Source organism: Methanosarcina sp. 2.H.T.1A.6 (genome assembly GCF_000979455.1).
Lineage (GTDB): Archaea > Halobacteriota > Methanosarcinia > Methanosarcinales > Methanosarcinaceae > Methanosarcina.
In genome coordinates, this window is the sequence record NZ_JJOY01000040.1 from 1 (window position 1) to 57,671 (window position 57,671).

Consider the following 57,671-nt stretch of genomic DNA (forward strand, 5'->3'; position numbering starts at 1 on the left):
GGTGGGGGACGAGGAGACATAGATGCACTAATATTTAGATTATTATTATAAAAACACATGCGAGAGTGATTCCCTAACGCTTAACCGATGACCAATGGAACCATTTTTGGTCAAATATTATATCTTGGCCTGAGGAGAAAATTATCAATTTGTTAAAAACCCGTCGAGAGGCATTTCCCACTGAAAAAAGGATTGAAACAATAGACAAAAGGGATATATAAAACAGGATATATAATATTCCATGAATTTTAGATAGATTGGCATTTCTTGCCATGGGGGGAAACATGGATAAAAAAGATGATCGGACAATGATTGGAGTCTGTCCAAACTGCGGAAAGCCGTTCAGGATAGAGTCAACAGGCGGCGGAGAAGAGTGGCGCTACTGTGCAGAGGTGTGTGTAGATCCTGTAGCAGTACCGGCAGGAGCAAGGTTGCAGCCAGATAAAGCTACATTACGCTTCATAGACGGCAATATGAACGAGTATATGCGAGATGAATATATCAAAGTTCATGGCATTGATCCTTTGCCAATATGGAAAGCGATCGAGAAATGGCGTGAAGAACAGATAGAGAAGTGGAAAACGTAAGTTTAACATTTACTGATTCGAAACTATTTTTATCTTTTTTTAATTTTCTAATCCCATATTTATGGCCCAGGATCAGTTGAAAACAGAAAGTCAACTACCCGCTAAAATAAAGATTTAACGGGTTTTCTGCTAAGGTTTTATGAATGCTAAATAGGTCATCAATTTTCAGGAAGGCACTGTGATCCGGTCCTTCTGCCGATAGAGCCAGAAAAAATACAGAGATAATTGAAATCTCCAGGTGTATCTAATTCGCGAGCAATCTCCACTAAAACAGGGTTCGGAACTCGGGAAGTAATACAACCTTCCTTTTCAGTTGCCTTTAAATCCCATAAAACTCCTACTACTCCTCTGATCGACGTGGCACGGAGAAAACAATTTGAAAAACCCCTGCACGGGGATAAGGAAAGCGTGCGTTTTGCAACCCCTGAGCCTATTGCCCGCTACAGGGCACAGCGCCTGAGATGTAAGACTCTTGCTGATATCAGCTGCGGGATAGGAGGGCAAACCGTCTTCTTTGCGCAGCAGTGTGAGTTTGTATATGCAGTGGAAATCGACCCCGCGAAAATCGAATATGCAAAACAGAACTGCGAGATGTACGGGCTTAACAATGTGAAATTCATCTGCGGGGATGCCCTTGACCCGAAAGTGATAGAGCAGATCCCGGCAGTAGACGTCGTTTTTTCGGACCCTTTCCGACCGGCAGAAGAGGATGAGAGACATGTCTCGAGCCTTGAGCCCGGAATCCCGAATGTGATTTCGGCTTATGGGGAAAAGACAAAAAATTTCGCCTTCGAAGCTCCGCCACAGATGCCGCCGGAAAGGATTCCTTTTGACTGCGAAAAAGAGTATATTTCCCTGGAAGGGCAGCTCAACCGCCTGACTCTCTACTTCGGCGGGTTAAAACAGTATGATCGGCTTGCTGTGGCTCTTCCTGCAGGCGAAGGGCTGGTCTCAAAGAATATGCCGCTTCCGCAGGTAAGGGAAACGGAAAAGATGAAACTCTGCGCCTATGAACCAGAACCCTCTGTTGTTGCAGCAGGGCTGCTGCCTGAACTTGTGGAATCCATGATGCAGATGGCAGGGCCCATTGTAGGGGCTTTCGAACTGTTCAGAGTTGACAAAAAGAGGCTTTTGATGACCTCTGATGCCCTGATAAAGCAGTCCATGATCAAACATCACTACCTGGTCCTGAAGGTCACTCCCTTTGAACCCAGGGAAATCAATAAGTTCCTGAAGGACAGGAACGTTGGAAGTGTCGTGCTTCGGGCAGGCGTAAAACCCGAGGACTACTGGGAAGTCAGAAACGAAGTCGAAAAAGGCCTTGAAGGGAAGAAAACCATACACCTCTTTGTAAAAGACGGGATTGCAATTCTCTGTGAAGTGCTTTTTAAGGTCTGAAAACACGGTAATAAGCAATTCTAAAATTTCTATAAATTTCAAAATAAGAAGTTAACTTAATAGTTTAAGATGAGAAGTTAAGCTAAGAAGGTAAGATGATAAGTTAACTTAAGAAGTTGAGTTAAGAAGTTAACCACCGAAAACACGAAAGGACACGGAACGACCTTATCTATACTCTTTTACTCCATGCTTTCCGTGCCTTCCGTTGTTATAAAAGCTGGACTGAAGGAAGTGGAATGTTCACATTAGAATCTCTAATTTAATCGCCCACTGGTAAGCGGGTGATATTTTGAGACCCGATTAACCATTGCGACTGAAGCAGTTCACTTTAATTTGCTCAAAGCCCACCGCCTCCAGCAGCGCCAGGGCGCAAGAACGGAAAGACTGGGAAAGCCATTATGGTTGCTCCGTAATAGTCTCAACCTATTAACTGCGGACCACCTATAATTGGAAAAATTCTCAAAAAAGACATCAGGATAAAAAGATCTGAAAGAGAGAAATCCAGAAACTAAAAAAGATAAAAAGAACCGGGCTTTATAAACCCGGCATCGGTTTTGATTTTTGGCTCAATCGGTTTTGATTGAACCATTCAACCTGAGAGGTCCATTAGGTTTTCAGGCTTGCTTGCAGGCATCTTTCACAAGCTCAAGCCCTCTGGCAAGAGCGTCCTGTATCCTTGTGGGATCAGTTCCGCCGCCCATTGCAAAGGAAGGCTTTCCGCCTCCTCCTCCGCCGACAATCTTTGACATCTCACGGATAAGGCCACCGGCATTGATTCCGGATTTCAGGGCTTTTTCTCCGACAGATGCTACAAGCTTGACGCCTTCAACATCGCTTGCTAGAAGGGCAACTACATTTTCATGTTTAAGAAGTTCCGTAGCTATCTTCTGAAGTTCAAGAGAATCTGCTCCCGCAACAGATTCGGCAACAACCCTGAAATCTGCAACCTCAGAAGCATCCCCGAGCATCCTGTAAACCCTGGACCGGGCAAGTTCTTCTTTGAGCCTTTCGTTTTCTTTCTTGAGGTCTTTCCATTCCCCGAAGAAACGATCCACACTTACCGGGAGGTGTTCCGGAGGCACGCTCAGGGTCTTTGCGGAATCAACAAGGAGAGATTCCATTTTTTGCATGGCGCGAACTGCTGCATCTCCGGCTGAAAACTCGATCCTCTCTACTCCGTCCTGAATCCTCTCTGTCTTCAGGATTTTGATAGGCCCGATGATGCCAGTACTCAGGCAGTGGGTCCCACCGCAGGCTTCCACATCGTCTCCTACCTTTACAATCCTGATCTTCTCTCCTGGAGGCACTCCGCCCTGGTAGAGTCCAAAGCCGTATTCCTGCTCGGCTTCAGTCCTCATCATCCATTCCGTAACCACACGTTTGTTTTCCATAACCGTGCGGTTAGCCAGAAGCTCGATCTGCCTGATTTCCTGAGGAGAGATGTGTCTGTAATGGGAAAGGTCAAGCCTGGAGTGGTCCTCAAACTTCTGGGCACCAGCCTGCCAGATGTGTTTTCCGAGAACCTTTCTGGCTGCATCATTTACAATATGGGTTGCTGTGTGGTGCCTTGCAAGGGTCATCCTGCGCTTTTCATCGACCTTTCCAGTGATAATATCGCCTTTGGTGATCTCAAGTCCCCTGTCAGGAATATCAACTGTGTGTACGATTACACCGTCATAGACCTGAACATCCACAACCCTGTAAACGGTATCTCCACCAGTGACGGTCCCGAGATCTGCAGGCTGCCCTCCACCTTCCGCATAGAAGAATGTGTTGTCCATCACTATATGGTTATCAAACACATCAAGGACGACTGCCTCGAACTCCAGACGGGTGGGTTCGTCATAGAAGCGGCGTTTGGTCTTAGGAAGGTGCTTGAGCCTTTCTGCAAAAGGAATTACCTGTTCTTCCTTTTCTTCAGCTTTGTTGTGCAATTCACCAATAATGGAATAGAAATTGTCAGGGAACTCCACTCCGACCCCTATCTCGGCTGCAACTTCTTTTGCCATCTCTGGCGGTATTCCGTGTGAGTCGTAGAGTTCGGTTAACTGGGAGAGAGGAATTTTTTCTCCGGTCTTCTTGAAATGGGATGCCGATTTATGGATGATCCTGCGTCCCCGCTCCATGGTAGCGTTGAACTTTTCCTCTTCTGATTCCAGGATATCCTTAATGACAGGGAAGTTATTCCTGAACTCAGGGTACTCGGGCATGTTCTTTATGTGCATGTCCACGATTTCGGCGAGTGGAATCCTGATATCAAGGTCTTTCATCATGCGCAGCGTCCTTCTCAGGACGAGGCGTGCCAGATAACCTGCTTTGACATTGGAGGGAATGATTCCGTCCCCGAGCATGAAGGTGAGACAGCGCGTGTGGTCAGTGATCGCATAGACCTTTTCGACAGGTTCCATGATAGCAGAGAGTTTTTCCACTGTCATCCCAATGCTAGAGGCCACTTTTTTCCTGAGTTCCAGCAGGTTTGCCTTTTCACTGACGTCCATAAACCCTGCAAGCCGTGCGTTCTGCGCCAAGATGTTTGCATACTCAGGGTTATTCAGTTCGTGTTCAAGCCCTGCGAGCCCCATGAGTTCGTTTACTATGCCGGGGAAAAGAGCATCATAAATAGTAGGAGAACCCCTTGAAGCCCAGACAAACCGCTCAAGACCATATCCGGTATCCACGATGTAGTTGTCCATCTTTGAATAGGTCTCGCCCTTGATCAGGACATCTCCTTTTTTGTCGGTCTTCAGGTCCATGAAGACAAGGGTGGCAAGCTCGAGCCCATGCACAATGACTTCTACACAGGGCCCGGCATTGCCTCCGCCTGCCCAAGGCTCTTCTTTGTAGGTTACAGCAAAGGGGTCTACCTTGAGAGAGTTCAGGAGCTCATCGCAGAGTTCCAGGGTATGCTCCTTCCAGTAAATTTCATTGTCCCTTTTGTTGAAAGCGTGGTGCGCCATCATTTCAAAAGTTGTCAGGTGGCGCCCGCTCCTGCCCACCGAATCCAGGTCGTTTAACCTGATACACGGCTGGGAAATCGTAAGGGGGTTTGCAGGAGGTGGAACCTGTCCTGAAGTTACAAAGGGCTGGAAGTCTGCAATTGAAGCAATGGTAAGGTAAATATCGTCTCTCCAGCGAGCGACCACAGGATAGCGATCAATCCTTGTATGCCCTCTTGCTTCAAAGAAGGAAAGGTAGTATTCGCGCATCTCTGAAAGATCGAATTCCCTGGAAAAGACAGGGCTTCCTATAAAGGAATAAGGATCACAGGGCGCATCTCCGCAAGTATTTCTTTCAGGGTCACGTGTCCAGAAGAATTTGCCACATTTCTGGCACTGCTTCCGGACGAAACCGTTGTTTTTGAAAAAGTCAAGTTGATACTCATCTTCAAGCATGATAATCTCTCCGGATGGTAGGGTGCGATCTGCCCCGCTGTATCTGAAAATAAAAGGAAAGCAGAAGTATCCCAGCTCAACCGTCTCAGGGGGTTTCAGGCACTTTAGTGCTTATATGATGATCTTATACTGATCTTAAATGATGATCTTAATGCGTTTATCCATTAATTTTTACGTACAGCGGCATGGAAATCAACCTCAAATAATGAGGCTATGTGGGCTTGTGTACGAATAAACTTTTACAGCTAATTGTTTTTTAATATAAGTAACTTACATAATACTGATGAAATGTACAGAATACTGACGAAATATATAATAATGTTACATAATATTTTGTATTTAAACGAGCCCACACTTACGAACCTTAACTATTAGGGACACTTCTACAGAAAAACTTTGTTCTTCAGTATGAAAGATAAGAAGGTGTTCTTTACCTCAGGAGGAAAACTTCTTGCCTGTAAAGCAACCTGAAAAAAGACATCGTAGGGAGAAGATTAAAGGAGGCATACTTCAGCTACTTAAGTACCCTCAATTATAATACTAAATTACTGTTACTCAAAAGCTTCAACTTAAAAAACGCTAATCAAGTAACGCTAATCAAGTAACGCTAATCAAGTAACGCTAATCAAGTAACGCTAATCAAGTACGCCTGCTCCCTGAAATCATTACCTGTACAGCACAACTGTCCTGCCGCGTACGTCAATCAGTGTGGATCTTGTAGCTGCGGCAATCTCAGCTGCGATTGTTTTCAAATCTTTTCCTTCTTCTGCACTCTTGAGTACCCTGACCTTTACAAGCCTGTTAACTTTCAACTTATTGTTCAGTTCTTCGATCAAAGGTTCAGTGACCCCATTCTTTCCAATATTAAGAATAGGACTGATCTTGCTTGCATCGGATTTCAGCTGATATAGTTTTTCTTTTTCCATTGCCCTTCCTCACATCGCTAATGATAAAACTCGCCTGCTAACTATAAAAAGCTCACATCATCAATGTGATAAGAAATGCACAACATCGATGAAATAATTCCTTCTACCTTGAAGCTAGTTTACCCTTGAGTATGATTTCCCCCATTCTCACCGGCATCTATATCAAAGTTTCCCGGTGAGCCCAATTTCGGGGATCAACTGGTTTCCAGTTCCTGTATCAATTATTTATTTCACCAGTATGTGGGCTTTTTGCGTGGATAGATACCGAGCCTGAACAGGGATTTCACATAATTTCGACATCTTTATTATTGGCTTGATATTCATTAACGATATAGAGAAACAAAAATGGAACATAAAACCCCTCTTCCACTTCCGGGAGGCGACCGTAAATGAACCAAACCTTGCTTGATTTGATCCTGTTTTCAGAGAAAAGAAGAGATTTTCTCCTGCTGTTGAAGGAAGGACCAAAGAATGCCCAGGAGATTCTTGACAGGCTTCAGGTTCCAAGAACCGCTCTCCTTCCCCAGATAAAGAAGCTGAAAGAACAGAACCTTGTAATCCATGAAGAAGGAGTGTATCGCCTCAGCCTGATAGGAGAGATTGTTATAGAGAAAATGCAGCCTCTTCTTGATACCCTGAAGGTTTTTGAGAAAAATGAGGAATTCTGGGCAGACAGAAACCTCTCACCTATTCCTCCTCATATTATGAAACGGATCAGCGAACTTGGGAATTATCGCCTGATAGAACCGGACCTGAGCCATACTTTTGATATTAACCCGGAATTCATGAAACATGTTTCGAACTCAAATCATATCCTTATGTTTTTCTCCTATTTTCATCCCCAATTCCCGGCCTTCTTCCTGGATCTTGCCAGAAGGGGCACTGAGATCTCCCTTGTCCTGAACGAATCTGTGTACTTACGGCTTGCCGAGGATTTCAAAAAAGAAGGAGAAGAGCTTCTCAGAATGAAAAATACAAGTCTCTTTATAATGGACAAAACAGAAGTGGAGATCCCTGCAATCGTTGCATCTTCGGATAAAATAATGGTTCTGGGGCTGTTTAATGAAAGCGGAAGATTTGACCGCCAGTATGTAATAAGCTTCGAACCCGGGGCAATAGAATGGGGAAAAGACCTGTTCGAATACTTTAGAGACATGAGCAGAGAGATTAAAATTAAAGAAAAATAAGAGTTTGATAAGTAACTGTAAAAACGCAATCTCAGGTCAAAAGCTGTTTTTTAGAGCCACCTGAGTTTGAAACTTTTTTTGGTTTTCCCTAGTTAATTAGTTGTTATTATTCCAAAATGACCTTTTGTTGTATTTTCTGTTCCTTCTTTCCACGCGTCGCGCCCTGCTTGAGCCTGCCTGCGTACAGTAGATAAAAACAAAAGCATTAGGCAGGCTGGAAACCTGATACCAAATATCAACTGTATAACTAAGGACGAGCATTTTTTAGATGAAACCCTTTTGAAGAGATATGGTCAAACGAAGCTGTATTTAATTAAAGAATTTCCATAAAAAATCCGGAGGTACTTCATTAACCTTAAATATTAGGTATACCTAAATATGGCAAAAGTTAAAATTTAGGCATACCTAAAAATAAATATGACGCATAAATGAGAGTTAAAGCATGAAACTACCACTTATCTGTCCTGAAAAGGAGTGCTGCCGGGGAAAAAAAGAATGCATGCCTGGTAAAGGGCTACCCAAAATCGTACTTGTAGGAAGCCCTAACGTGGGCAAAAGCAGCCTTTTTAATGCCCTTTCAGGAAGTTATACTGTTGTCTCAAACTATCCGGGGACCTCAGTTGAGGTCAGCCGGGGAAAAAGCAGGATTGGAGACCTGGAGTACGAAATTATCGACACTCCTGGAATGTATTCCCTGCTCCCTGTTAGCGAAGAAGAGAGAGTCTCCCAGCGCCTGCTCTTTGACGAGAAAACCTTTGTCTGCCTGCATGTGGTGGATGCCAGGAATCTCAGGCGCATGCTCTCATTTACACTCCAGCTCCTTGAAGCCAGGCTCCCCCTTATCCTTGTCCTGAACATGATGGACGAAGCTGAGGAAAGGGGAATAGAAATTGACATACAGAGACTCAGCCTGTCCCTCGGAATCCCTGTGGTAGGCACGGTTTCAAGTGAGGGGAAAGGAATTGAAGAACTCAAAGCTTCAATTATGAAATATTCTCATGAGAAACTTACTCAGGAGAAAACCACGCCGGAAATCGATTACGGGCCTGAAGTAGAGCCGTACATCTCGAAAATAGAAGGTTTGCTGGAAACTGTAGAGGAAACAGGGATATCAAAAAGGTCCCTTGCTCTCCTGCTACTTCAGGGAGACAGGACGGCACTTGATTTTGTATACAGCCCCGGCGAGGTTTACCGGCATAAAATAGAGAAATGTGAGGCAGGGAAAAATGATTTTGAGGAGCTTCAGAATGAGCAGTTTCAGAAACTTGCAGAAACAGCCTCAGTAAAAGCAGGAGTCCCTCTGTCATACCTGTTCACCCTCAAGAGGCAGGAGCCTGTAAACGAGATCGTAGAACAGGTAATGGGAGTACAGGGAAAGGAAAAAGAAGCAGCGAAGGAAACAAAAAACGAAAAGAAAAAAAGGGAAACGAAAAAAGTCTTCCTCGCAGAAAACATCGATAGCGTGCTAACCCATCCGTTGCTTGGCATCCCGGTGCTTCTCCTTGTCCTTTACTTCGGACTTTACCGTTTCGTAGGAGTCTTTGCAGCAGGCACTCTTGTAGACCTCCTGGAAAATAGGTTATTCGGAGAGTACATAAACCCCCTGGTGACCACATGGTTCACATCCCTTGTGCCATACCCTGCCCTGCAGGACCTCTTTGTAGGAGAGTACGGGATATTTACGCAGGCCGTAACCTACGCAATTGCCCTTATCCTGCCGATAGTGGGAGCTTTCTTCCTTGTCTTCTCAATTATCGAAGATACGGGATACCTCCCAAGGCTGGGTCTGCTCCTGGACGGGATGTTCAAAAAAATTGGGCTCAGTGGAAGGGCAGTAATTCCGATGGTGCTTGGTTTTGGCTGCTCAACCATGGCTACGATGGTCACGCGGACTCTTGAGACAAAAAGGGAAAGGCTGATTTCAACCATTCTGCTCGCCCTTGCCATCCCCTGCTCGGCCCAGCTTGGCATTATTCTTTCCGTTCTTTCCGGAAACCCAAACGGATTGATTGTCTGGGCAGGTGTAATAGTACTTGAGTTTGCCTTCATAGGATACCTGGCTGCCAGAATCCTGCCAGGAGAAGCCCCGACATTCATACTGGAAATGCCTCCTCTCAGGATACCGCGGCTTTCAAACATAGCAGTTAAGACCTACTCAAGAATGCACTGGTACTTCCTGGAAGTCCTGCCCCTCTTTGTCCTGGCAAGCGTGCTGATCTGGATAGGAAGGCTGACAGGTCTTTTTGCCCTTGCCCTGAAAGCTATGGAATATCCGACAGTCTGGATCGGCCTGCCTTCTGATGCTGCCGATATATTTCTCTTCGGCTTTTTCAGAAGGGACTTCGGAGCAGCAGGGCTCTACGGAATGCATGATGCCGGGTTACTTACCGGTGTGCAGCTTGTGGTTGCGGCAGTCACTCTGACCCTCTTTATGCCCTGCATTGCCCAGTTCATGATGACAATAAAGGAGAGAGGATTTAAAATGGCCCTTGCAATCTCCGGCTTCATTTTCCCCTCTGCTTTCCTTGCAGGCTTTATTGTAAACACCCTGCTGACCGCGCTGGGGGTGAAACTGTAAACTGCCCCCTCTGCGGAAGCGAATTTGAAAAAGCAGATGAATCGAAATGTACCGGCTGCGGAAAACTGCACAACTGCAACAAACAGTGCTGCCCTTCCTGCGGGTACGAACTTGTAAAAGAAGCAAAGATAATACAGCTTATAAGGAGACTCTTTAAATGATAGCAGAAAACTCACATCTTTCTCTGAATCCCTCCCTTAAAACTACCACACTTTCCTCAATGGAACCTAAAAAAGCAGGGAAGATCTCCCATCTGGAAACAAAAAACACTGGGATTTTGCAGAAACTGATAGCAATGGGGATCCTGCCCGGCATGCCTGTTACGCTGCTCAGGCGCTCCCCGTCCTACCTTTTTGAAGTGGATCAGACCCGCTATGCCGTGGACAGGGAAATTGCAAACCATATTTATGTCAGCTATTGAGCCGGCACAGGGTCAGAAGAATCACAGTAAATACAGAAGAATAGAAGTAATTGAGCTGCAGGTTTCAGGAGCAGAACTTCTCAATTCTTCTGTAAAAAGACGCAGCCCGGAAAAAGAAATCGGGAAAAAAGGAGGGATTTATTCCTTCACATGCCTGACAATGTGCCCGGCTTCAGGAATGATAATCTTAGAAAGGGCAAGCTTCACCGCGTTTGGAGACCCTGGCAGACAGAATACAGCCTTTCCTTTTATTACGCCTGCCGAAGCCCGGGTAAGGATTACCGATGTTCCTATTTCTTCAAGGCTTTTATACCTGAAAAGTTCCCCGAAGCCAGGGATTTCCTTCTCAAAAAGAGGGGCTACGGACTCGATAGTCAGGTCTTTTGGAGCAAGCCCTGTGCCTCCGCTTGTTATGACAAGATCCGCAGAACTGTCAAGAGCGTCAGAAATGGCATCAAGAAATATATTTTTTTCATCGGGCACAAGCCTGTAGAAAGAGATATTGTTGCCTGCGGCCTCAAGAAGTTCTTTCATAGCTTTTCCCGATAGGTCTTCCGCCTCATCGGGAGAAATTGAATCCCCATACTTTTCGTATCTTGAGGTCGAAATCGTAATTAAAGCGAAAGAAAAAGATTTTTTAGCATCTTTTTTGTGAATTTCTGGTGTAGATTCTTTCATGAAAACAGCACTCTCCAATATTTCAGATTATTCTCTTTTTCTGGGTATCCTGTTCAGTTCCCACATTATGATTCCACATTATGTTTCCACATTATGATTCCACATTATGTTTCCACGTTATGTTTCCACATTATGTCTATTCATCCTGTTATCCCGTATCCTGTTATGTTTACTTGCCTGCCCATATTTTAATAACTTACCAGCCCAATGCTCAGGTTATGCATATACTTGCGGCGGATATAGGAACAGGTACGCAGGATATTCTGCTCTTTGATTCGGAAAAAGAGGTTGAAAACAGCCTGATAATGGTCATGCCCGCTCCCACACAGGTTACTGCGGAAAGAGTGAGGAGAGTAACAAAGGCAGGAAAGGCGCTTGTACTTACCGGAAACATAATGGGAGGAGGGCCCTCGGCGTGGGCTGTCCGCACTCACCTGAAAGCAGGCCTTCCGGTGTATGCCACTGAAGAAGCTGCTCTGACCATTCATGACAACCTTGAGAGAGTGAAGGCTTTCGGAGTCCGGATTGTCTCGGAGGAGGAGGCAAAGAAACTTGCAGGTTCAGGGGAGGCGCTGGAAATTGTTATGCAGGACTTTGACCCCTGTGCCGTATCATGCGCACTTTCAAATTTTGAAGTCAGGATGCCGGAAAATTATGCGGTGGCGGTACAGGACCACGGAAACGCCCCGGATAAGAGCAACAGAGTCTACAGGTTTAAACTTTTAAAAGAACTTATAGATAAAGGAGGAAAACTCGAAAACTTTGTGTACCGGCCCGAAGAAATCCCGCAGGCTTTTACCCGCATGAAAGCCCAGGCAGATTCGCTTCTTAAAGCCACGACAGCCCTTAAAACGCGGGCAGTTTTCATGGATACGGGGCCTGCAGCCATATTCGGGGCTCTTACTGACCCTGTAGCCGTCCAGCCTTCCATCGTGGTCAATATAGGAAACGGGCATACTCTTGGGGCTCTTGTAAATGAAAACCGGATCACAGCTATTTTTGAGCATCATAGTTCCAGCATGGACCCGAAAAAGCTCCAGGACTATGTTATAAGACTTGCCGGGGGGGAGCTTGGCTTTGAGGAAGTCTTTAATGACGGAGGGCATGGTGCATATGTAAAGGAAGCCCCTGGCATTGAGCAGGTGCGCTCTATAATGGTTACAGGTCCGAAAAGGGAGATGCTTGAAAAGCTCCCGGGCTCAGAAGTCAGGCAGGAAATTTCAAAAAAGCTGCACTTTGCCGCACCCTTCGGGAGTATGATGCTTTCAGGCTGCTTCGGGCTTCTTACAGGATTTTTTGAGAAATATCCGGAACCATCATATAAACAACCGGAGGCTATCAATAAAACTTATAAACCACTAAGTAGTAGGGAATAAGTCACCTAAGCTCGGGATATATAAAATTTTAGGGACTGTAGAATTTCAGGCGTGAAATTCCCTATCGGAGAACATGGGGACGCAAAAGTTTCCTGCCAACCCGTAAGGGCAGATTTACAGATAAATGTAAATACAGGCAGGTAGCTCTATATGCACATATCTGATACTGAATGGTTTGCTAAACAGTTTCTTACAAACGTGATGCAAACATTTATATACGGAAACAAATCCGTTACAACAAATTTCTATTAAAATCATTATATTTCAGGAGAATCAATCTTATGGTACGAAAGCCAGGAAGTATGTACAGAAACGTGAGACAGCGCTCATTTACCAGAAAAAAATACATGGGCGGTGTTCCCGGAAGTCAGGTTATTCACTATGACATGGGAGATAAAGCAAATACCTCCTTCCCGATTAAAATTTCCCTGCTTGTAGAAGAAAAATGCCAGATCAGGCACGTTGCTCTTGAAGCAGCCCGTATTACAGCAAACAGGCACCTGAGTGGAGATGCCGGAAAGATGGGCTTTTACATGAAGCTCCGTGTTTACCCCCACGAAGTACTCAGGGAAAACAAACAGGCAACAGGCGCTGGTGCTGACCGTGTATCCAGTGGGATGCGCAGGGCTTTTGGAAAGAATGTCGGTACTGCAGCAAGGGTAAACGCAATGCAGAAGATCTTTACAGTGGCAGTTGAGAAGCAGAACTTCCAGGCTGCAAAGAAAGCTCTCTGGCACGCTGGACAGAAGCTGCCCACACCCTGCAGAATCGTTATCGATGAAGGCGCAGAACTGGTACAGTAACCGGTAAATCCTTAAAGATTACAAAGGAGTCTAAAGAATGTATGATTACGAAGAGCTTTTGGATCGTGCAATGGCAAAGATGCCGGACACCGAGACTACTGATGCTCGATTCGTAATCCCTGAACCCAAACTCTTTTCCGAAGGTAAAACCACAATTCTGGATAACTTTGGAAACATTGCAGACATCCTTAACCGGGACCCTGACCACCTGATGAAATATCTCACCAGGGAACTGGGGACTGCAGGGAAGATAGAAGGCACACGTGCAGTCTTCCAGGGCAGGTTTACGAGAGCTCAGATTACAGATAATATTCAGGCATATGTTGACGAATACGTTATGTGTTCGGAATGCGAACGCCCTGATACCCAGCTTGTAAGGGTGGACAGAGTGCTTATCCTGAAATGTGCTGCTTGTGGGGCTCACAGACCTGTCAAAAAGAGAAAGGTAAGCAACGTGGTTGTCAGGGATGCTATCGAAGAAGGCGGAACCTACGAACTCAGGATAGATGCCGTTGGGTCCAAAGGTGACGGGATAGCAAAAATCGATAAGTACACAGTCTTCGTGCCCGGAGCCGCAAAAGGCGATGTGGTCAAAGTAAAAATAAAGAAAATCAGCGGAAACCTTGCCTTCTCAGAAAGGGCATAAGGTTTAAGCTTTTTTTTAAATACTTTAAGAGGCTGTCCAGGCTGACTACTAATTAATTTCAGTCATCGTGTCGGACAGCCGAAGTCCTCATTTTCAAGACTGATATTCTGATATTCAACATAATTTCATGTTCAGTATTACATTCAGGCACTGCCTATTTTTAAAGAGTTTGCAGCTTTCTGAGGCTGGTTTAAAGTATATTTTTCGAATAAAACGCCCCCGTTTAACTCGGAAAAAACAGGAATGATTTAAACGAGCGGTTTAAACCAGAGACGGTTTTAAATATTTGCCAGTTAAATCAGGAACTTGTAAGAAAATGACCTGTGAGGAAAAATGACTCCTGAAAAAAAGACTGTACCGGACTCTCATGTAAGGGACAGAAATATAGAACTTTTCTCCATGCCAGGGCTGTCTGTGAACCTTCAGCGGTATGAAGGAAAAGCCCTGAAACTTACAGCAAGCGGGACCCTGAAAGCAGCCTGCGGCCCTATACTGAAAAAGATGAATTCACGTCTTCAGGAAGAAAAAGCAGCTCTTGTACAGGAGGACAGGGTTGTTCCTTCAGCATGGCTGCCTCCCATCCCAGGCCCCGTTTTCAAGCGCCTTATTTTTGCAGAAATTCATATAGCTCTGGGAAAATATATTCCTGAAACCGTCTCCATTGAGCTCACCCGCCAGACCAGTTCAAGGTACCCGCCAGGAACAACTGCTGACGAACTGGATACAGGCACAATTAAAAGAATAATAGACGAAGCCCTGGAACTTGGGACCCTCATTATTACTTTTACCGAGAATGATCCCCTGCTGAAGGAAGATGTCTTCGAGCTTATCGAGTATGTGGACAAAACCCGTGCTATAGTGAACTGTTCCACCTGGGGCACGGATTTTTCAAAAGAAACTGCCCTTAAATTAAAAGAAGCCGGACTTCATTCCCTCATGGTTGGCGTTTATTCAACTAATCCCGAAAAACACGATGCTGCCAGAAACTCCCCAGGAGCGTACGACCGGGCTGTCTCTGCCATAAAACTGGCTCTTGAAGCAGGGCTTCTGGTTGTAATGACAACTCACGCCTCTCCCTCAAACATTCAGGAACTTCCTGCCCTCTATGATCTTGCATCGGAACTCGGGGTACATGAGTTTTCAGTCTGGGAAGCAATGCCAAAAACCAGAGGTGAACCTGCGCTTAATGACAGGAACCGGAAAACAATTCTTGAGATGTACAGGAAGATAAACTCGGACCCGGAAGGCCCTCGCATGTTTTCAAACACTTATTTCGAAGGGCAGATGATGGGTGCAATGGCAGGCCGGCGCTGGATGCATGTAACCGCCGATGGTGATGTAAAACCAAGCCCTTACCCTCCTTTCAGATTCGGGAATGTAAAAGAAGTACCCTTAAAAGAGATCTGGCAGAGAATCAGGAGCTATCCGTATTTCCAGCGGCAGAAAAGTTTGAGCCCCATGCACGACCCCGAGTTTATGGAATTCGTTGACAAGATCCCTGAAGAGGCAAAACTGCCCTATCCTTTTGAAAAGATTTGCGAGAAATAACCGGGGCATATAAACAGAATTGCTTAGAATTTACTGGCAGCCGGATGAGAATATTAAAGAAACAAAAGCAGATAGATAACAGGTAGATGACAGTATCCAGGGCTGACAGAAGATAAACATTTACATATGAGCAGGTATTTTTAAAGAGCAATTTAGCCGGAGTGGGGTTTACACCCTTATTTACGTCACCCTTATTTATGTAGCAAGAAAAAGCTGCCTTCGGCAATTTTCCGGAAAAGGCAGCCCATGAGGGACTTTATGAATACTAAACTTGACCCATGGAGTTCAAGCGAGATCACTGACTATTCCAAGTTATTCGAAGAATTCGGGATTTCTCCTTTTGAAAACGTACTTCCGGAAATCCCTTCCCCGCATATGTACATGCGGAGGAAAGTTATCTTCGGGCACCGTGATTACGAACAGATTGCAGAGGCCATGCGGACAGGTGCCCCATTTTCAGTCATGGACGGCTTTATGCCCTCCGGAAAGATCCACCTTGGGCACAAGATGGTCATGGACCAGATAGTCTGGCACCAGGAAATGGGAGCTTCCGCCTTTGTCGGGATTGCAGACAGAGAAGCTTATTCAGTCCGCGGCTTTTCCTGGCAGAAGTGCAGGGAAATCGGGGTAGAAGAATACATATTAAGCCTGATTGCCTTCGGATTCAAACCCGACGGCCTTATCTATTTCCAGTCAGGCTGTGGAAGCGTCAAAGACCTGGCATTTGAACTCGGGGTCAAGGTTAATTTCTCGGAACTGAGCGCCATCTACGGTTTTTCAGGAGAGACAGGCCTCTCCCATATGATAAGCGTAGCAACCCAGGCTGCAGATATCCTCCAGCCCCAGTTAGAAGAATTTGGGGGACCAAAACCCATTGTAGTACCAGTGGGCCCGGACCAGGACCCTCATCTCCGCCTTACAAGGGGGCTTGCCGGCAAGATGAACATGTTCAGGGTAGAGGAACGGGCAGACGTAAAGACAGAAAGGAAATACCTGAGCGTCAGGGGAAAAGGAGCCCCGAAAGAGGCCCTCCAGGAACTCAAGAAACGCATTCCCGGGAAAGTAAAACTCTATGAAGAGCACATTGACGTACTCGAATATCCCGATCTTGCAGGACTTGAAAAGCTTGTCAGGGACGTAGCAGTCGAGTTCGGAGGCTACGCTTTCATTCCTCCTGCGTCCACCTACCACCGCTTCATGAGCGGGTTGCAGGGCGGAAAGATGTCGAGCAGCATCCCTGATAGCCATATTGCCCTTACGGACGACCCGAAAGAAGGGGCAAAAAAGGTAAAGAAGGCAAAGACCGGAGGCTGTGTAACCCTCGAAGAACAGAAAAAGCTTGGAGGAAATCCTGAAGAGTGTTCTGTCTTCGAACTGATGCTTTTCCATCTGCTTGATGATGACAAAGAACTGCTGGAAATCAGGCAGGAATGTGTCTCAGGAACAAGGATGTGCGGCTCATGCAAACAGCTTGCAGCCGAAAAGATGCATGATTTCCTTAAAGACCATCAGGAAAAGCGGGAACTTGCCAGGGAACAGCTTGATGAGTACAGAATTATTTACAAAAATTAAATTAAAAATATACTTATTAAATTCTTATAACCTATCAAATTCTTAATCATTTCAGGAAGATCAGGACGTGGTTACAATATGAGTGCTCAGGATAACCTCACAATCAACGAGAAAAAAGTCTTGCTCGCCCTTGAGGAACTGGGGTCGACAGCTCCCGATAAACTGGAAGAGAAGTCGGGGCTGCAGGTAGATGCCGCAATGCAGGCTGCCTTCATGCTTCAGGAAAAAGAACTTGCTTCCGTTTCCGAAAAAGTGCTCGAACGCTACTCCCTTACAAAGGAAGGAGAAAAATATACAAAAACAGGACTTCCGGAGCGCCAGATAATTGACGCCCTGAAAACTCCTACCTCCCTTGAAGAACTGAGGAGCCGTTTTTCCCCTCAGACCGTGGGAATTGCAACCGGCTGGCTCGTAAAAAAAGGGTGGGCAAAGGTTGAAAACGGGATGATGGTGCCTTCGGGAAAAGCTCCTGCTGGCAAAGATGAAGAAGCCCTTAAATCTTTCGCAGGCAAGATAAAGACTCTCGAAGAGCTTGCAGCCGATGAAGGGACTGTAAAGGACCTGCTCAAGCGCAAACTCGTCATAAAACACGAAGATAAGTTCAGGACTGTTTCCATAACAGGTGCAGGAAGCGCACTTGCAGCGCAGGGCATTGTCCTTGAAAAAGAAATTGCCCAGATCACATCCGAACTGCTGAAGAGTGGAGCCTGGAAAGGGAAAAAGTTCAGGCCTTACAGGCTCGACATTACTCCAAAGCCCCTCTACGGAGCAAAAATCCACCCTTACAGGCGTCTGATTGAACAGATGCGCCAGATCTTCCTGGAAATGGGCTTTACAGAGATCAAAGGCGGCATCATCCAGAGCTCTTTCTGGAACTTCGACGCCCTCTTCCAGCCCCAGGACCATCCGGCCAGGGATATGCAGGATACATTCCACCTCGGCAGTACCTGCCAGCTCCCGGCTGAATATCCGGAGAAAGTGGCAGCAATGCACGAGAACGGAGGAGACATTGACTCCTGCGGCTGGGGAGGAATCTGGGACAGGGAACTTGCCGGGCGCAATGTGCTCAGGACCCATACCACTTCAGTAACCATAAAGTACCTCGCAGACCATCCCGAACCGCCTGTAAAAGCCTTCTGTATTGACAGGGCTTACCGCAGGGAAACAATTGACCCGACCCATACCCCTGAATTCGAGCAGCTTGAAGGCGTGGTCATGGACAAAGATATGTCCTTTGCAGACCTGCTCGGGCTCCTGGCAGAATTCTACCACAGGATGGGGTTCGAAGAAATCCGCTTCCGCCCCGGCTATTTCCCCTATACCGAACCGAGTGTGGAACCTGAGGTCTACGTGGAAGGCCTCGGCTGGGTTGAACTCGGAGGCGCAGGCGTCTTCAGGAAAGAAGTCACAGAACCTTTCGGGATCAAAGAACCCGTCCTTGCCTGGGGGCTCGGGGTAAGCCGGCTCGCCATGCTGAAACTTGGGCTTAAAGACCTGAGGCTCCTCTACCAGTCCGATATCGACTGGCTCAGGAAGAGCGAAGTATGCAAGATTTAAAGCGTAAAGTGAAAATTCAAGCTTTAAAAACTTAAGTGACTCATGGGCTGTAAAAACTGCCTGTCCCAGCCCCAGGCAACTTCTTTTTTTCACATTTATGATCTCACGTTATCAGACGGTTGACATTTTGAGATTCAATTTTACCGGCGCGATCGGAGATTGCTCATCAATTTGCTCAAAACAGGTTGGCTAAACCGTTCCGTGGAATGAGAAAAAGTTAATTGTGCATACGCGCAATAGGAATCGATTAGACTTTCTCTGCGTAGATTACCCTTTCAACCGGTGTAGAAGCAAGTTCCCGACCGGTCGGCCTGATATACCGCCCGGCAAGCTCCTCATAACCGACGTGCTCGACTACCTTCCAGCCGTACTCCTCAAGAAAATCCGGCCACTCTTCCGGGTTCATCCCGAAAAGCCAGATCTTATCCCTTACGTACTTTTTGTAGATATTCTCCCAGCCATACATGACCCGGCCATCGAGAAAGTCTTTGCGAATATATGTGAAAACCAGAAGGCTGCCATGCTCGGCTTTAGCCAGAAAATCAAAAGTCGCTCTGATTCCGGTTTCAGTCAGATACTGCGTGACAGCCTCCCAGATGAAAAATGTCCGCTTATCCACCGAGTAGCCATAAGACGCAAGAACGGGACCCAATTCTTCTCGATCGAAATCTATCGGCACAAGCCTGACATGGGACGGGACTGCTCCGAACAACTTACACAGCCGGGTCTGCTTGGACTTAATGTTTTCAGGCTGATCAACCTCCCAGACTGGCATGTTAGATAGAGCTGGTAACCGGTATGCCCGGGTGTCGAAGCCCGCACCCAGATTCACGACCGCGTTAACCTGATCAACCGACTCGATCAGCTTCTCGTCTATGTACCTCTTTCTGCACAGCATACCACCCCAGAGACCGGGAGTGTCATTCTTGGTAACTCGGATCATCCAGGTCCTTAAAGAATTAAACCGCATCAGCCATACAAGAGATCTCATGCCTAACGGAAGTATTCGATAGGCCAGGTCATCTTCGATGATGCGTTGCTTCGCAGGAAAATATTGTTCAATAGCAACCAGTGCTGTTGGACTCACGCCTGTTTTAGCTGCTGCTTTTGTCATATTGCCTCTCTCTATTCATTTAGTACGGAATGCACATTTAATTTTGTTATCATGCAGATCTCATAGAGAAATAAATATTATAGCCTCCTCTTTACTTCGTCATCCCTAAAAAGCTTTTAATTACTTCTTTTTTGATTTAAAGGTTTTATTTACTTTTTTTTAGCACTTTTTTATTACTCCCAATAATTGTCGGACAGCCTGTAAAGGACAGGGTATTCGTACCCTCTGCGCTCCCATTGCAATAATTCTATTGAATATATACACATGAGAATATAATAATCGAGGATTATATAAAAATGCTTTAGAGCAGCAGGAAACAGCATAAATTATCCAGCAGATACTATGTTTGAGACCTCTTCTGATGTGGTTTTGTACTAACAAAATGTAAACTATGTTTTTGGAATGAACATAAATCAGCAAGTATTAATAGTAAGGAGTAATACGAAGAAGCAAAATTATAATATAAAAAATACATATTGTTGGAGATTTTTTCGTATAAAACTGGCCAAAAAAGTTGGAGATTTATTTATGAAGAAGTATATTTACATAACATTTCTCCTTGTTACAGGATTGTGTTTGGTTTTTTCCGGGTGTATCACCCAGGATGAGCCTGAGGATACTGATACCGGAGCAGAGATCACCTTAACCGATCTCTCGGGACGTCAAGTTATGCTGCATGAACCTGCCAACAGGATAATTCTTCAAGACAGTGGAGCAGGAGGTGCTTTTTACACCCTTTTTGCTCTGGATGGAAAAGACGCTGTCAAAAGGATTGTGGGGATGGACACCGAGCTCAGTGACCACCGCAAGTGGATCTGGCAGAAGTATGTGGAAGCTATTCCCGAACTTGACTCGATTCCCACAGTGGGCAACGGCGAAGATTTGAATGTGGAATCGGTCATCGCACTCAAACCTGACGTACTTATAGTTCCAGAATTCCGCTACAATAATACCATTGATGTATACAGGAAAGTAGAAGAGGCTGGAATTCCGGTTGTGATTATAGATTTCCATTCCGAAAGGCCCGAAACCCACAGGCAGAGCATTGAGGTCATTGGCAAAGTTATTGGAAGGGAAGACAAGGCGGCAGAGCTTGCCAATTTCTACCAGGAACAAATTGATGAGGTGACATCGCGCCTTGAAAAAATCGATACCGAAAAACCAGCTGTTTACATTGAATGCGGAATGAAAGGACCTTCCGAGTTATATAACACTTATGGAACTTTTATGTGGGGTGCACTTGTCGAAAACTGTCGCGGAGAAAATATTGCGAACGGTGTAATTGATGAATGGGGCCCTCTCAATCCCGAGTACCTTCTTGATAAGAACCCTGATGTAATTATTTTTACAGGTTCGTATTGGCCAGCATATGAAGAATCCCTCAGGCTTGGTTATTATAGCACAAAAGAAGAATCTGAAAAGACCCTTGATCCCTTCACTGAAAGGGCCGGATGGGAGACCATTAATGCTGTCAAAAGCGATAGGATTTACGCAATCCACCATGGTCTTGCACGGGATATCTGGGACTTTGTTGCTATTCAGTTCATCGCAAAGTCAATCTATCCTGAAGAGTTCAAGGACCTTGACCCCGAAGCAAACCTAAAGAAATTTCATGAGGAGTTTCTTCCTGTTGAGTACAGCGGAGTCTGGTCTCTTCAACTTGGTGAGTAATGATCGAATATGAAAGGTTATTCGAATGGAACTTATTCAAGGATGAAGAGTGAACCAAAGGAGATTTATTCCGGGATTACCTCCCGGAAATATATCTTCATTTTAATGATGGGAACAGCTGTAGTTTTGTCTTTCATTCTTGACATAATGAGCGGACCTGCCTGGCTTTCGGTGAGGGAAGTCGTATTAGCCCTTTTAGGGTTAGGGGATTCTACAGGACACGCAATCGTATGGGTTATACGGTTACCAATGGCCGCAATGGCTGTTGTAGTAGGAGCTGCCCTGGGAATTGCAGGTGCTGAGATGCAGACCATTCTTGACAACCCACTTGCGAGCCCCTACACACTTGGAATTTCTGCAGCTGCGGGATTTGGAGCAGCCCTCGCCTTTGTGCTCGGAGTGGGAGTTGTTCCTTTTGCAGAGGAAATTTTAGTTCCATTTAATGCATTTTTCTTCTCATTTCTCTGCTGCCTTGCTATCTATTTCATTGCAAACAAAAAGAAAGGGACCACAGAGACAATAGTCCTTGCAGGAATTGCCCTTTTGTTTCTGTTCAATTCGATGATCGCACTCCTCGAATATATTGCATCTGCAGACGAGCTTCAAGCCGTAATATTCTGGCTTTTCGGAAGCCTTTCCAAGGCAACACTACCCAAAGTCGCTATCGTTTTTGTAGTTCTGATACTGATAATCCCAATTTTTGCACTGGATGCATGGAAACTTACTGCTCTCCGGTTAGGTGATAACAAGGCAAAAAGCCTCGGAATTAACGTTGAAAAGCTAAGGGTCAAGGCTTTTGTATTAATTTCGATTCTGACAGCAACGGCAGTTTGCTTTGTTGGTACGATCGGTTTTGTCGGGCTTGTTGCCCCGCATATCTCACGTATGCTCGTAGGAGAGGATCAGCGATATTTCATGCCACTTTCAGCCCTTGGAGGGGCTTTTCTCTTATCCGTTGCTTCAATTGCAAGTAAACTGGTAGTTCCGGGTGCAATATTTCCAATAGGAATTGCCACCTCATTTATAGGGGTTCCGTTTTTCCTGTTCATGATTCTCAGGCGGAGGAGGGATTTTTGGTGAAACTTGAAGTCTTTGATCTATCTTATTCCTACAGTACGACCCCGGTTTTAAAGGGTATCTCCCTGACTGCTGAAAAAATGGTGACAGCCATTATAGGACCGAACGGCGCAGGAAAATCCACTCTGTTAACCTGTATTGCAGGACTACTCAGGCCTGAAGGAAAGATTCTTTTAAACGGAACAGACATCCGGAAAATGGACAGGGACGATTTTTCAAAAGCCCTGAGCTACCTTCCGCAGGATGCCCCTTCAAGAGCGGTACTGACAGTTTTTGAGGCGGTTCTTCTCGGCCGCCTTCACTCCCTTAAGTGGAGGGTGGGAGAAGAGGACCTGGGGATTGTATACAGGGTTATGGGAGAACTCGGAATTGAAGAGCTTGCCTCAAGAACATTAAACGAACTTAGCGGAGGGCAGCGGCAAATGGTCTCAATCGCTCAGGCACTTGTAAAAGAGCCAGAGATCCTCCTTATGGATGAGCCGACCAATTCACTTGACCTTCAGCGCCAGCTTGAACTTTTTGAACTGATCAGGGAAATCTCGGCTGATAAACAAATTACTTTGGTGACGGCTCTGCACGACCTTAACCTTGCAGCTCGTTATGCCGATCATATAGTTGTCATGAAGGAAGGTGAAGTTGTCTCCTCCGGGTCTCCGAACAAGGTGCTGACCTGCGAGATGATCGAGTCCGTATATGGAGTCCATGCCAGAGTATCTGTAGACGAGGAAGGAATTCCTGAAATCCTCCCCGTCTGTTCTGCCGGTAGAAGAAAAAATCACAAATAATTATGAGGATGTTTGAATGGTGACAAAAAAAGTTGACTGGGAAGCCCTCTGGGCGGACACTCTAAGGGCTACAAATGAAAAATGTACTCCGGATTACTGGAATCAGCGGGCATCTGATTATTCAGACTTTATTTCAACAAGCGACTTTGAGCATGGAAAAAAGATACGTGCCCTCTTTGAAGCAGAGGGCCTATTAAATAAAGACTGGAATATTCTGGACGTAGGGGCAGGACCGGGCGCTGTCACAATTCCTTTTGCAGAGAAGGTTTCATCCGTTACTTCCGTAGAACCTGCGGAGGAAATGGCAAACTACCTTTTGAAAAATGCAGAGGAAAGAGGCCTTTTCAATATCCGTATCATTCCCACTTTGTGGCAGGAAGTTGAAATAGAGAACCTGAGAAATACTTTTGACCTTGTAGTCTGCTGCCACGCTCTCTGGCATTTTACCGACATCTGGGAACAGGTACAGAGAATGGCTGCGGCTTCAAAGGGTTTTTGTTGTCTTGTACACGGGCTATATGATGAAGGCGAAGCTGAAGAATGGAAAAAGCTCGGGGTTACGGAGGATAATGTCGACCAGTTTACAATGATAAAAAACATTCTTGAACACAGGGGGATTTATCCGAACATTCACATAGCAGATATCACAATGAGAAGATCGGTTGAGTCTGCCTTATCCATGTGGACAAATGTTCTTGGGAAGTATAGAATACCGTCCGAAAAAGATATTGAAACCATAAAAGAATATGTAAATGCTTATTCCAATGATGGATATTATGAAAGAAAAACGAAACTCGGGATGTTATGGTGGAAAACTGAATAATAATTATTTATGCAGTTCTAAAAGGGCAAATGAGTTTGATAGCAAATTTTTACAAGTCATAATTCATACCAAAATTCTTAAGCACACTTTCATGCCAATAGAAATTTGTCCCGGAGTCAAATGAGCCTTGGACATAAAAAGGTACGAAGAAACAACCGGAAGAGACCGGTTTCGAACCACCCTTGTCATACTCAGCTCTACTCATTCCCGACCGCTGGTACCTCTGGCTTCTGATAATCGGAGGAGGCGGCGCCCTGCTGGTGGCATGGTATACGAAAAATTTCGCCTATCAGCACCCAAAATCCGGAGAAGTGTTCGAAATTTCACCTCTGGGAAACATATTCAGCCCTAATATATAAATAAAAAGACCTCGAATGCTTTGGATGCAAAAAAAGGAGCTGATAAAAGGTTTTTGAGAATATGGGAGTAAACTGTTATCTGGGAAAACTAAGAAATATTAGGTGATGAACGGGGAAAGGGAAAACATTCCAAAAACTCCTGCAGGGGAAAAAGTCTCCCTTCTCCCCCTCCTTACTGTCAATTTCATAGGTACACTAGGGTTCAGTATCGTTCTCCCATTCCTTGTATTTCTGGTGAACCGGCTTGGAGGCAATGCTTTCATTTACGGGCTTGCAAGTTCCATGTATCCTGCTTTCCAGCTCATAGGCGCCCCTATTCTCGGCAGGTGGTCTGACATTTACGGGCGTAAAAAGATCCTGCTTTTAAGCCAGCTTGGAACTCTGCTTTCCTGGATTATCTTTCTCGGAGCTCTTTTTCTTCCGGTTGTAACCCTTTTTAAAGTAGACTCCGAAATCCTGGGAGCTTTTGCTTTCACCCTGCCCCTTGCAGTGCTCTTCTTTGCCCGGGCTCTTGACGGGCTGACCGGAGGAAATGTGTCCGTAGCCAACGCTTACCTGGCAGACATTACCGAAGAAAAAGACAGGAATCGGAATTTCGGAAAAATGTCGATTTCCTCAAACCTCGGGTTCATAGTGGGCCCTGCCCTTGCCGGGCTTTTGAGCATAACAGCATACGGAGAAGCGGCTCCTGTACTGGGCGCAGTAGTAATATCACTTATAGGGACCGCACTTATCGTATTTCATATCCCTGAAAACAAAGAGTGTTCTCTTGAAGGACCTGCCGATGCTGAGGACATACGAAAAGTCTTTGGCTACGAGATAAAGGAATGCAGGACTACGCGGGAAACCGGGAAGCCTTCCTTTCGGGAAGTTTTAAAGCTCCCGAATATCCCTTATATGCTCGGCCTTTACTTTCTCATCTTTCTCGGCTTCAATATATTCTACACCGCTTTTCCACTGCATGCAATCGCAGCCCTTGACTGGGGCATCGCAAAAATGGGGGTCTACTTTACGGTCCTAAGCGGCCTTCTGATAATTGTGCAGGGTTCTATACTCCCGAAGCTTTCAAAAAGATATTCAGATGCCTCACTTATAATATTCGGAAGCCTGATGCTCGGCACGAACTTTCTGCTGCTTATCCCCGGAAACCTCTTCCTGACCTATCTTGCAACAGGGTTTTTCGCACTGGGTGACGGGCTTATGTGGCCTTCTTTCCTTTCCCTTTTATCAAAAATTGCAGGGAAGAGCTACCAGGGAACTATACAGGGGTTTGCCAGCAGTTTCGGGGGGCTTGCAAGCATAACCGGGCTGATCCTCGGCGGGCTTTTATATGAACTGCTTGCAGGAAGAGCTTTTTTACTCGCAGGTATGGTAATTTATACCGTATTTTTACTCAATTTCAGGCTCAGGCAATTTGAAAAAGAGCTGAAGTACTGAGAAAAATAATTTGAAACCATAGAACGATGGAATGAAAAAAAAGCGAAAAACCAAACTGTTTAAGTAAATAGGGCTGTATATTGAAAATAGAAAAGGGCTGAAAAAATCCAGATTAATAAAACCCTGGAATAATAAAAACTTCGGACTAATAAAAAACCAAAACAGGAAACAGTAAAATGTACGGTAATTCCCTTATTCTCATTATATTCGGATTTATGTTTCTTCTTTCTTTCATCCTCTGGGTCTGGACCCTTGTTGACTGCCTGCGAAAAGAAACGGATAAAGGGAATACGCGCCTTATCTGGGTTATTATTATCGTTTTTACATATATTGTAGGAGCTTTTCTTTATTACCTTATCAGACAACCTAAAAGAGTCAAAGAACTCGGCAGGTAATTCCAGAAAGAATCAAGGTGGTTCCTGAGTGGTTGTTTAAAAGCATGAAAGTCTATTTGAAGGCCTTTAAAGACCTTATTTGAATGATTGGGCCTCAAAATGTCCGGAGAAAAAGGAGAGGGAATTTACCCTCAAAGTGTTTTAAGGTATTCAACAACATCGCCCACATCTTTATCGGTCATCTTCCACCTGGGCATGGTAAGGTCAAGAGGCTCACCTGAAGGATCAATTCCCTCCCTGATTGCCCTTTTGATGGTCTCTTCCGTGTATGGAGGATGTTCTTCCTCTTCTTCGTGCTCTTCAGAAACAAGGCTTTCATACCTGATATCCGGAGGAACCTCAAAACCCATCATTACCGGATAGCCTCCTCTACCGTCAGTCCCATGGCAGTCAACGCAGCTCCCTCCGTGAACGTACAGCCAGTGAGGACCATACTCGATTTCAATAACCTCACCGCTTTCGTTAAATCCGGTATAATAGATTAATTCCCCGTTTGACTCAAAATCACTTATGTTATATGAAGTAGAAATCCTTCCCGGATACATTCCACTACCGGGATACATTCCGCCGCCTGGATACATACCTCTTCCAGGATATGAAGTCCAGTTTTCCGAATAAATATCAGACCGGCCGTAGAAACCGTCCCCTGCACGATAAAAACCTCCCATAGCCCAAAACATAAAAATAAGGACAGCTATTCCTGCGATTATCAGAACCAGCAGAATAATCAGGAACGGATTGCTTTTGCTTTCCCCGTCTGCGATGCTTTAACCCCCTTTAAATCAGACCTGAGTTTATCTGTGAAAATAATCAGTTAAAATGACCAGTCAAAATGACCAGTCAAAATGATCAGGCTTCCTGTTCACTGTTCATTATTTTCTTTTTTCCCCTTACATGCTTTGAGACGAATCTGACACCTGCAGAAATCAGTGCTGCCAGAGCCAGCATTTTCATCAAACCGCGAATTATTCCAAACATAAAATTACCCCATCTTTAAAGCTCTTGCATTTATAGCTACGATCACGGTACTCAAGCTCATGAGAACCGCACCCACGGCAGGGCTCAGTAAGATACCGTATCCATAGAGTACTCCTGCTGCAAGCGGAATTGCAAAAACATTATACCCGGTTGCCCAGAGCAGGTTCTGGTACATCTTGGAGTAAGTTTTTCTGGAAAGCTCAATAATGTACAACACATCTCCGGGATCGTTTTTAACCAGCACGATATCGGCGGTTTCGATTGCAACATCCGTGCCTGCCCCGATAGCTATTCCCACATCCGCCTGGGCAAGGGCAGGGGCGTCATTGACCCCATCTCCGACCATTCCGGTAACGTACTGCTTCTGGACTTCCATGACCTTTGCTGCCTTTTCGTGAGGAAGGACTTCCGCAAAGTAGTCGTCAAGCTCCAGTTCCCGGGCTACCCAGGCAGCAACATAGCGGTTGTCCCCGGTAAGCATCAGGCATTTTATGCCCATTCCTTTGAGCTTTGAGATTGCTTCCCTTGACTCTTTCCTGATAATATCGGCAAGTGCAAGGGCTCCAAGCACTTTCTCTCCTTCAAGCAGAAATACAACGGTTTTTCCCTGCTCCTTAATTTCTTCAATTTTCTCAGATTCAATTTTCCCGTCATTCAGGCTGATTCCTTTTTCTTCAAGGTAGCCCGGGCTTACTAACAGGAATTTCTTGCCATCAATTATGCCCTCTATTCCTTTTCCCGGAATGGAACTGAACTTTTCGACCTGAGAAGGCTCGATTCCTTTTTCCCTGGCGCTCTCAAGGATTCCTCTTGCAATCGGGTGTTCCGAACTTGCTTCAAGGGAAGCTGCGAGGCTGAGGATCTTTTTGTCATTATTTTTGTCATTCTTTTTGTCATTCTTTTTGTCATTCTTTTTGTCATCTTCACCTGAGAGAGAAACTAAATCCGTTACTCCAAACCGGCCTTCAGTGAGGGTGCCAGTTTTATCAAAGATTACAGCTTCAAGGCTGCGGGCTTTTTCAAACGCCTGCCGGTCCCTGATCAGAAGCCCTGATTTTGCGGCAATAGATGTTGAAACTGCAACCACCAGAGGAATTGCAAGCCCAAGGGCATGCGGGCAGGTAATAACCATTACAGTAACTGCTCTCTCCAAAGCAAAAACAAGTTCCTGACCGGAGAAGCTCCAGAGGATAAATGTGAGAGCGCCCGCAGTCAGGGCTATGATCGTAAGGTACATAGCAGCCCTGTTTGCCAGGTCCTGAGTTTTTGATTTGCTCTCCTGGGCTGTTCTGACAAGTTCGACAACCTGGTTGAGGTAGGTGTCCTTTCCTGTTTTTTTGACCTCCACAACAAAAGCTGCCTCCCCGTTAATCGAACCGCCTATGACCCCATTTCCCGGCTTTTTCGTGACAGGTTTTGACTCACCTGTGAGCATGGATTCGTTGACACTGCTCATCCCTTCAGTAACGGTTCCATCAACAGGAATCTTTTCCCCTGGCTTGACCAGAACCTGATCTCCTATTTTTAACCGGTCAACCCCCACGTCAATGGTTTCGCCGTTTTTCTTCAGGTGAGCAACCGAGGGCATGATCTTTACCAGCTCTTCAAGGGCTCTTGAAGCCCCCATTACCGAACGCATCTCCAGCCAGTGCCCGAGCAGCATTACATCGATAAGGGTCACCAGTTCCCAGAAAAAGACTCCGCCGGGAAGCCCTAAAACCACAGCAGAGCTGTAAAAATAAGCCACGCTGATAGCAACGGCTATGAGGGTCATCATTCCCGGAGATTTCTCTGCAAGCTCGTCTTTTATCCCCTTGAGAAAGGGGTAGCCGCCGTAAAAATAAACGACCGAGGACAGCAAAAAGATAAGAATATCCGCACCGGGGACGCGAAGCTCAAAACCAAAAAAGCCCTGAATCATGGGAGAGAACAGCAAAACCGGGAAGGTCAGTATAAAAGAAACAATGAACCTTTTTCTGAAATCTGCAAGCATATGAGCATGATGATCTTCATGGCCTTTTCTCCCGGGCATTTCATGCCCCTGATGCTTCATTCCTTCATGTTGCTCATGGCCTTGAGGTTTCATTCCTTCAGGCTGCTCATGGATTTGGGTTTTCTCTCCGGAATGTCCTGTTTGACCTTCCGGATGGCCCTCATGAAGCATATTTTCAGCAGGCTTATTCTTGTTTTCGTCGTGAAATTCAGGGGAATTTCCTGACATTTCTCTTCCGGAGTTATATTCTTCATTGGAAAGAGAAGGCTCATTTACCTGAACTTTAGAACTATCAGTGTCCATCCCCTTATCTTCAGCCTGCATATCCCCAATGCCCCTAATTTTAATTTTATTTAAGATACTATTATCTCTTAATATATTTCAAAATAAGGGAATCAAACGTCCTGCATCGAAAAATAATAGAATTGATTTCAAAAAGTTAGATGAAAATAAAAGAAAACATAAAAATGTAATAAAAGAAAACTTTAGTAATTTTGTTTACTCTTAATACCCCGACGCACGGTGAATATCAAAAAATAGAGCATAATGAAGCAAACGACCCCGAGGAAGACGGTAGACCAGAAAGCTACATCCGCAGGAATGTAACTAATAGACCCAAAGTCTTCAAACAACGTCGACATATTATAACATAGATCCCCATATCTAATAAATTTATCTGATAATTGTATAAAATAAAAAGAAAGACGAGAGAGTTCATCAAGGCCGGAAAAAATATAAAAATGCAGCGCATGATACACCGAAATCAGGAGTCATACATGACCTATTTTTCCAGAAACTTCTGATACTGATTTTCACTTTATGGCCTGCTGCACACCAAGGATGAGCAGATAGAAAAACTAAACGAGAATATGCATAAGCAAACGATCCACATTCAGAGCTCGATCCAAGAGATTCTTACAGTTGATCACCTGACTTAATATTAATTTCGATTAGCAGAACTGCGTGATCTGACATTGCTTCAGATTTATTTCCTGCAAATACATAGCTACCTGACGATGTGATGTACTTTGCGCCAAGAACATCAAAATGTCTGCTGATGAAAGCATGGTCTAGCCGCTTTCCATTACCAGTTTTAATGTCCCAATAACTTGCACCTGATTTGGGCATTGCGTGTTGCCAGCCTTCGTCCACGAGTTGGCTTATCCGATCACCACATTTGGATGGCTGATATTCGGGGTCGGTATTGAAATCACCTATGATCACAAATGGACGATCCCTATGCTCTGCTGCGATTGTCATAATCCAATCCCAGTTTTTGCGTTTGATTTTGAGTTTATTGATGGGCACACGCAGGCCCAGAATGTCGAGATCCTTCTGAGGTAGGCGAACATGCAATGCATTTGAAGGAACTGATTTTTCAATGTTTGTTGGAGCCAGGATATTCCCTGACTCCAATGTCGTATTTGCGACGATGAAAACTTGATTTTCTTTGAGTGCACGTTTCGATATAACATGATGTGTGAATCCATATGAATCAAGTTGTTCAATGAATCTTTGATGCGACGAGCCAGGGACATATTCAGTAAGCACGATGACATCCGGTGTCAATGAGGCAATCGCCTTAGCCATGTGATATGGAATAATTTTATTGAATGTGCGATGATTGATGTTCCACGTAAGCAGTTTCATATTACCTTGGTGAAAGTAAATCGAACTATGTTATACTAAGGAATGCAAAAAATATAACTTCTAAATTTCAGTTTGGGAATTGATCTATAGTTCCATTTCCCCAAATAATCATTCTTGACAACAAAACCCTTGATATTATATTTGAATCATTCCTAAACACCAAATCTGAAAAATTAATTTTAAGAAATTCCCTTGAAAAAGGGAATTTTTTTAGATTTACCTCTTTAAAGCCAAAAGAAAAAAATGGTTAAAATGTCATGGCAGTGAAGCCAACATTGCTAGAATCACCCGATTTTAAAGCAACGTGTTCAGAAAATTCAACCAATTTTGAATAAAATTCATTCGCTTTACTCTCACATTCAGAATATCTCATTAAAAGGTCGTCATTGGAACGCCCAGACTTTGGTCCATTCGCTGCATCAACCATGAGAATAGAAAGCTTCAAAAGCTCGGACCCGAACTCAACAGGCAATATTTCAGATACCTCTACAGAAATATCAATAAACAAATCTGCAAAGTTTCTAAACATCTCATCCGCTACCGCTGAATCAAAATCATAATGATTTTTATAAAGATCCCATTTCATACCAAACTTAAGAAGAGCACGTCTAATCAGCCCAATAGCAAATTCAGCCTGATCAGCTTCACTTTTCCAAGAACCCCATAACTGACAAAATTCAGAGTATAAAACATCCGGCATAAAAGATCAATATAACCACAACATATTAACCTTTTCATCCACTTTATAATGTTGCCCGGAATAACTTGCAGTCAGGATAGGTATGAACAACTCCGTCAAACGAACAGGTAATATTTTTCACCGAACGTAGTTTCCGGGAAAACCGGGGCTTTATAACATCCCGATTGACTCAAAAATAGATATATTCAGCTCATTTATCTGGTTTTCTGATTGAGCTATAATTACAGGTGTAGTTAATTGTTCGTCAAGCCATTTCTTCAGCTGGTTGAATCTCCGCTTCACGAAATCCGGCCCGACTGAAGGTATATCTAGAGGTATTTATTTTAATTCCCTAGTTTACTTTCTTTCTCGCATCCTATGCATTTTACATCAGCCATCGTTTTAGGGTTCTTAATACAAAGTCCTCCGCTGTTGCATTGGACAATTAATTTTATTCCATTATCTACCAGGTTGCTTTTATTTCTCTTTCTTTTTATCATTATTACCTCTTCGAACTCTTTAATCTGCTCTGCCAGCCTTTTAAGCTGCTCCTGTTTTTTAGCCAGGTCATCTTTAAGTTTCTTTATATCTCTTCCTTTCCTGTGTCCGACTTACCTCCGTCATGTTGCTGCCAATGAAGGTTTAAGATGTATTGTAATTCTACCGTTTTCTGCAGGCAGCCTTCGTTTTGCCTTGTTTGTTCAGAGTCTTGAACTCATTCTTTTGCCCTCGTAACATCATACGATATTTGCCACAATTGCCCCTATCAAAGTTCCTGCAATCAATGAATTTGCATCCTTCTAAACATAACTCTACAGGCTACAAGTGATATAAGATCAACAGCAGCTTTCGCCATAAACGCAGGTACAAACATTAAGCTGCTTCCGGAGAATTCGGAAACAAAAAAATCGTGGTGGAAGTTCAGGTTAAATCACATAAATTGAAATTCTGTTAAAAATATTTAAGTATGTGTCCGCCATTTATCTTAAGGGGCAGCAACATGTTGGATCAACAAAAAGAAATTGAGTGCGAATTATTTGAAATATATAATAAAAATCTGGATCGATTTTTTTCACTAATAAAATTTATGTTTGTAATATTTGGGTTATATGCTTTAACATTCTCTAACGTATACGGCAAACTCAATAGACAAGCATTCGACAACGTACCAATCATTTCAATTTATTCTCTTCTTGCGTGTTTACTATTCATCGGCATAGCACTTATTGTCCCATTTTCACAGCTGGTGCTGCCAAAGGAACGCAAGTTCAAACAAATGATTAGCTCAATTCAATTTAGAAAGGAAGACGAACTTAAGATACATAATAAAAAATTATATTTAGTGACTCGACGGCAAGAGAATTATTATATATTTTCATTTTTGCTAATTTTGCTTTCTCTTATGTTCTTCTGTGGTTATTTCATACCGTTTGTAATTTGTGTTTCCATTCCGGTTTTCACAATCACTGTTTTATACTATCTTACATTTTCCGAATGGATAAAAAGAGAAAATACTTGCATCAAAATTGTACCATCTCAAGAAGGATAAATCAGCTTCAAGAAGCCGAAAATAAAGAAGTATAGGACTTACACGGTTGAACTGGAAATCAATAGTATTAAACATTCAACGGTATAAAATATGGATTTAACTTTAACGTCTGTTGTACTTAATATTAGATCTCAAGTGCGTAAGTCCTAAAGTAAAAATTTATCAGGCAATTCAGATAAAATTAATGGAGACTTGTAATTTAGGAGGATTTCTACAGAGATTAAAAATTATATATGCACCTGGTTTCTTTAATGACTTTACCACTACTATCTTTTTCTAAGAATCTCATGATTTCTTTGTCGTGAGAAACCATTGTATCACAGTATGGGCATGGTTCTGCATTTTTGTACAGTACAGCGTGCAGAAATGTTTCTGCCTCTTCAAACTGAACAATTTGTGAGCGGAACCATTTTCTACAATTTGTACACCTGACTTCACAGCTTTTTGTCTCGTTCATTTTTCCATCATCTTTTTAGTTAATTTCACATTGTACGGAATATTATTAAACATATATATAAAGCAACGTGGCAGAAATTATTCCCGTGTTTGGATAAAAAATATGAGCTTGCGCAATATATTTATAATGATTAAAAAACAGAGAACTTTAGGGTAATATATACAATGTATCAAAGAAAAAGATCAGGGGAAATCAAAGAGAAATCAACCATAATTTGACAATTTAATTTTGAGCCAAAATATCTGCTGAAAAAAAAATCAGAGAATTAATTTCTCCGATGCACCGCTAATGAGGATAAACTCCTCAACTCTTTTTTATTATTTCTTTGCAGTATTGATCCCGAGAATAACATAGGGAGTGCAGTGCCTGATTATCGAAGTGAAAAGTCCCGTAAAAGCTATCAGGGCAACGATCCATTTCAAAGGAGAAGATTTCACGAGATTCATTGCCAGAGCAGTAATTCCAAGTGCTCCGATCAAGGTTCGAAGCAGCAAGTCAAAGCCCCCTACATTTTCTTCCAGAAACAATTTTTTGAGATCCGTCGGACAAAACCCCCTTATAAACCTTATTACATACTTATAGAACCCTGCAATATATAGCGTTGTTCTGTTTGTATTCTGTTCATATTCTGTTAATATTCATTTGTCAAAAAAGTCCTGCACAGGGGAAGCTGAAAATCCCTGTAAATAGCCCGTAAATTCCCAAAAAATCACAAAATATATAACAAGAGATGAGAAGGTTTCTAACTATGCCCGAGATAAAAATTGACAGGTCACTCCCATACCTCGAAGGCACACAGCGTGTGTATGATGAAGCCACGACCCTTGAAAACACCAAAGATCAGATAAAAAAGATAGGTGTCACCCGAATTGCAGATATTACAAACCTGGACAGGCTCGGAATTCCGATCTTCTCGGCAATCCGCCCCAGTGCCGCTCCGGGAGCGATCAGCATCTACTCAGGCAAGGGCTCAACCGAGCAAAGAGCCCGGATTTCGGCAATAATGGAGAGTTTTGAGCGCTGTCTGGCTGAAAGGCCCGGTATAAACGCAAACATTGGAGGCGGGATTTCTGCCCCGGCTCTTGTTGAATCTTACTTAAATGCCATGGAAAACTGCAGTGTGATTGACCCCAGTTCCTTGCTTCTGGCCCAGCCTTTTAACCCCAGCTCCCTCATAGAGTGGGTCGGAGCATATGATTTGATGAGCGGGGAAGAGGTATTCGTAAGCGCCAATGCGGTTTACCATCCCTACGATGCGCCCGGGCAGTGCCAGAAACTTTTCCTGAGCAATACCAATGGTCTGGCTTCAGGAAACACCCTTGAGGAAGCTATCCTGCATGGGCTTCTTGAAGTTATAGAAAGAGATGCCATCAGCACAGCCCAGTTTTCCCGTGACCTTGGAAAAGAGATAGTGCTGACCGAAGAAGACGGGTACCTTTACGAGCTTGCCCAAAAATTCAAAGATGCCGGAGTCGAACTCAAGATCTGGCTTGTCCCGACTGATACCGGAATCCCGACAGTTATTGCAGCAACTGATGATGCAAAACTGAAAGACCCGGCTCTTCTGGTCATGGGAGCAGGCTCCCACCTTAAACCTGAGATCGCAATTGCAAGAGCAATAACGGAAGCTGCACAGTCGAGGGTTGTTCAGATTCAGGGCGCAAGGGAAGACACGGACAGGGAGGGCTTTATCAGGAGCGTAGGTTATGACCGCATGAAGCGCCTGAACTGGTTCTGGTTCGAAGAAGGAGAAAAAATTTCCCTTTCCGAAGTGAAGGACCTCTCCGGAAAGAGCCCCTCAGAAAACATCGACGTAATACTTGAAAAGCTAAAGGGCCTTGTCGAAAAGGTGCTTGTCGTTGACCTCTCAAGAGAGGAAATTGCAGTACCTGTAGTCAGGGTAATCATTCCGGGCTTTGAACTTTTCACAATCGACCGTGACCGTAGAGGAAAAAGAATTACCGCCGGGAAGAAGAAAGAATTTTCCAGAAACAAAAACGAAAAGCCGTGGAAAAGAAGATGAAAGAAAGAGCAGTTATCTTTACCGGTAACAGCATAAGACATGAGGATGCGAAAAAAATCCTCAGGGCAAACTACCAGCCCCCTGTACGCAGGTTCCAGCTGGAAAAGTTTGTCCAGCAGGGGTATAAGGTCATGGGAATCATAGACGGGATTTTCTTTGACCGGGCTGCAGTAGGGCACAGAGAAATCATATCTGCCCTTAATGCAGGAATAAAGGTTGTGGGTGGTGCCAGTATGGGAGCCCTGAGGGCTTCTGAACTGGACACACACGGCATGATAGGAGTTGGAAAGGTTTACGAGTGGTACAGGGACGGGGTTATCGAGTCTGACGACGAGGTGGCTGTAAGCACCAATCCTGATACGTTTGAACCCATCTCCGTCCCCCTGGTAAATATCCGGGAAACCCTTAAAGCCGCTCTCGCTACCGGGCTTATAAGTGAAAAAGAGCACGATGGCCTTCTGGAACTTGCAATCAATACTTACTACCCTGACCGAAGCTACCTCGGGCTTACAAAAGAAGGGGCAAAAAAAGGCCTGATACAGGAAGAAAAAAGGAAGAGCCTTCTTGATTTTTGCATTAACAGCGAAGTTGATTTAAAAAGGCAGGATGCGGTTCTTGTGCTTGAAACCGTAAAAAAGCTTATTGAAGAGGCCTGAGACTTAAGGTCTCCTCAAATCAACGGTTTCGGCTCTTCAAACCTTTTTTTTCAGATATCTTCAAGGATCTCCTTTAATAATTCAGGGCTGTTTTCAGCTTTTCAGGTAAATTTCAGCGCTTTATTATGTACAGCCTGATGATGTACAGGCTGACGAGCAGGACAATAAAATTATACACAGCCGTGAAAATGGGGATATACTGATACTCGAACCAGATCTCGATTACCCGCGTTATGGAGGAATAGAGCTTGAAGGTTGCCACAAGCAGTAGCAGCATGGCAATCAAAAAAACTCCTTTCTTGAAGTTCTCCCCGAGGTCAGACCCTTTTACATCTTTTGTCTCTGAGTTGATCTCTTCTGTTTCACTCATCCAAACCGCCTCCTTAGAACTACTGCCGAACAGAGCAGGACTGCTGACAGAAACAGGCTGAATCCGGGAGTTGATTCTTCTTCAGCGTATTCCTCTTCAGGGACCATTTCATTTTCATCGACAATTTCAAATTCGCTGGTCTGAATCTCCTTTGTTTTCGTGGAAGTCTGATCTTTAACCTCAACTTCCGGGTTGAGCTGGATATAATCTTCTCCGCGCCTGACAATAGTATCATTGTTCCAGATCAGCACTTCGACAACGTAGTTGTACTGGTCCGGCATGGTCAGGTTGACACTCCGGATAACTGTTGTTTCGGGTTTGATTTTCCCTGTCCGGATCCAGACCTTATCTGCAAGGAGCCCCGCGTCCATTTCCCGGACCTTGACAAGCATACGAAGATCCTGACTGGTTTTCTTGCCCTCGTTTGTCAGATAGATATCGCTTTCAATGAGGACTTTTCGGTCTTCCACCTTCCTGACCCTGAAATCCATTTCGGAAATTTCAAGCCCTATGTCCTGCACGTCAGCAGGCAGAAAATCCAGGTTGTAGACATTGATTTCTCCGCTGCCCTTCTGGGTATCTTCTTCAAAGAGAACTGAACGTATATTATATCCGCCGGTCTTAGGCAGGCTCAGGCTCTGGCTTACGGCTTTTGTTTCTCCTTTTTTCAGCTTTCCGAGCTTTACTTCCTCCTGTACTTCAAGCAGCCCGCTCTCCCTGCTGTAAACTTTCAGAAGAAGAGAGGCATTTTTCTCTGTATCCCCCTGATATTTTTCTACGTAGGTCGTGACATTGAGGTCTACAAAAGAAGTCCCTGCAAGGTCTGCTGAGATGTCCATATCTTTGATGTTGTAATAGCTTTCCTCCTCAAAACTCCGGACGCAGCCGCTTCCTGAGGCAAAAAGGAGGATAATGGACATCAAAATTAGCATTTGGGTTAGTTTAATTCCCTGTTTTCCCAAGGCATATCCCCCTCTTCATTAATTGTATTGAGAAGTATATACTTTTTGTCTTTATGGGCAGCTATCCCTTTCCCTGAGAATTATTAGATGAAAATTATTAATATGAACGCACTTATATTCAGATAGGGGATAAAATATAGGGGGCTGGATTATGGAGAGCAGACTTTATAGAAAAATTGTAATTGCAACCGATGGCTCTGAAAGTGCCAGAAAAGCTGCAGATGCCGCAATTGAGCTCGCTCGCCTGAGCGGAGCAAAAATTTATGCTGTCTGCGTTATAGACAGATCGATTTATTCTTCGGCTCCTGAAGATATGGAGTGGGAAGAGGCAATGTATGACCGGTTCAGGGAGCTTGGAGAAGAAGCCGTTTCTTACGTGGAAAAAACTGCAAAAAACGCAGGCTTGCAGGTAGAACCCACCCTTCTCGAAGGGCATCCAGCAGAAGAAATTGTCAATTTTGCAGAAAAGAACGGAGTAGACCTGATCATCGTTGGCTCTCTTGGAAAAAGCGGGATAGAACGTTTCCTGATAGGCAGTGTATCCGAAAACGTATTCAGGAACGCAAAAGGCCCGGTCCTGGTTGTCCGAGGACGGGATACATGAGAAGAGAAATTCCAGAAAGGAATTCCAGAGAGGAAAACAGAGAAGAAAATCGAAAGAAAAAAGGACGGTCTGATGTCCATAGACCAGAAAGCAAAGTTAAAGCATTGAGGAAATGAGTTAAATGGGGGAGAAGAGGGAATGAAAAGCGATTTTTACACAAAAATCCTGATAGCAACTGACGGCTCGGAAAACGGGGCGCAGGCAGTAAGTGCCGGGATGGAAATTACAAGGCTGAGCCAGGGAAAAGCGTATGCCCTGTATGTTATTGATAATACCTGCTATCCAGCCGGAAAATGGGACCCTAAATTGAAAACTGCAATGGAAGAACAGTTTAAGACTTTCGGGCTCGAAATGACCGCTGCAGTGGAGGAGGCTGCAGAAGCAGCAGGCGTTGATGTGGAATTTGCAATCCTGGAAGGGCATCCGGCTGAAAAAATCCTTAATTTTGCAGAAAAGCAGGGCGTTGATATGATTGTCGTGGGCTCGCTCGGGAAAACAGATGCCGAACGCTTCCTGCTTGGGAGCGTCTCCGAAAAAGTCGTCAGGAACGCAAAAGTCCCGGTGCTTGTAGTACACGGGAAGGGACAGGGAAAAACCTGAGTCCACAATAAGGGAACTACACAGGGGGAGGCTTATGAAACGAAAACCCTACAGGAAAATTCTGCTTGCAACCGACGGCTCGGAAAACGCAAAAAGTGCAGCCTGCTCAGGGCTTGAAATTGCAAGGAATACCGGAGCTGAGATCTATGCCGTATATGTAGCCGGCATTTCCTGCTGTTCTCCTATTATGCCCGAAAGTTATGACTGGGAGATAGGAAAAGAAGGAAGTGAAGCTGTTGCTGAGATAGAAGAAATGGGAAGAGAAAACGGCGTTACGGTGAATTTGGTCCTGCTGCAGGGTAACCCTGCTCAGGAAATTCTGAATTTTGCGGAAAAGAATGACATTGATATGATTGTGATGGGGACACAGGGAAAAGCCGGAATTGACCGGTTCCTGCTCGGAGGAGTTACGGAAAAAGTCGTAAGGCATGCAAAAGCCGAGGTGCTGGTCGTGCGCGCACCCTGCCTCTGAAAAGGATGACAGGCAAAACATAACACCGAATAGGATTCAAAGTGAGGGGAAAATATTGCTGAACGAAAAGATGGAAGAAGCGCTGAATGAACAGATTAACAGGGAACTGTACTCGTCTTACCTTTACCTTGCTATGTCGGCATACAGCTCATCCATTGGACTGCCAGGGTTTTCCCACTGGTTCAAGGTCCAGGTCCGTGAAGAGACCATCCATGGGATGAAACTCTTTGATTACATCAACAGGCAAGAAGGAAGAGTGAGGTTAAAGGAAATCAAGGAGCCACCTATGGAATTCGGGACACCGATGGAAATGTTCCAGAAGACCCTGCAACACGAACAGTTCGTTACCCGCTCAATCAACGACCTGGTGGACCTTGCCCGTTCGGAAAAAGATGAAACAACAGTTTCTTTCCTGCAGTGGTATGTCAAAGAGCAGGTCGAAGAGGAAGAAAACGACAACGAGATTATTGATAAATTGAAAAATGCCGGTGAAAACAAAGACGCTTTGTCGGCACTTGATGCTGACCTGGCAAAGAGGCACCCTCCCAAAGATGAGGAAGAAAGTATCTGAGAGCAAAAAATCTGAGTGAGAGCAAAAATCTGGGCAAAAGTCTCGGAAATATTTTGATTTTCAAAAAAGAACTTCAGGTTAATGTAATTTGAGAGGCTACGGGATGTTATTTCCGCAGCTCTTCTTTGATAAGAAACCATATTGTTTGAGGCAGGCTGTTTGAGAGATAATACCTGTAATTTTGAGAGATAATACCTGTAATGCTGCCTGTACTTAGTTTTGGGGATCTAATATTCAAAAGGGGTCCCCATTTTTCCAGATCATTTCCTGTTCATAGGGTTCCCACACCGTCCACATTCCACTTCAGTGCAGGGTACTCCCGGCGTGTGAGGAATTTCAAGCCCGCACTGTGGGCAGATACACATACCTCCGGGACCGCCCGAAGCTTTTGCACTCCTGCCCCTGCACCGTTCTTTACCTTCATTACTTCTGCCTATCCCCGGACCCTTACCTGCAGGACCGGTACCGTCTCCACCTGGCATTTGTAAGTTTCTCCTCCGTAAATTGACTTTCTATTAGACTTTCTATTCAAAAGCTGCATATGGATTTATATATATGTATCAACCTCCGAGAGGCAATTACCTGAAAGCAGGCTAAAACGGTCCCGATCAGGTTTTCGGTCAGGTTTTAATATATGGAGTCTGAAAAGCACCCAGAAATGTCAAGCAGCATGGAATTCGAAATCGTGAAAAAGGGCTTCGAATGGCTCTCAGCCCAGCAAATTCAGTCCGTAAAGGAACTTGCAAGTACAGTATCGGCTCATGCTTTATGGGGACTCCCGAACCCCTATATTACCCGTTTAATCCGTAAAAAAGAAGGTGACTGCTGGAACTCCTCAATAAGAGATACGGCAAGGGCCTGTTCAGCCCTTTCTGCTGAAGGAATTATATTCAGGGCACCGGAAAAGTGGCTGCGTTCCATGGAAAAAGGAGGCTCATGGAACGAAGACGTCTATGATACTGCCTATAGTCTTGGGGCCCTTGCAGAGATGGAAATTTCTGATAGGGAAGGATGTAACTGGTTATATGAAAACTACGGTCCTGCCTGGGAGCAGGTTGGTACTACTTCCCTTATAATCACAGCCCTCAAAAAACAGGAAAACCTGACAGGAAACAGGGATTTTGAGGTTTTTATCCGGGAAAGGGCTGAGTGGGTCCTTTCAAAAAAAGGACAGGACGGAGGCTGGGAGCATATTTCCACAAGCAATCTGGCAATCCAGGCTCTCCTACTTGCAGGTTTCAAAAAAGAAGTTGGAGATTCTATTGAATGGCTCCTTGGAAAAGCCCGTGAAAGCGGGGCCTGGGGAAACAAAGAAGACGACATAAACGCAACTGCCCTAACACTGAGCACACTAGGACTATACGAACAGTCCTGAACAGGAAAACTTGATTTATTTCTTTGTTCATTTTCCTTTTTATTCTGAGGTTTTATCAGTCTCTTTCATCCTGATTATTATATCGGACTTCTTCTCTTTTCAGTCTTTTATAGGACCTGCTTACTGGAAGCTGTTTTCCAAAAACTATAAATTAGAGCTCGGATCTTGTCAGGTTATCACCAATAAACATATATATTAAATAATATTATTTTATCATATCAATTAAGATTGCTATAGAGAAAAAAAAACATATCAAATTTGTATTCTATTTTGTCAAGGAGGAAACCTGATCATGTAGATCGAATGGACTCTAAATCCGTTCAGCCGGGTTAGATTCCCGGGGTTTCCGCCACGTTTCTGAATCCCGGAATGGCACTTGCATAACATTCCACTGAAATTTTTTATAGAATCAGGAAACGCTTTCCAGAGTCTATAAACTATTCTATTGACTGGAATTATCGATCTCTTTTCCGGGTAGCTGTCAGCAATTGCTGGCTCCACGCTTATATTCTGTAAGCCGGGATTCTGAATACTGTTCTTGGAAATTATCCGGGTTTTAGTTCACCGAGGGGTAACACTATGGATAAAAAACCACTAAACACTCTGATATCTGCTACAGGGCTCTGGATGTCCAGAACCGGAAGGATTCACAAAATCAGGCATCATGAAGTCTCAAAAAGGAAAATCTACATCGAAATGGAATGTGGAGAACGGCTTGTTGTGAACAATTCCCGGAGCTGCAGGACAGCACGGGCCCTAAGGCACCATAAATACAGGAAGACCTGCAAAAACTGCAGGGTTTCGGATGAGGACATAAGTAAATTCCTCACAAGAACAAACGAAGACAAAAGCAACGTAAAAGTCACGGTAGTTTCTGCTCCTAAAGTAAGAAAAGTAATGCCAAAATCAGTTGCAAGAGCCCCAAAACCACTTGAAAACACGGCAACGGCACAGGCTCTGCCTTCTGAGTATCAACCTGCACCCGCTACACCAGTTTCTGCACCCGCTACACCAGTTTCTGAACCAACACCAGTTTCTGAACCAACACCAGTTTCTAAACCAACACCAGTTTCTGAACCAACACTAGTTTCTGAACCAACACCAGTTTCTGAACCAACATCAGCTTCTGAACCAACACCAGCTTCTGAACCAACACCAGCTTCTGAACCAGTATCGGCTTCCGCATCAACAACAATCTCAGCTTCGGCAATATCTGCATCTACATCAGCACAGGGAATGGCAAGCTCAACTACATCTCCGGATGCTCCTGTTCCGGCGAGTGCTCCTGCATATACAAAGAGCCAGATTAACAGGCTTGAAGGTCTGTTAAGCCCGAAGGATGAGATTTCCCTGGACTCTGAAACACCTTTCAGGAAACTTGAGTCCGAACTGCTGTCCCGGAGAAGAAAAGACCTGCAGCAGATCTATGCCGAAGAAAGGGAACATTACCTGGGAAAACTCGAACGCGAGATTACGAAATTCTTCGTGGACAGGGGTTTTCTGGAGATCAAATCCCCGATTCTGATACCTTCAGAGTATATTGAAAGGATGGGCATTAACAATGACACTGAACTTTCAAAGCAGGTCTTCAGGGTTGATAAGAACTTCTGCTTAAGGCCAATGCTTGCTCCGACTCTCTACAACTACCTGCGCAAGCTTGATAGAACCCTACCGGACCCTATAAAAATCTTTGAGATCGGCCCCTGTTACAGGAAAGAGTCTGACGGCAAAGAACACCTGGAAGAGTTTACCATGCTGAACTTCTGCCAGATGGGGTCGGGCTGTACCCGCGAAAACCTTGAAGCCATTATTAAAGATTTCCTGGACTACCTGGGGATCGACTTCGAGATTGTAGGGGACTCCTGTATGGTCTATGGCGACACCCTTGATGTCATGCACGGTGACATGGAACTTTCCTCAGCAGTTGTCGGACCCGTACCCATGGACCGGGACTGGGGAATTAACAAGCCCTGGATAGGTGCAGGTTTCGGACTTGAACGCCTGCTGAAGGTTATGCACGATTTCAAGAACATTAAAAGAGCTTCAAGATCCGAATCATACTACAACGGGATTTCCACCAACCTGTGACCGGGAATCCCATAAAAATCACAAATAAAGACCCGGAGAACGTCGGGGAAGATATCAGAGCGGCAAATAGAGACTCAAAACGGTAAAAAGATCTTAAAATGGCAAACTGGCCCGAAAGGACCTGAAATGAAAAAGATCTGAAAGAATATCCGTAAATCTATGAGAGGGTGAAATATTGATCCAAAAAATGGCAACCAACGAACTTGACAGTTTCGGGGAGAAAATCATTGAAGGCTTTCACTTATCTGACGATGACCTGAGGGCTCTTCTCTCTCTTGAATCCGAAGAAGAGCTGGAAAAGCTGTACTATGTGGCTCGAAAGGTCAGAAACTATTATTTCGGCAACAGGGTGTTTCTTAACTGCTTTATCTATTTCTCCACTTACTGTAAGAACCAGTGCGCTTTTTGTTACTATAACTGTAAAAACGAAATCAACCGTTATCGCCTGACCAGAGAGGAAATCAAAGAGACCTGCAAAACCTTAAAAGGTGCAGGTTTCCACATGATTGACCTTACCATGGGAGAAGACCCGTATTACTATGATGAGCCAGACCGCTTCGTGGAACTTGTCAGGATAGTTAAGGAGGAACTTGGTCTACCAATAATGATTTCTCCAGGAGTAATGGACAACTTAACCCTTCTCAAAGCCAGGGAAGAAGGAGCAAACTTCTTTGCCCTTTACCAGGAAACCTATGACCGCGAACTCTACGAAAAACTCCGGGTAGGGCAGTCATTCGAAGGACGGTTTAACGCTCGCCGCTTTGCAAAAGAACAGGGGTACTGTGTAGAAGACGGGATTCTCACGGGTGTTGGAAACGATGTTGAGTCGACAATAAAGTCCCTGAGGGGAATGAAAGCAAACGATCCCGATATGGTCAGAGTTATGACATTCCTGCCCCAGGAAGGGACTCCGCTTGAAGATTTCAAAGAGAACTCAAACCTTTCGGAACTAAAAATAATTGCAATTCTGAGGCTTTTGTTCCCGAAATGCTTGATACCGGCTTCCCTTGACCTGGAAGGTATCGATGGCATGGTTCACCGCTTAAACGCGGGGGCAAACATTGTTACCTCCATCCTTCCCTCAGATTCAAGGTTAGAAGGTGTTGCCAACTATGACCGCGACCTTGAAGAACGGGACAGAGACATAAAAAGCGTAATCAAGCGGCTTGCAACTATGGGGATGGAACCTGCCCTTCAGGCTGATTTCGAGAAAGTCCTGGGGTACTAGAATGAAAACGATCTGTCTTGTAGGGGGAAAGCTCCAGGGCTTTGAAGCTGCGTACCTCTCTAAGAAAGCCGGAATGAAAGTAGTTGTGATAGATAAAAACCCACAGGCCCTTATAAGGAATTACGCTGATGAGTTCCACTGTTTTAACGTAATAAATGAACCGGAAAAACTCTTCGAGATCTCAAAAAGTGTTGACGCTATATTACCGGTAAATGAAAACCTTGAATGTATAGAGTTCCTGAGTTCCATAAAAGAGAAATTCTCCTGCCCGGTACTCTTTGATTTTGAGGCTTACTGGATCAGCAGGGATAAGAAAAAATCAAAAGACTACTTTGCGTCCATAGGAGTCCCGACCCCCCAGGACAAACCATCGGAGCCGCCTTATTTTGTAAAACCTCCCTGTGAAAGCAGCAGTGTGGGAGCCAGGATCATCTATGATAAAGAGGAGCTTGGAGAGCTTGAGCCAGGCATGCTGATCGAAGAGTATGTGGAAGGGGAAGTGGTGTCCCTTGAAGTTATAGGAGACGGAAACCATTTTGCCGTTGTAAAGGAAACCCTGATCCATATTGACGGGACCTATGACTGTCATATGGTAACCCCTCTTCCTGCTGACCCTTCCTTCAGGGAGATATCCTATTCCCTTGCAGCAAACCTGTCCTTAAAAGGGATTATGGATGTGGAAGCAATTTCCGGCCCCCGGGGGCTGAAAGTAATCGAAATAGATGCCCGATTCCCGAGCCAGACCCCAACTGCGGTTTATTATTCTTCAGGGGTTAACCTCATAGAACTCCTGTTCCATGCCTTTGTAGAGGGCGTTGAAGAGATCAAAACCCTTCCTGAAGACAGATACTGCATTTACGAACATCTCATGCTTGCAGAAAATGGAGCCTTTGTCCCTGTGGGAGAACAGGTACTTTCCATGGGCAGTGATTACGGAAAATATTATGAAGAGCCTGGCATTGAGATTTTCCTGTGCAAAGGAGAGACCCCTGTATTCACCCTGGTCTTCTGGGGCAAAGATAAGGAAGAAGCCGAAACAAAAAAGAGAACAGGGCTTTTGATACTGAGAGACCGCTTCGGAGCGGCTGTGTAAAAAGAGAAGAGTTTTTCAAAAACAGAAAAGGGAGATATAAAAATGGCACTTTTAACCCCAGAAGACCTGGAGAACATTAAAAGACAGCTCCAGGAAGCTGATTCTGCTGTCAGGAGAGTTACAGGGCTTGACATAAAAGGAGTTTGTAAAGCCCTCTACGGCACAACCTCGGGTTTTGAAACCGTAGGTATTGTGCCCGTGACCTCCGGAAATGGGATCATAGGAAATTTCTCGGCATCTCTGCATGCAATTGTGGAGTATTTCGGATTTGACAGTTTTGTCACGGAAATGCCCGACGTAAGCGGCTACTATGAGGCGGTGCAAAACGGCGCAGAGATTATCCTGATGGCAGATGACCACACCTTCCTTGCCCATAACCTTACAAACGGAAAAATCGCAAACAATCAGCCCTGCACAGGCATGATTTATGCGGAGATTGCGTCCCTTTACACGAAAGCGGATTCAAGAGACGTGCTTGTTGTGGGCCTGGGAAAAGTCGGTTTTCCGGGAGCTGCACACCTTGTGCATAAAGGGTTCAATGTTTACGGATACGACGCTGACAAAAACCTTCTTAATAAAGCTATCTCCAAACTTGGGATTACTTCCTTCGACCCCGAAACTCCAAGAAAGTTCTCCATTATTTTCGAAGCTACCCCCTGTGCGGATACAATTCCCGAAGCCGTGCTTTCGGAGAAATGCATAATTTCTACCCCGGGAATTCCCTGTGCAATTTCGGCGGAACTTCAACAGAAATATGATGTGGAACTTGTAATGGAACCTCTCGGGATAGGAACGGCATCCATGCTGTATTCTATCCTGTAAAAAAGTTAAAGAAAAGAGTGGGAAAATAAATCCCACGAATCTTATTTTGCTCCCGAATTGCGAGTCGGGATCCCGCGGTCCTTTTCGCTACGCTCAAGAGGACTAAAGGTAAAGAAAAAAGTGGGAAAATAAATCCCACAACTTATTTTGTCCCTTTGATGCGGAGTTTGGTGATGTCGATGGCGTCTTCGGGGCAGACGCTGACACAGCGGCGGCAACTTGTGCCAAGGCATTTCTGGCTGTCGTATTTTGCGATTCTTTTGCCGTCGGTTTCGACGATTTCGAGGGCGTCTTCAGGGCATTCTTTTACGCATTTCTTGCAGTAGATGCACTTCTCTACAGGGACTTCGAGGATTATGCCTATTTCTTTGAGGATGGCAAGCCCGCCGACTCCTACCTGCTCTATATCCTTACTAACCCGCTTTTCGATGTCAGCGTGTTCCAGGGTTTTCGGGAGTTTGGGCAGACCGTAGAGTTCAAGCATCTGGTCGTACATTTCGAGGGGCATACCCTGGGTCCAGTAGGAGAGTTCGCAGAGATAGAAGTTATTGAAGGTCTCGCTGGTTGCCATCATGAGGTGGTCGGCAGTGATCTTTTTTGCAATCTCGATAACATCATCAAGCCTGGACCTGTTCAGTACAAGTTCCCTTGCAAGGGCAAGCGAGGTGTTTCCGAATTGTACGATTTTTTTGGCATAACCCGGTGCTGCTCCGAGCCTGCGGGCAGCTTCAGCGTCTACATAAGCTCCGGAAGCCCCTGACATGTATGCATACTCAAGGTCTTCATACTTTATTCCGGACTCCACGATAAGGGTCATGTGAGCTGCACGGATCGCCCCTATGGCTTTTCCGGCTTCTTCCACGTCCTTTTCAGTGATTTCAATTCCAGGGCCAAGAATCAGCTTCCCGTTGGGAAGTTTCGGAGATTTTGTAATCAGCCCGCTTCTCATGGCCAGGGAAAAAGCCGAGATGACGCCGGTACCTGTGATGCCCACGGCCTCAACCCCATAGGACTCCTTAATCTCGCCGGTGACCGGACTGATAAGGTAAGCGTCCTGCTTTTCCATCTCCTTATCAAGGACTATAATTTTCCAGTACTCACCCTCGGGTTTCACATCACAGATTGCCCCTGGGCTTGCAAGCATTCCGGAACTTATACCCTGCCCTTCAATGGCAGGGCCTGCGGCAGCGCTTGCCGTGATAATCCTGTCCCCGACCTTCAGGGCCATTTCGGCGTTTGTCCCGTAATCGGTAACCAATGCAGGTTCGGTCTGGATAAGGAAATCAGTTTCCAGCATCATGGCAAGGGCGTCGGCTCCGATCTCATGCCTGATTGCGGGGGGCACGATGACTTCACAGTTAGGCAGGTCCGTATCCCCGAAAAGCTCGGAGGCGGGAAACACGCGGGCATCTCTCTTTACATCCTGGACTCCGAGCATTTTCTGCTTGTTTTCCCCTGCGTATGCCAGATCCCTGATTTCTATGTTCTGGAAAAGGGAAAGCTGGATAGGGTTTCCGCAGACTGCAAGTCTTTCTACTTTAGAAAGGTCTGCATCGAATTTCAGGAACATTCTCCTGATAGTTTCGATAATTACTCCATGAGCCACATCCTCACCTGTTGTGATTGCAAAATCCAGGTGGTCCATGACATTTCCTCCGGGGAGAGGATGACCCATGGTTATGACTGTTTTTAAGGTTTCATTCGTTTCAAGATCAATAAGCTGGGCTCTAAAACCGCTGGTACCCAGGTCAAGTGCTATTCCGTACATTTTTATGATCCTCCTGAATTATGCATAATCTTGAGGCATCCGGCACCATGGACTGCCCCATAAAAATATGAGATAATATTGAGTTTCAAGTCTAATCCGACAAGGGATCTAATCCGATACTGCACGGGAGTTCAATGTTTTTATAACATAAGGATTATATAAACTGTTGCTATATGTTTGTATATCGCCTGCTGGCAGAACTTTAATTATAGTTATTTTTTACAGATATAACTGATTATAAATCCATCATATATAATATTTTCAATATGAAATCCCACACTTTTAAGTAAGCCCTCCATAATCCAGTCCAGTGTTGAAAATTCTTCTCTTATGTGGATTTCCGTTTCTTCAGCAATTTTATCCCCTGCAGAGTTCTTCAGATCAGTTATAATGTTAGCAAAGAAGCTATCATAATCCGGGATCTGTGAAGGGAACACTACATCACGTAAATAGAATTTTCCATCTTCCTTTAACATACCATAAAGTCTTTTCAGAGCTATCATTTTCCAATAGTCAGGCAGGTGATGTAAAGCTAGCTGGGTAATAATAACATCAAATGGATCACCATGGTTTTCATAGGTTAGAAACCCCGCATTATAAAAATGGACTTTTGTTTTGTTCTGGCTTTCTGCCTTTATTCTTGCAAAGTCTATCATCATTTTCGAAACATCAATAGCTACAACCTTTTTGCAATAAGCAGAAATATTGAGTGCTAATTCTCCTGTCCCCGTCCCGATTTCAAGAACTGAATCACTGTTATTTATTCCAAGAAGCTCCCTAATACTGTTAGATTCCTTTTCAATGTCTCTCAATCTCTGCATATGTAAATCGTAAGCACGTACTTCTTCAAGATCTGTATAATCTACCCCAACCTGTTTGAACTCATTATAATACCATCCTGGATATTGCCTCATAACTACTCCTCAGTTGCCCATTTAGTAAGAAAATTCCATAACTGTCTGTATGTAACTGTCCGTATAAAAACAGCAAGTATGTTAATTATTGCTGAAAACCAGATTAAAATGATGGGGAAAACAGACTGCCAAAACAATATTAATTTTTAAAAAAATCTACACCTAAAATATATGCTTTTTCTAAGTTTGACCTTTTTATAAAATCATTATTGTTTGCCATGCCACCCAGTATTTCCATTTTCACATCTGTAAAGCCAACATTCTTTAAACGGTCTTTTAGCATAATGCAACGCATACTTTGAGCAATTCCGGTTTCTTCAAGGTATTCAACCGTATGACCGGCAGTACATATCACCAATGCTTTTTTTGGTGCAATAAAAGACTTTCTTCCTGCTTTTTCATCATAAAAATAAGCGTAACCATTTGTCCAGACTCGATCAAACCAACCTTTTAATATGCCGGGACAATCACTCCACCACACGGGATAAATAAACGTTATTGCATCAGATCTTTGTATTTTTTCCTGCTCTTTTTTGACGTCATCGGGAACTGGCATCAAGGTCGTACGACTCATCTCATGTGTATACTGGCCTATATCCAATTCACATTTAAAATTCATTTCGTAAAGATCGCCTATTTCAAAAGTGTTACCTGATTCTTTTACACCCTTTAGAAAATAATTTAGAACTTCATAAGTAAAAGAGTGTTTGCTGGGATGGGCATAAACAACATAAAGATGCATTCATTTTCCCTCTTCAATTGATTATCCCTGGATTCGTCTCCTCCAAATGCTGGCTTTCAACTTTTTAAGGCCTCTGACAAATAACCTATTAATAACTCTTTATTTGGAATTAAATAGACATGCTCCCATGTGAAAATTATTTAATGCGCTCTCATTGGTCATCGGTAAAGGAATTTTCTTGCCTGATGGCTATCGATTTTGTACCAGAAGGCTGCCTCAAATTTTGCCAGATGTACCTAAAATAGAATAGACAATATTTCATTGCGAATCATTATCAACCCTGCGCATACCAAATTGTTTGCTGAATGATACTGTGGTTACTATTCCTCAGTAGTTGGCTGCCTTCCAGGAAACCTCAAAAACAGCAAAAGGTCTGATTCGGCCTTCAATAATTCGTCATCATCAACCTGTTTTAGCCTTATGAAAACCGACAAAACGTATATTAACGCCGTGAATCACCAGATATTTAAGGTTATCCATCAAATATGCACAAATAAAACAAATTTAGTTGTTTTGAGAGAATTTCCAACTAGTATAAACGGTTTAATTGATAACTTTTTATAATATAATATTTAATTAAGGGATAATAATACATATTTATATATAGTAGGCTTTTTGATAATTAGCGCTGTCTATATAACTTAGAGAGGGATTATAGATGACAGAATACACACCAAAAGAAAGATTATACCGTGCATTAAGGAAACAGCCAGTGGACAGAATGCCCGCAGTTTGTTTCACCCAGACCGCAACTGTCGAACAGATGGAAGCATGCGGAGCCTTCTGGCCCGAAGCCCATGCAGATGCAACAAAAATGGCAACCCTTGCAGAAGCAGGACACACAGTAGTTGGTTTTGAAGCCGTGAGAGTCCCCTTCGACATCACAGCCGAAGCAGAACTTTTTGGCTGCGGAATAAAGGCCGGCGACCTGAAGCAGCAGCCGTCTGTGATCAAACACGTTGTCAAGAACCTGGAAGACATAGAAAAGCTCAGGGAATACAACCTGAATGAAGGCAGAATTGGACAGGTACTCGAAGCCGTCAAGATCCTTTCCGAAAAATACGGAAAAGAACTCCCCATTATCGGTTCTATGATCGGCCCCTTCTCCCTTGCCCAGCACCTCAATGGAGACGCCTGGTTCGGAAACCTTTTCACCGGAGAAGAAGTTGTCCCCGCACTCCTTGACTTCTGCTCGGACTTCAATATAGCATACGCAAAAGCTATGGCTGAAAACGGAATGGACACCCTGGCCATCATCGACCCCACAGCAAGCTACGAACTCATCGGCGGGGAATTCTACGAAAAGTATGCCCTCCCCTACCAGAAGAAGATCGTTGATGCAATGAAGGAACTCGACATAGCTACAGTCCTCCACATCTGCGGAAACACCACCAATGGTCTTTCGATCATGGAAAAGACCGGTGTGGAAGGTATCAGTGTTGACCAGAGGGTTGACATCGCAACCGCAAAAGGTAATGTGGAAAACGCACTCATCGTCGGAAACCTCGACCCGGTAGCCGTACTCTGGAACGGAACCCTTGAGGACATCGCAGCAGCATCAAAGAAGGTACTCGATGCAGGAGTCGGACTACTCTCCCCAGGATGCGGGATTGTAAGCATGACCCCTACTGCCAACCTCCAGAAAATGGTTGAGTGTGCCAAAAACCACAAGTACTGAGTACAAGTACGGGACTTAAGTACTGAACTTGAGTACCGGACTAAAAATAACAATAAGAAATAGACATGCCGGCTCCAAAGCCGGATTCACTTTTTTAGCTTCACTTTATTATAATTTACCTGTATTCGACCTGGAAAAAGGTTGCATTTTGCGTATTCAGCTCTCGATTTCTCAGGAAGATTGCTCCAATTCTGCTCCAGTTCACATGTGCTGGGCCAGAGTTAGTATTTAAGGTTTTCTTTTGAAACAATATGTCGCTTAAATGTATTTGAAAGCCAGAGACCCCATTTATTGAGGCGAATCGGGGGGTTAGCAAATACGTACTATATATAATTTTCTATTTTTAATCCCGTTGTAAGCATTTCAGGAAAAAAAGGGACGAAAAGTACAGATTTTGGGCGCTACAATCTGAAAACCCCTCACTTAAAATTTTCTGTTATAAGATATAATAAAGAAATATAGTGTTTATTTATATACTATAATTCCCATCTTTTATTCTAGGAAATTGTACCTGAATTCTCAGGACAATTCCATGCAGTTCCAGCAGGTATACTGTTGGGAAATTTGGGATATGAGTTGCTAATTCGACTGGGAAATAAGCAAATTTGCAGTCTCCAGCAAATAAATTCCCCGGTAACAATGTCAGGAGAAAGGAAATTATTCACGAAGAGTCTGGACTTTATTCAGGCAAGAAATGGCAAATGACAGTGAATAATTTTGATTTTAGACAATAAGGAAAATACCGCAAAGGAATCACCTCACGCCTGATGGCTCAAATATAAGGCGTAAGGGATTTGCAATATCAATGAGAACCCCATGCAAACGCCTATTTTGGTTAGCGTAGCTTGGGCTCATGATTGAGCATAGACACGTGTTCAAGTATATAAAGCTTTGCGATAAGATCAGTTGTCTACGAGGCATTGTACCCCCCAACGATACCGCACAGAACAGCGAGTTCAATGGAGGTTTAAACAAAAATGGCAAACCAAGAGATTTTTGATAAGTTACGCGATGCGATCGTAAATCAGAACATCGCAGGCACTGCACAGTTATCTAAGGATGCCCTGGCTGCAGGAATCCCAGCCATTGATATTATTACAAAGGGCCTTTCCGTTGGAATGAAGATCATCGGAGAAAAGTTTGAAGCCGCCGAGATTTTCCTGCCCCAGATTATGATGTCTGCAAAAGCAATGAATAATGCAATGGAAGTTCTTACTCCTGAACTCGAAAAGACCAGGAAAGAAGGAGAAGAAACAGGACTTGCCATCACCTTTGTTGCAGAAGGAGATATCCACGACATCGGACACCGCCTTGTCACCACCATGCTCGGAGCAAACGGGTTTGAGATCCTTGACCTCGGAACCGATGTCCTTAATGAAACCGTTGTGGAAGAGGCTGCAAAGCACAAGGGCAAAAAGGTTATCCTTGTAGGCTCAGCCCTTATGACCACCTCGATGCTCGGCCAGAAAGACCTCATGGACAGACTCAAGGAAGAAAACCTCAGGGACAGCGTAAAGTGCATGTTCGGAGGAGCCCCGGTATCTAAGAAATGGATTGAGGAAATCGGTGCGGACGCAACCGCAGAAAACGCTGCAGAAGCTGCAAAAGTTGCAATTGATGTAATGAAATAATCCTGAGGAGGCCGAAAAAAATGACATTCAGAAAATCATTCGATTGCTACGAATTTTACGACAGGGCAAAAGTAGGGGAAAAGTGCACCCAGGACGACTGGGACCTTATGAAGATCCCCATGAAGACAATGGAGCTCAAGCAGAAGTATGGGCTTGACTTCAAAGGAGAGTTTGTCCCTACAGACAAAGACATGATGGGAAAACTCTTCCAGGCAGGATTTGAGATGCTGCTTGAGTGTGGTATTTACTGTACAGACACCCACAGGATCGTAAAGTACACTGAAGACGAAATCTGGGACGCAATCAACAACGTCCAGAAGGAATTCACCCTCGGAACCGGCAGGGACGCAGTCCGTGTCTCCAAGAGAAGTGTCGGTGACAAGAAGAAGCCGATCATCCAGGGTGGTCCTACCGGGTCCCCGATCTCCGAAGAAGTCTTCATGCCTGTCCACATGAGCTATGCCCTGGAAAAGGAAGTAGACACCATTGTAGACGGTGTTATGACCTCGGTCCGCGGAAAGTCCCCTATACCCGGCAGCCCCTATGAAGTCCTGGCAGCAAAGACCGAAACCAGGCTCATCAAACAGGCAGCAGCAATGGCCGGCAGGCCCGGAATGGGCATATAGGGCCCAGAGACTTCCCTGTCCGCTCAGGGAAATATTGCATCTGACTGCTATGGCGGCCAGATTGCCTCAGACAGCCACGAAGTCTCCCAGCTCAACGAACTCAAGATAGACCTCGATGCAATCGCAGTTATCGCCCACTACAAAGGCAACAGCGACATCATCATGGACGAACAGATGCCCATTTTCGGAGGGTACGCAGGCGGCATCGAAGAGACCACCATCGTGGACATTGCAACTCACCTCAATGCTATCGTCATGAGCAGCGCAAGCTGGCACCTTGACGGTCCTGTCCACATCCGCTGGGGATCCACCAACACAAGGGAAACCCTCACAATCGCAGGTTGGGCATGCGCAACCATCTCCGAGTTCACAGACATCCTCTCCGGGAACCAGTACTACCCCTGCGCAGGACCATGTACCGAGATGTGCCTCCTCGAAGCCTCTGCTCAGTCCATGACTGACACCGCATCTGGCCGCGAAATTCTCTCGGGTGTCGCAGCCGCAAAGGGTGTCGTAACCGACAAGACCACAGGTATGGAAGCCAGGATGATGGGAGAAGTAGCAAGGGCAACCGCGGGAATGGAAATCTCCGAGGTCAACAAGATCGTCAGCAAACTCGTGCCCCTCTACGAGAAGAACTACGCAAGCGCCCCGGCAGGAAAGACCTTCCAGGAATGCTACGACGTAAAGACCATTACTCCAACAGAAGAATACGTCCAGGTATACAACTCTGCAAGAAAGCAGCTTGAAGACCTCGGGCTTGTATTCTAAGTCTGAATTTTATTTCAAAGATCCAGAAAGCCAGCGAGTTTCTCGCTGGCTAATTTTTTTTAACAATTCAGGCGAAACCCTTATAAAGATACACTACTAATTATATGGCAAAATTTTCATGAATAGGTGACCGAATGCAAAAAATCCGTGTATAAAAAAACATAGGGGGATATGAAAATGGATATGTGGACTGTTATAAATGGACTGATATATCTCCTGGCTTTTGGATTGATGGGCTGGGTTTTGCTGGACGCCAGCAAGATTTCGAAAAAAAGGGGCTGAAACAACATGTCTGAAAACCATGAATCCGGCAGCTTAGTCAAGACTTTGCGGCCTTTCCATGTATGGGCCCTCGGAGTCGGGATCGTGCTGGTCGGGGAATACATGGGCTGGAACTTCACCGTCGCAAAAGGAGGAGTTCTGGGATCCCTGCTTGCCATGCTGGTTGCAGGAACCATGTATGTTATGATTTCCCTCTGTGCCAGTGAACTAGGATCTGCAACCAAGCTTGCAGGAGGACCTTATGATTGGGCAAGGCTCTTTGTAGGACCCGGGGCAGCCGCCAGTGTGGGCCTTGCGGTGTACATGGAATACATCGCCCTTGAGGCGGCAGACGCCATTGTAGTCGCATTCATCGCACAGAGCATCTTCCCGGAGTTGCAGGTTTTCCCTGTAACACTGCTTGTTATTGCACTTTTGACCTTCATCAATTACCGGGGCGTCGTTGCAGCTCTAACCCTTAACTTCTTCCTGACCATGATCGCTTTCATTGCAATAGTGATCTTCTTCTTTGCAACCGCTTTTGGTGCAGTAGACATCCACCCCGAATACCTTTTCCAGGGGGCTTTGCCAAACGGCATGATAGGCCTCTTTGCAGCTCTGCAATTCGGGCCGTGGTTCTACCTGGGTATAGAAGGAGCGGCGATGTGTGCCGAAGAGTGCAAGCACCCCTCAAGGGCAGTGCCTCTGGGACAACAGGCCGGAATGATCACCCTGCTCATAGGAGCAGCAATGACTCTCTACCTCTGTTCAGTGCTGATTCCTACGGATATGCTGGGCGTTTCCGTGTATCCGCTCTTTGAAGCAGCCCAGAACAGTGGTGTGTTTCTCTTCATTGCTGCCCTGGGACTTGGGACATTCCTGACATGTATTGCCAGTGCCAACGGCTGCGTTTGTGACTCATCACGCTCCTGGTTTGCACTTTCCAGGGACCACTATGTATCTTCCTGGTTCTCGGCAGTACACCCAAGGTACAACACTCCTTACAGGGCTGTGATCTTCACAATGCCTGTTGCAATCGGATTTGCCTTTAGCGGATTCCTGGACCAGGTTATTACCTTCTCCATTATCTCGGGACTGCTCTGTTATGTCCTGATCCCATTCTCCCTGATCCGCTTCAGGAACCTCTTCCCGGAAACAACAAGCAAAGTGCGCCCCTTTGTAGGTCCTCTGCAGCCCTTCATCGCCTACTTTGCAATCGCAATCGCAATCACGATCCTTTCAACCCTCTTCTGGGGCTACAAGTATAACCTGATCTTCGGGTTTGTGTTCTACGGCATTGCTTACTTCTACTTCAGCCACAAACACAAGACTTCCACGGCAGAAAACAACTGGGCTGAAATGGGATGGCCCGCACCTAAAGGATCGGAAATTGCGAGGACAGGAAAGGAGGTGATGGGTGTTGACGAATAACCCGGCAATGGAAAGCAAATACCACAGCAAACTGAACGGAGACACCGCCCTTATCATGGGAATGCTTGCCCTGCTGATAGGGGTGGAAGGATTTGTCCTTTACAGGATCCTTTCCGAAACCTGGGAGATTGCTGGAAACTTTTTCTATCTCTATGTGATCTTCGTAGGTCTGGTGGTTGTAATCGAGGCAATCGGCTGTCTGAGTGTGCGTAAATCGATAAAGAACCACATGTTCGAGTTCAGGTACTACGATTGAGGAGGCAGAAAAAATGGCAGAAAAAAGCTTAGTTGCAGAGGTTTTTGACATCGTATTTATCTTTGTCCTGGCCTTCGCCTGCGTAGTTGTCCCCACGGTACTCCAGGGAGCAGTACTTGTTTCCTGGGGAGAAGGCGGTGCAGGGATAGGCTTTGTCTGGGACCCTGTAGGTTTCTTCAGTTTCTTGCTGGTAATAATTGCTTTCTTTGTTGTGATTCTCTATCACTCGGTAAAGCATTACAGGTACTGAAAGGGACTGAAAATACTAAAAGAGATTGCAAAAAAAATTTAATAAGAAGTCTGCCTGAAAAATGAAGTAAGGCAGACAATACTTTTTAAAATCAGGCAGAATATTTCGTTTTTTAATGCAACTATAATTCAATTCTGCCGCATGAGTATGATCTCCCTGAAAAGAGGGGTTATTCAGGGAGAAATGGAGGGATTTTTGTGGATTTTTACCAGAAGACCCGAATCCGACTTCTGCTCGAGGGAGTACCGGCTCAGAACCCTCTATAGAGAGTACAGGCACACCATGCAGATGTATCCTGAATCTCAGGTCTGTACCTCATTTAGAAAGTATACTCGAACCCCTAAACTCCTGAGAAGCATGGGCTTCTGGCCCATTTACAATAAAAGATTTAAACTTATCCTATATATAATTTGCTGATCCGATTTCAATTAAAGGAATATAATATATATAGTTTGGCATTTTATGGAAACATGCGACAGAATCATTTATATATTAAATAGGGGAGATGATTAAATGGAGGGAAAGTTATAAAAGGGCATGTATCACATCTGAAACAAATTCAAAGAAGATAGGAAAAAAGGTTTGATTATAAAATAAATCAGGAGAATGTAGAAATTAGTTTTTCGAGCTGGATTCTCTCGCTGGTAGCGCCTGTAAGTCTGGCATCGGTTTCTGAGATTTTAACAATAAGGCGAGCAATATCCGCATCGTTTTCTCCTGAGTCTATAAGAGCTTCGGTAAGCCCTTCAAGGATATCGGTCCCCGAGAGACCTTTTTCAATAATTAGTTCATCTATGAGCTGACGCCCTCTGGAGAAGTCCCCTGCAAGAGCCGCATCAAACA

The 57,671-nt window shown here is 44.7% G+C and carries 53 protein-coding genes and 1 pseudogene (1 of these 54 running past the window's edge); 36 read left to right on the top strand and 18 right to left on the bottom strand.

Going from position 1 to position 57,671, the window contains the following annotated elements:
- Positions 1-284: 284 nt before the first annotated feature.
- Together EO98_RS11330 and EO98_RS11335 are read left to right on the top strand one after the other, a co-directional pair.
- Positions 285-587 carry a hypothetical protein gene (locus EO98_RS11330; RefSeq protein ID WP_048136889.1) on the top strand — a complete coding sequence of 101 codons (303 nt, stop codon included), beginning with the start codon at positions 285-287 and terminating at the stop codon, positions 585-587.
- Between the two features lie 357 nt (positions 588-944).
- Positions 945-1,985, top strand: a complete 1,041-nt coding sequence (locus EO98_RS11335) for a methyltransferase domain-containing protein (protein ID WP_048136963.1) — start codon at positions 945-947, stop codon at positions 1,983-1,985.
- A 614-nt stretch (positions 1,986-2,599) separates the two neighbouring features.
- On the opposite strand, the gene alaS is transcribed toward EO98_RS11335, so the two are convergent.
- Positions 2,600-5,377 carry an alanine--tRNA ligase gene (gene alaS / locus EO98_RS11340; protein ID WP_048134898.1) on the bottom strand — a complete coding sequence of 926 codons (2,778 nt, stop codon included), beginning with the start codon at positions 5,375-5,377 and terminating at the stop codon, positions 2,600-2,602.
- Positions 5,378-6,042: 665 nt separating this feature from the next.
- Complete coding sequence (locus EO98_RS11345; RefSeq protein WP_048136891.1) at positions 6,043-6,303, bottom strand: YhbY family RNA-binding protein; 261 nt, start codon at positions 6,301-6,303, stop codon at positions 6,043-6,045.
- A 389-nt stretch (positions 6,304-6,692) separates the two neighbouring features.
- Here EO98_RS11345 and EO98_RS11350 point away from each other — a divergent pair, with 389 nt between their 5' ends.
- The 3 genes from EO98_RS11350 to EO98_RS11360 all read left to right on the top strand — a co-directional run bounded on the left by EO98_RS11350 (position 6,693) and on the right by EO98_RS11360 (position 10,489).
- Complete coding sequence (locus EO98_RS11350; RefSeq protein WP_048136892.1) at positions 6,693-7,490, top strand: winged helix-turn-helix domain-containing protein; 798 nt, start codon at positions 6,693-6,695, stop codon at positions 7,488-7,490.
- A gap of 442 nt (positions 7,491-7,932) precedes the next feature.
- Complete coding sequence (gene feoB / locus EO98_RS11355; RefSeq protein WP_052734410.1) at positions 7,933-10,068, top strand: ferrous iron transport protein B; 2,136 nt, start codon at positions 7,933-7,935, stop codon at positions 10,066-10,068.
- Between the two features lie 157 nt (positions 10,069-10,225).
- On the top strand, positions 10,226-10,489 hold the full coding sequence (locus tag EO98_RS11360) for a FeoA family protein (RefSeq protein WP_048136894.1): 264 nt from the start codon (positions 10,226-10,228) through the stop codon (positions 10,487-10,489).
- Positions 10,490-10,627: 138 nt separating this feature from the next.
- Here EO98_RS11360 and EO98_RS11365 read toward each other — a convergent pair whose 3' ends face one another.
- Positions 10,628-11,167 carry a molybdenum cofactor biosynthesis protein B gene (locus tag EO98_RS11365; protein WP_048136895.1) on the bottom strand — a complete coding sequence of 180 codons (540 nt, stop codon included), beginning with the start codon at positions 11,165-11,167 and terminating at the stop codon, positions 10,628-10,630.
- 218 nt (positions 11,168-11,385) lie between these two features.
- Between EO98_RS11365 and EO98_RS11370 the strand changes: the two genes are divergently transcribed.
- The 6 genes from EO98_RS11370 (at position 11,386) to EO98_RS11395 (ending at position 18,669) form a co-directional block, all read left to right on the top strand.
- Positions 11,386-12,543: a DUF1786 domain-containing protein gene (locus tag EO98_RS11370; RefSeq protein ID WP_048136897.1), complete on the top strand. Its 1,158-nt coding sequence runs from the start codon at positions 11,386-11,388 to the stop codon at positions 12,541-12,543.
- A gap of 281 nt (positions 12,544-12,824) precedes the next feature.
- Positions 12,825-13,346 (top strand): 50S ribosomal protein L16, encoded by a 522-nt coding sequence (locus EO98_RS11375; protein WP_048134893.1) that lies wholly within the window; start codon positions 12,825-12,827, stop codon positions 13,344-13,346.
- 37 nt (positions 13,347-13,383) lie between these two features.
- On the top strand, positions 13,384-13,992 hold the full coding sequence (locus EO98_RS11380) for a translation initiation factor IF-2 subunit beta (protein ID WP_048136899.1): 609 nt from the start codon (positions 13,384-13,386) through the stop codon (positions 13,990-13,992).
- A gap of 333 nt (positions 13,993-14,325) precedes the next feature.
- Positions 14,326-15,540, top strand: a complete 1,215-nt coding sequence (locus tag EO98_RS11385; protein WP_048136901.1) for a radical SAM protein — start codon at positions 14,326-14,328, stop codon at positions 15,538-15,540.
- 258 nt (positions 15,541-15,798) lie between these two features.
- Positions 15,799-17,112 (top strand): tryptophan--tRNA ligase, encoded by a 1,314-nt coding sequence (locus EO98_RS11390; protein WP_200895261.1) that lies wholly within the window; start codon positions 15,799-15,801, stop codon positions 17,110-17,112.
- A gap of 78 nt (positions 17,113-17,190) precedes the next feature.
- Entirely contained in the window at positions 17,191-18,669 is a 1,479-nt protein-coding gene (locus tag EO98_RS11395) for a phenylalanine--tRNA ligase subunit alpha (RefSeq protein WP_048136905.1), read from the top strand.
- 247 nt (positions 18,670-18,916) lie between these two features.
- On the opposite strand, the gene EO98_RS11400 is transcribed toward EO98_RS11395, so the two are convergent.
- Positions 18,917-19,783 (bottom strand): class I SAM-dependent methyltransferase, encoded by an 867-nt coding sequence (locus tag EO98_RS11400; protein ID WP_048136907.1) that lies wholly within the window; start codon positions 19,781-19,783, stop codon positions 18,917-18,919.
- A gap of 528 nt (positions 19,784-20,311) precedes the next feature.
- Here EO98_RS11400 and EO98_RS11405 point away from each other — a divergent pair.
- The 7 genes from EO98_RS11405 to EO98_RS11430 all read left to right on the top strand — a co-directional run bounded on the left by EO98_RS11405 (position 20,312) and on the right by EO98_RS11430 (position 26,330).
- A complete protein-coding gene (locus EO98_RS11405) occupies positions 20,312-21,454 on the top strand; it encodes an ABC transporter substrate-binding protein (protein WP_048136909.1) in 1,143 nt (380 codons plus the stop codon).
- A gap of 42 nt (positions 21,455-21,496) precedes the next feature.
- Complete coding sequence (locus EO98_RS11410) at positions 21,497-22,534, top strand: iron ABC transporter permease (RefSeq protein ID WP_048136912.1); 1,038 nt, start codon at positions 21,497-21,499, stop codon at positions 22,532-22,534.
- Complete coding sequence (locus tag EO98_RS11415) at positions 22,531-23,316, top strand: ABC transporter ATP-binding protein (protein WP_048136967.1); 786 nt, start codon at positions 22,531-22,533, stop codon at positions 23,314-23,316. The genes EO98_RS11410 and EO98_RS11415 overlap by 4 nt, the downstream gene beginning before the upstream one ends.
- Positions 23,317-23,332: 16 nt before the next feature.
- Positions 23,333-24,139 (top strand): bifunctional 2-polyprenyl-6-hydroxyphenol methylase/3-demethylubiquinol 3-O-methyltransferase UbiG, encoded by an 807-nt coding sequence (locus EO98_RS11420; protein ID WP_048136915.1) that lies wholly within the window; start codon positions 23,333-23,335, stop codon positions 24,137-24,139.
- Between the two features lie 182 nt (positions 24,140-24,321).
- Complete coding sequence (locus EO98_RS18500; RefSeq protein WP_156161120.1) at positions 24,322-24,498, top strand: hypothetical protein; 177 nt, start codon at positions 24,322-24,324, stop codon at positions 24,496-24,498.
- 105 nt (positions 24,499-24,603) lie between these two features.
- Positions 24,604-25,935 carry an MFS transporter gene (locus EO98_RS11425; RefSeq protein WP_048136917.1) on the top strand — a complete coding sequence of 444 codons (1,332 nt, stop codon included), beginning with the start codon at positions 24,604-24,606 and terminating at the stop codon, positions 25,933-25,935.
- Between the two features lie 215 nt (positions 25,936-26,150).
- A complete protein-coding gene (locus EO98_RS11430; RefSeq protein WP_235283426.1) occupies positions 26,151-26,330 on the top strand; it encodes a PLD nuclease N-terminal domain-containing protein in 180 nt (59 codons plus the stop codon).
- Between the two features lie 131 nt (positions 26,331-26,461).
- Here the strand turns inward: EO98_RS11430 and EO98_RS11435 are convergent, their stop codons facing one another.
- From EO98_RS11435 to EO98_RS11460, 7 genes are all read right to left on the bottom strand, one after another.
- Positions 26,462-27,010 (bottom strand): cytochrome c, encoded by a 549-nt coding sequence (locus tag EO98_RS11435; protein WP_156161121.1) that lies wholly within the window; start codon positions 27,008-27,010, stop codon positions 26,462-26,464.
- Positions 27,011-27,179: 169 nt separating this feature from the next.
- Complete coding sequence (locus EO98_RS19430; RefSeq protein WP_255350277.1) at positions 27,180-27,308, bottom strand: hypothetical protein; 129 nt, start codon at positions 27,306-27,308, stop codon at positions 27,180-27,182.
- Positions 27,309-27,312: 4 nt separating this feature from the next.
- Positions 27,313-29,625, bottom strand: coding sequence for a heavy metal translocating P-type ATPase (locus EO98_RS11440; RefSeq protein WP_156161122.1), 2,313 nt, complete (start codon positions 29,623-29,625; stop codon positions 27,313-27,315).
- 591 nt (positions 29,626-30,216) lie between these two features.
- Positions 30,217-30,951: an endonuclease/exonuclease/phosphatase family protein gene (locus EO98_RS11445; protein ID WP_048136923.1), complete on the bottom strand. Its 735-nt coding sequence runs from the start codon at positions 30,949-30,951 to the stop codon at positions 30,217-30,219.
- 247 nt (positions 30,952-31,198) lie between these two features.
- Complete coding sequence (locus EO98_RS11450) at positions 31,199-31,651, bottom strand: hypothetical protein (protein WP_048136925.1); 453 nt, start codon at positions 31,649-31,651, stop codon at positions 31,199-31,201.
- A gap of 1,748 nt (positions 31,652-33,399) precedes the next feature.
- A complete protein-coding gene (locus tag EO98_RS17925; RefSeq protein WP_082098587.1) occupies positions 33,400-33,636 on the bottom strand; it encodes a hypothetical protein in 237 nt (78 codons plus the stop codon).
- 317 nt (positions 33,637-33,953) lie between these two features.
- Positions 33,954-34,163 carry a DUF2892 domain-containing protein gene (locus tag EO98_RS11460; protein WP_369799044.1) on the bottom strand — a complete coding sequence of 70 codons (210 nt, stop codon included), beginning with the start codon at positions 34,161-34,163 and terminating at the stop codon, positions 33,954-33,956.
- Between the two features lie 221 nt (positions 34,164-34,384).
- Here EO98_RS11460 and EO98_RS11465 point away from each other — a divergent pair, with 221 nt between their 5' ends.
- Positions 34,385-35,659, top strand: a complete 1,275-nt coding sequence (locus EO98_RS11465) for a YcaO-related McrA-glycine thioamidation protein (protein WP_048136931.1) — start codon at positions 34,385-34,387, stop codon at positions 35,657-35,659.
- A complete protein-coding gene (locus tag EO98_RS11470; protein WP_235283428.1) occupies positions 35,656-36,315 on the top strand; it encodes a TfuA-related McrA-glycine thioamidation protein in 660 nt (219 codons plus the stop codon). The genes EO98_RS11465 and EO98_RS11470 overlap by 4 nt, the downstream gene beginning before the upstream one ends.
- Positions 36,316-36,427: 112 nt before the next feature.
- On the opposite strand, the gene EO98_RS11475 is transcribed toward EO98_RS11470, so the two are convergent.
- A complete protein-coding gene (locus tag EO98_RS11475; protein ID WP_048136935.1) occupies positions 36,428-36,685 on the bottom strand; it encodes a hypothetical protein in 258 nt (85 codons plus the stop codon).
- Complete coding sequence (locus tag EO98_RS11480; RefSeq protein ID WP_235283976.1) at positions 36,682-37,647, bottom strand: hypothetical protein; 966 nt, start codon at positions 37,645-37,647, stop codon at positions 36,682-36,684. Before EO98_RS11480 ends, EO98_RS11475 begins: the two co-directional genes overlap by 4 nt.
- A gap of 151 nt (positions 37,648-37,798) precedes the next feature.
- Here EO98_RS11480 and EO98_RS11485 point away from each other — a divergent pair, with 151 nt between their 5' ends.
- The 4 genes from EO98_RS11485 to EO98_RS11500 all read left to right on the top strand — a co-directional run bounded on the left by EO98_RS11485 (position 37,799) and on the right by EO98_RS11500 (position 39,894).
- Complete coding sequence (locus tag EO98_RS11485; RefSeq protein ID WP_048136938.1) at positions 37,799-38,251, top strand: universal stress protein; 453 nt, start codon at positions 37,799-37,801, stop codon at positions 38,249-38,251.
- A 138-nt stretch (positions 38,252-38,389) separates the two neighbouring features.
- A complete protein-coding gene (locus EO98_RS11490) occupies positions 38,390-38,851 on the top strand; it encodes a universal stress protein (RefSeq protein ID WP_048136940.1) in 462 nt (153 codons plus the stop codon).
- A 34-nt stretch (positions 38,852-38,885) separates the two neighbouring features.
- Positions 38,886-39,323: a universal stress protein gene (locus EO98_RS11495; RefSeq protein ID WP_048136942.1), complete on the top strand. Its 438-nt coding sequence runs from the start codon at positions 38,886-38,888 to the stop codon at positions 39,321-39,323.
- A gap of 55 nt (positions 39,324-39,378) precedes the next feature.
- Positions 39,379-39,894: a ferritin gene (locus tag EO98_RS11500; RefSeq protein WP_048136944.1), complete on the top strand. Its 516-nt coding sequence runs from the start codon at positions 39,379-39,381 to the stop codon at positions 39,892-39,894.
- A gap of 260 nt (positions 39,895-40,154) precedes the next feature.
- Here the strand turns inward: EO98_RS11500 and EO98_RS11505 are convergent, their stop codons facing one another.
- The gene (locus EO98_RS11505) at positions 40,155-40,376 is read right to left on the bottom strand and encodes a DUF5320 domain-containing protein (RefSeq protein ID WP_048134875.1); all 222 of its coding nucleotides are present in this window, start codon (positions 40,374-40,376) and stop codon (positions 40,155-40,157) included.
- A 152-nt stretch (positions 40,377-40,528) separates the two neighbouring features.
- Between EO98_RS11505 and EO98_RS11510 the strand changes: the two genes are divergently transcribed.
- The 5 genes from EO98_RS11510 to pylD all read left to right on the top strand — a co-directional run bounded on the left by EO98_RS11510 (position 40,529) and on the right by pylD (position 46,500).
- A complete protein-coding gene (locus EO98_RS11510; RefSeq protein WP_048136946.1) occupies positions 40,529-41,269 on the top strand; it encodes a hypothetical protein in 741 nt (246 codons plus the stop codon).
- 579 nt (positions 41,270-41,848) lie between these two features.
- A complete protein-coding gene (gene pylS / locus EO98_RS11515) occupies positions 41,849-43,357 on the top strand; it encodes a pyrrolysine--tRNA(Pyl) ligase (RefSeq protein ID WP_048160059.1) in 1,509 nt (502 codons plus the stop codon).
- Positions 43,358-43,532: 175 nt separating this feature from the next.
- Positions 43,533-44,585: a methylornithine synthase PylB gene (pylB, locus tag EO98_RS11520; RefSeq protein WP_048134872.1), complete on the top strand. Its 1,053-nt coding sequence runs from the start codon at positions 43,533-43,535 to the stop codon at positions 44,583-44,585.
- Position 44,586: 1 nt separating this feature from the next.
- A complete protein-coding gene (gene pylC / locus EO98_RS11525) occupies positions 44,587-45,678 on the top strand; it encodes a 3-methylornithine--L-lysine ligase PylC (protein WP_048136950.1) in 1,092 nt (363 codons plus the stop codon).
- Positions 45,679-45,720: 42 nt separating this feature from the next.
- Positions 45,721-46,500, top strand: coding sequence for a 3-methylornithyl-N6-L-lysine dehydrogenase PylD (gene pylD, locus EO98_RS11530; protein WP_048136952.1), 780 nt, complete (start codon positions 45,721-45,723; stop codon positions 46,498-46,500).
- A 142-nt stretch (positions 46,501-46,642) separates the two neighbouring features.
- Here the strand turns inward: pylD and EO98_RS11535 are convergent, their stop codons facing one another.
- From EO98_RS11535 to EO98_RS11545, 3 genes are all read right to left on the bottom strand, one after another.
- Positions 46,643-48,268 (bottom strand): methylamine methyltransferase corrinoid protein reductive activase, encoded by a 1,626-nt coding sequence (locus tag EO98_RS11535; RefSeq protein ID WP_048136954.1) that lies wholly within the window; start codon positions 48,266-48,268, stop codon positions 46,643-46,645.
- A 212-nt stretch (positions 48,269-48,480) separates the two neighbouring features.
- On the bottom strand, positions 48,481-49,182 hold the full coding sequence (locus tag EO98_RS11540; RefSeq protein WP_048136956.1) for a class I SAM-dependent methyltransferase: 702 nt from the start codon (positions 49,180-49,182) through the stop codon (positions 48,481-48,483).
- A 139-nt stretch (positions 49,183-49,321) separates the two neighbouring features.
- On the bottom strand, positions 49,322-49,924 hold the full coding sequence (locus EO98_RS11545; protein WP_048136958.1) for an NAD(P)H-dependent oxidoreductase: 603 nt from the start codon (positions 49,922-49,924) through the stop codon (positions 49,322-49,324).
- Positions 49,925-50,582: 658 nt separating this feature from the next.
- On the opposite strand from EO98_RS11545, the gene mtbA reads away from it, so the two are divergent.
- The 7 genes and pseudogenes from mtbA to EO98_RS19205 all read left to right on the top strand — a co-directional run bounded on the left by mtbA (position 50,583) and on the right by EO98_RS19205 (position 57,245).
- Positions 50,583-51,602 carry a methylcobamide:CoM methyltransferase MtbA gene (mtbA, locus tag EO98_RS11550; protein WP_048136960.1) on the top strand — a complete coding sequence of 340 codons (1,020 nt, stop codon included), beginning with the start codon at positions 50,583-50,585 and terminating at the stop codon, positions 51,600-51,602.
- A gap of 977 nt (positions 51,603-52,579) precedes the next feature.
- Positions 52,580-53,233, top strand: coding sequence for a methyltransferase cognate corrinoid protein (locus tag EO98_RS11555; RefSeq protein ID WP_048144042.1), 654 nt, complete (start codon positions 52,580-52,582; stop codon positions 53,231-53,233).
- A 20-nt stretch (positions 53,234-53,253) separates the two neighbouring features.
- Positions 53,254-54,630: pseudogene (locus tag EO98_RS18505) on the top strand (monomethylamine:corrinoid methyltransferase).
- Between the two features lie 288 nt (positions 54,631-54,918).
- Positions 54,919-56,322 carry an APC family permease gene (locus EO98_RS11570; protein ID WP_048142584.1) on the top strand — a complete coding sequence of 468 codons (1,404 nt, stop codon included), beginning with the start codon at positions 54,919-54,921 and terminating at the stop codon, positions 56,320-56,322.
- Positions 56,309-56,578: a hypothetical protein gene (locus tag EO98_RS11575; RefSeq protein WP_048142586.1), complete on the top strand. Its 270-nt coding sequence runs from the start codon at positions 56,309-56,311 to the stop codon at positions 56,576-56,578. Before EO98_RS11570 ends, EO98_RS11575 begins: the two co-directional genes overlap by 14 nt.
- 13 nt (positions 56,579-56,591) lie before the next feature.
- Positions 56,592-56,828, top strand: coding sequence for an efflux RND transporter permease subunit (locus EO98_RS11580; protein WP_048142588.1), 237 nt, complete (start codon positions 56,592-56,594; stop codon positions 56,826-56,828).
- Positions 56,829-56,975: 147 nt separating this feature from the next.
- Positions 56,976-57,245 carry a hypothetical protein gene (locus tag EO98_RS19205; RefSeq protein WP_156164123.1) on the top strand — a complete coding sequence of 90 codons (270 nt, stop codon included), beginning with the start codon at positions 56,976-56,978 and terminating at the stop codon, positions 57,243-57,245.
- A 181-nt stretch (positions 57,246-57,426) separates the two neighbouring features.
- Here the strand turns inward: EO98_RS19205 and EO98_RS11585 are convergent, their stop codons facing one another.
- Positions 57,427-57,671: the 3' portion of an AAA family ATPase gene (locus tag EO98_RS11585; RefSeq protein ID WP_048142590.1), read on the bottom strand. Its footprint extends 781 nt past the window's final position; the window shows 245 of its 1,026 coding nt (coding positions 782-1,026); its start codon lies beyond the right edge, outside the window; its stop codon occupies positions 57,427-57,429.

Excerpts from the sequence above, each read along its gene's own strand:
- EO98_RS11580 (WP_048142588.1), top strand. The coding sequence starts at position 56,592 with ATGGCAGAAAAAAGCTTAGTTGCAGAGGTTTTTGACATCGTATTTATC.
- EO98_RS11465 (WP_048136931.1), top strand. The coding sequence starts at position 34,385 with ATGCCCGAGATAAAAATTGACAGGTCACTCCCATACCTCGAAGGCACA.
- EO98_RS11535 (WP_048136954.1), bottom strand. The coding sequence starts at position 48,268 with ATGTACGGAATAGCACTTGACCTGGGTACCAGCGGTTTTAGAGCCCAG.
- EO98_RS11370 (WP_048136897.1), top strand. The coding sequence starts at position 11,386 with ATGCATATACTTGCGGCGGATATAGGAACAGGTACGCAGGATATTCTG.
- EO98_RS11425 (WP_048136917.1), top strand. The coding sequence starts at position 24,604 with ATGAACGGGGAAAGGGAAAACATTCCAAAAACTCCTGCAGGGGAAAAA.
- EO98_RS11330 (WP_048136889.1), top strand. The coding sequence starts at position 285 with ATGGATAAAAAAGATGATCGGACAATGATTGGAGTCTGTCCAAACTGC.
- EO98_RS11445 (WP_048136923.1), bottom strand. The coding sequence starts at position 30,951 with ATGAAACTGCTTACGTGGAACATCAATCATCGCACATTCAATAAAATT.
- pylS (WP_048160059.1), top strand. The coding sequence starts at position 41,849 with ATGGATAAAAAACCACTAAACACTCTGATATCTGCTACAGGGCTCTGG.
- EO98_RS11375 (WP_048134893.1), top strand. The coding sequence starts at position 12,825 with ATGGTACGAAAGCCAGGAAGTATGTACAGAAACGTGAGACAGCGCTCA.
- EO98_RS11380 (WP_048136899.1), top strand. The coding sequence starts at position 13,384 with ATGTATGATTACGAAGAGCTTTTGGATCGTGCAATGGCAAAGATGCCG.
- feoB (WP_052734410.1), top strand. The coding sequence starts at position 7,933 with ATGAAACTACCACTTATCTGTCCTGAAAAGGAGTGCTGCCGGGGAAAA.
- EO98_RS11540 (WP_048136956.1), bottom strand. The coding sequence starts at position 49,182 with ATGAGGCAATATCCAGGATGGTATTATAATGAGTTCAAACAGGTTGGG.
- EO98_RS11435 (WP_156161121.1), bottom strand. The coding sequence starts at position 27,010 with ATGTTTTGGGCTATGGGAGGTTTTTATCGTGCAGGGGACGGTTTCTAC.
- EO98_RS11410 (WP_048136912.1), top strand. The coding sequence starts at position 21,497 with ATGAAGAGTGAACCAAAGGAGATTTATTCCGGGATTACCTCCCGGAAA.
- EO98_RS11400 (WP_048136907.1), bottom strand. The coding sequence starts at position 19,783 with ATGACAAAAGCAGCAGCTAAAACAGGCGTGAGTCCAACAGCACTGGTT.
- mtbA (WP_048136960.1), top strand. The coding sequence starts at position 50,583 with ATGACAGAATACACACCAAAAGAAAGATTATACCGTGCATTAAGGAAA.
- EO98_RS11345 (WP_048136891.1), bottom strand. The coding sequence starts at position 6,303 with ATGGAAAAAGAAAAACTATATCAGCTGAAATCCGATGCAAGCAAGATC.
- EO98_RS11385 (WP_048136901.1), top strand. The coding sequence starts at position 14,326 with ATGACTCCTGAAAAAAAGACTGTACCGGACTCTCATGTAAGGGACAGA.
- pylD (WP_048136952.1), top strand. The coding sequence starts at position 45,721 with ATGGCACTTTTAACCCCAGAAGACCTGGAGAACATTAAAAGACAGCTC.
- EO98_RS11475 (WP_048136935.1), bottom strand. The coding sequence starts at position 36,685 with ATGAGTGAAACAGAAGAGATCAACTCAGAGACAAAAGATGTAAAAGGG.
- pylC (WP_048136950.1), top strand. The coding sequence starts at position 44,587 with ATGAAAACGATCTGTCTTGTAGGGGGAAAGCTCCAGGGCTTTGAAGCT.
- EO98_RS11570 (WP_048142584.1), top strand. The coding sequence starts at position 54,919 with ATGTCTGAAAACCATGAATCCGGCAGCTTAGTCAAGACTTTGCGGCCT.
- EO98_RS11390 (WP_200895261.1), top strand. The coding sequence starts at position 15,799 with ATGAATACTAAACTTGACCCATGGAGTTCAAGCGAGATCACTGACTAT.
- EO98_RS11545 (WP_048136958.1), bottom strand. The coding sequence starts at position 49,924 with ATGCATCTTTATGTTGTTTATGCCCATCCCAGCAAACACTCTTTTACT.
- EO98_RS11430 (WP_235283426.1), top strand. The coding sequence starts at position 26,151 with ATGTTTCTTCTTTCTTTCATCCTCTGGGTCTGGACCCTTGTTGACTGC.
- EO98_RS11485 (WP_048136938.1), top strand. The coding sequence starts at position 37,799 with ATGGAGAGCAGACTTTATAGAAAAATTGTAATTGCAACCGATGGCTCT.
- EO98_RS11395 (WP_048136905.1), top strand. The coding sequence starts at position 17,191 with ATGAGTGCTCAGGATAACCTCACAATCAACGAGAAAAAAGTCTTGCTC.
- EO98_RS19205 (WP_156164123.1), top strand. The coding sequence starts at position 56,976 with ATGATCTCCCTGAAAAGAGGGGTTATTCAGGGAGAAATGGAGGGATTT.
- EO98_RS19430 (WP_255350277.1), bottom strand. The coding sequence starts at position 27,308 with ATGTTTGGAATAATTCGCGGTTTGATGAAAATGCTGGCTCTGGCAGCA.
- EO98_RS11490 (WP_048136940.1), top strand. The coding sequence starts at position 38,390 with ATGAAAAGCGATTTTTACACAAAAATCCTGATAGCAACTGACGGCTCG.
- EO98_RS11450 (WP_048136925.1), bottom strand. The coding sequence starts at position 31,651 with ATGCCGGATGTTTTATACTCTGAATTTTGTCAGTTATGGGGTTCTTGG.
- EO98_RS11440 (WP_156161122.1), bottom strand. The coding sequence starts at position 29,625 with ATGCAGGCTGAAGATAAGGGGATGGACACTGATAGTTCTAAAGTTCAG.
- EO98_RS11510 (WP_048136946.1), top strand. The coding sequence starts at position 40,529 with ATGGAGTCTGAAAAGCACCCAGAAATGTCAAGCAGCATGGAATTCGAA.
- EO98_RS11365 (WP_048136895.1), bottom strand. The coding sequence starts at position 11,167 with ATGAAAGAATCTACACCAGAAATTCACAAAAAAGATGCTAAAAAATCT.
- EO98_RS11555 (WP_048144042.1), top strand. The coding sequence starts at position 52,580 with ATGGCAAACCAAGAGATTTTTGATAAGTTACGCGATGCGATCGTAAAT.
- EO98_RS17925 (WP_082098587.1), bottom strand. The coding sequence starts at position 33,636 with ATGAACGAGACAAAAAGCTGTGAAGTCAGGTGTACAAATTGTAGAAAA.
- EO98_RS11405 (WP_048136909.1), top strand. The coding sequence starts at position 20,312 with ATGAAGAAGTATATTTACATAACATTTCTCCTTGTTACAGGATTGTGT.
- EO98_RS11495 (WP_048136942.1), top strand. The coding sequence starts at position 38,886 with ATGAAACGAAAACCCTACAGGAAAATTCTGCTTGCAACCGACGGCTCG.
- EO98_RS11360 (WP_048136894.1), top strand. The coding sequence starts at position 10,226 with ATGATAGCAGAAAACTCACATCTTTCTCTGAATCCCTCCCTTAAAACT.
- EO98_RS11470 (WP_235283428.1), top strand. The coding sequence starts at position 35,656 with ATGAAAGAAAGAGCAGTTATCTTTACCGGTAACAGCATAAGACATGAG.
- alaS (WP_048134898.1), bottom strand. The coding sequence starts at position 5,377 with ATGCTTGAAGATGAGTATCAACTTGACTTTTTCAAAAACAACGGTTTC.
- EO98_RS11350 (WP_048136892.1), top strand. The coding sequence starts at position 6,693 with ATGAACCAAACCTTGCTTGATTTGATCCTGTTTTCAGAGAAAAGAAGA.
- EO98_RS11420 (WP_048136915.1), top strand. The coding sequence starts at position 23,333 with ATGGTGACAAAAAAAGTTGACTGGGAAGCCCTCTGGGCGGACACTCTA.
- EO98_RS11505 (WP_048134875.1), bottom strand. The coding sequence starts at position 40,376 with ATGCCAGGTGGAGACGGTACCGGTCCTGCAGGTAAGGGTCCGGGGATA.